The sequence below is a fragment of the Aeromonas sp. 75A genome, assembly GCF_051919425.1.
Classification (GTDB): Bacteria; Pseudomonadota; Gammaproteobacteria; order Enterobacterales; family Aeromonadaceae; genus Aeromonas; species Aeromonas veronii.
The window spans coordinates 575,570-633,240 of sequence record NZ_JBQBES010000002.1; the positions used below are offsets into that span (position 1 = coordinate 575,570).

Genomic DNA, 57,671 nt, shown 5'->3' on the forward strand with positions numbered 1-57,671 from the left:
CCGCCGACATGGTGATGACGTTCTCGACGCTGGAAGGGTTCTCCCAATCCTTCGACAGCGCGGCGGCAAACAACAGCTCGGCCATCGGCTCGCCCGGGGTGCGCATGGTGGCGGGCACTGGCATGGTCTCGCAGAGATCGGCCAGGCGGGCGCGGCCATCTGGCCAGGCATTCAAACGGGCATCGGGCGCCAGGCCACGGGCCCGAAATTCATTGAGGCTGGCGAATCCGGGTTCGCGAAAGACTGGCCAGAGATCGGGATTACGTGAGAAAAAATTGGCTTTAACGCTGGCAAACCGGTTGGCAAACAGGGGGGAGACGGCGTTGACACTTTGGTCTTGAAGATAAACTAAGTCACTCATTTTTATACCATTAGTACAGCAAATGTCCGGCCCTTATACTCTCGGGTCTGGCGCATCAACAGAGACAATAACTAATGGCCTGCCATACTTTTTGTTATGTTTTAGCCATGGCAAGGGGCAGAAAAAAGGCGCTTTTTATGCGCCTCTTTATATTTCGTGATCCCGATCACTTCAGCAGTTGTGCCTTCAGCGCAGCGCCGCCAGCAGCCAGTCGGCAAACTCGCTCAACGCCTCGCGACTGGCCGGGAACTCCCCCTGCCACCCTTGCAAACAGCTGGCGATCGCATCAGGGCGATAGGGACAACTCACCAGCAGTTGGGCCAGCCGATCGAAGGGGGCCGGATCCAGGGTGTCGCTGAAAATCTGCGCCCGCACTATGCTCCCCTTCTCCACATCAAAATGCAGCTCCACCCCGCCCCAGCCAAAGCGCTCTTCCAGCAGATGAGTGAAGGCGGGCGCGTGGCCAAAGTTCCACTCCCAGCTGCGCTGGCGAGCGAAGGTCTCGGCAAAACCGGGCAGATCGGGCATCAGCTCCGGGGAGATATGCTCGGGCTGCACCCGCTCGCCATAGTGTTCAAAAAAGGCGGCGGCCAGCGCATCGCTCACCTGATGGTGGTCAATCCCCGGCAGCAGTTCGCACAGATTGGCCACCCGACCGCGCACCGAGCTGATCCCCTTGGCCGCCAGCTTCTTGGGATCGGGGTTGAGGTAGTTGGCGAGCCGACCGAGATCGGCGTCCAGCAACAGGGTGCCGTGGTGAAACCCGCGATCCAGGGTCTCCCTGTAAGCCGACCCCGATACCTTGCGCTCCCCGTCCGGAGTCGCCACCAGCAGGTCGTTGCGACCGGAGGCAAAGGACTCAATCCCCAGTCGCTTGAGCCCGTCCAGCACGATGGCGGTGGAGACGCTCTTGTCATACTCCGGCTTGCCCGCCATGAAGGTGAAGCAGCTGTTGCCAAGGTCGTGAAACACGGCGCCACCACCGCTGCTGCGGCGCGCCAGCGTCACCCCGTCCTCTTCCATGCGGCGGGTGTTGCACTCCTTCCACGGGTTCTGGGCACGGCCAATCACCACGGTATTGGCATTGCGCCAGAGGAACAGCACCCGCTGGCCGGGGTCCATCTGGCGGAAGATGCACTCCTCGACGGCCAGATTGAACAGGGGATCGTGAGAGTCGGAGACAAGCAGACGCAAGCGGGACATAAAAAGACCTTATCCGGAACTGGGGGCAGCATGATAACACTGACGGGGTACCATCACTGAGCCATCGCACATTAACCGGTGCGCAGCAGCCGCGATACATTTGCGTCACACCTGACCGCCCCATAAAAGTATCTATTGATATAACGACACAGCTTGACGTGCAACCACGGAAAAAATGCAGTCAAGCCACAATGACAACGATAAAAACGGGAAAAAGTGGCTAGAATGCGACCACTTCGATAGGCCATATGACTCTCTTATTGGTCACATAACTTGCAAAAAAACGGCATGTATCCATCCCATGTGATGAACGACACAAAAATGACTTTCCAACCCCCCTATACCCTATTGCAAACGCCTTTTCTCCCCTTGCAGGTGACACAAAATTGCTTGAATCTAGCCTAGACACCGCTCCCGAGAGAAACGTTGTATGACGGAGAACGCAGCCCCCCGCCAGCGCCTCAGCTGGTTTATGCCAATGCTGGTCAGTATGGTCATCGCGACCCTGACCTCTCCCCCCGTGCGAGCCGGCGAGCAGGTCATCGTCCAGTTGCCGTGGCAACACCAGTTCCAGTTTGCCGGTTACTACGCGGCCATCGCCAAAGGGTTTTATCGGGAGGCCGGTCTGCATGTCACCCTGCGCGAAGCGGACTCCCGCACCGATGTGGTCAGCGAGGTGATCTCGGGAAAGGCCCAGTTTGGCATCAGCGGCAGTGATCTGCTGCTGGATCGGGCTGCCGGTCGTCCGGTGGTGGTGCTCGCCGCCCTGCTGCAGCACTCGCCGCTGGTTCTGCTCACGCTGGATCGGCCAGATATTCGCAACCCGGCCGATCTGGCCAACAAGCGACTGATGCTGGAGCCTGGCTCCAACGAGCTGCTGACCTACCTTTCCCACCATACCCGCAGCCGCGACTGGGTCACCCTTCCCTACAAACAGGGGATAGAGGCACTGCTGGCGGGCAAGGTGGATGCCATCAGCGCCTACAGCACTACCGAGCCCTTCTATCTGCAACAAAAAGGGATCCCCTATCGGGTCTTCAGTCCGCGCACCATCGACTTCGACTTCTACGGCGACAACCTGTTTACCTCCGAGCGGGAGCTGATCACCCGACAGGATCGGGTCTACGCCTTCCAGCAGGCCAGCCTCAAGGGGTGGCGCTATGCGATGGACCACCCCGAAGAGATGATCAACCTCATCATGGAGCAGTACCCGACCGGGGCTGGCCGTGAACAGCTGGAGTTCGAGGCTCGCGAAACCAGAGAGCTGATGCAGCCGGATTTGATTGAACCCGGCTACATGCAGCAGGAGCGCTGGCTGCAGATCGCCAAAACCTATCTGGAGGCGGGCATGCTCACGGTATTGCCCAACCTCGACCGCTTTATCTACGACCCGGCGCAGGAGCGGCTGCGCCAGCAACGGCAACTATTCGACAAGAGCGTGGCGGTGGCCATGCTCATCACCTTTACCCTGATGACCCTGCTCGGCATCTTCTTGCACCTCTATCTGCGCCTGCGCCAGGAGGCGCGAGATCGCCAGCGGCTGACCCGTGAACTGGCCCAGAGCGAGCAGCACTATCGCTTCGTAGCGGAGAACAGCGCCGATGTGATCTGGACCATGGATGCCGCCAGCTTGCGCTTTCGCTACGTCAGTCCGGCCATCACTCCTCTGAGCGGCTACGAGGCCCCAGAGCTGTTTGCCCTGCCCCTCAAACAGCTGCTGCCGGATGCCTCAAGGCAACTGCTGCGCGAGGAGATCTCTGCCACTCTGGAGGCCTGGCAGCGGGGAGAACATGACCAGACCCGCCGGGTCATTCGCACCCAGCTGCGCCACAAGGATGGCCATCTGGTGGCCACCGAAACCATCACCACCCTGCATGGCAACCACAATGCCCAGCCGGAGGCGATCCTCGGGGTCACCCGGGATATCACCGAGCGGGCAGCGCGGGAGGAGATGATGCGCCGCCTCGCCTTCTACGACCCCCTCACCGGGCTGCCCAATCGCCGTTTGCTGCAGCAACGGCTCAAGGAGCTGATGGAGCAGGAGGCGCCCCGTCCGCTGGCATTGATGTTTATCGATCTCGATCACTTCAAGCCGATCAACGACACCTTCGGCCATGAGACCGGGGATATTCTGCTCAATATGGTGGCCAAGCGGATGAGCCACTGCGTGCGCAAACAGGATCTGGTGGCACGGCTGGGGGGCGACGAGTTCGTTATCTTGCTGCCGGAGAGTGGCGACGAAGTGCTGGCGGTGGCCGACAAGCTGCACCAGCAGCTGCGCCATCCGTTCCAGCTGGAGGGGCAGGAGCTGCTCATCTCCAGCAGTATCGGGCTGGCGCTCTATCCCGAGCACGGGGAGGATGCCAAGACGCTGATGCACCACGCCGATCAGGCCATGTATCAGGCGAAGAATCGCGGCCGCGGCCGGGTCTGCCTCTATACCGAAGGCCTTGATCCCGAGCAGGGCGCCCTGCTGTGGCAACCCGGCCACGAGTGCGGTCACCCGCGTATCGATGCCGAGCATCGCCAGCTCTTCGTATTGACCAACCGGCTGCTGGAGCGGATGAAAGATCAGCACGAGGATCCGGCCCCGTTTCTGGAGAGTCTGGAGAGCCTGTTCGACATGGCTCGTCACCACTTCGCCTTTGAAGAGCAGATGCTGGCGGAGATCGACTATGAGGAACTCGTCAGCCACCGTCAGGATCACCAGCGCCTGCTAAACAAGGCGGGCCAGCTGCTGCACGCTGCCAAAGCGGGGACGCTGGGCAACGACGAGCTGCTCAACTTCATCATTCAGGAGCTGGTAGTCGGCCACATGAGTCAGGCGGATCGCCGCTACTTCCCTCTGTTCAGATCTGAGCGCAGCGTGTCGGTTGCGGAGGTGGTCACCTAGTCCCCCCTGTTCAGCCCCGAGCGTAATGCGCCTCTTGCGAAAGGGGCGACCTAATCACCGCGCAGGGCAACTACTGGGTCGAGACGCACCGCCCGCAGCGCAGGAGCGACCCCTGCTAGCAGGCCAACCAAAGCGCTGCAACCGAGCGCCAGCAGCAGATAGAGAGGATGGAGGGTGAGCGGCAACCCGGCCGCCAGCAGGGTGAGCAGCAGCTTGAGCCCGCCGAGCAGGGCCAGCCCCATGGCTCCGCCCAGCAGCGCCAGCACCACGGCTTCGAGCAGGAACAGCAATAGAATGCGCCGCCGTGGACAACCCAACGCCATCAGCAAGCCCACTTCGGGGATCCGCTCCTGCTGGGCGATGCTCATGATGCTGAAGATGCCGACCGCCCCGATCAGCAGCGAGATAATGCCGAGCCCGCCAACCGCCAGCTTGATGATGGAGAGTATCTTGTCGAGGCTGGTCAGCATGTCCTGCTGGGAGGTGAGGGTGAAGTCCTCGGCGCCGTGGCGTGCGATCAGCACCCGCCGGATCTGGGCGGTGATATCGGCCTCCGTCTGTCCGGCGCGATAGATGACATCGATCTCCTGCAGCCCCTCCTTGTTGAACAGCGCCTGGGCATGGGCGGCGGGCAGATAGATCATGTCGTCCAGATCAAAGCCGAGAAATTGCCCTTTGGGAGCCAGCACCCCGGCCACCCGAAAACGGCGATCACCGGCCCGCAGCAGACTGCCCGGCGCATCGCCGCCGGGAAACAACTCAGCCGCCACCTTGGCCCCCAGCACCGCATAGGCGCGGGGCATGGCACTGTCGTCCGCGGGCAGAAAACGCCCCTGCACCAGGGTGAGTCGCCAGCCGGAGAGCGCCGCCGGGCCGGTGCCCAGAATAGCGGTGCTGCGGGTCAGTCCGCGGCTGCGCACCTCCCCTTGCCCCTGCACCACAGGGAGCGCCGCCTCTATACCCGGCAATCTGGCCAAAGCATCAGCATCCTCCAGCAGCAGGGGACGACTGCTGGAGAGGATGCCAGGCGGGCCGCCAGCGGTTTCGGTCTTGCCCGGGGTGACGGCGATCAGCCGGGTGCCAAATTGGGAGAAACTGTCGAGCAGATAGAGCCTGAGCCCCTCGCCGATACCGGTGAGCAGGGTCACCGAGGCGATCCCGATGGCAATGCCCAGCGCCGACAGCAGGCTGCGACTGCGCCCTGCCAGCAAGGCGCGCCAGAGCCAGAACAGCAGATCGGCGGCGCGCATCAGCCACCGCTCCACTGCCCGCTGCGCAGGCTGCTGACCGGATCTTGCCGTGCCGCCCGGGAGGCGGGCAGCCAGCTAAAAAACAGCCCGGTCAGCAGGGCCGCCGGTATGGTGCAGAAAGTAGCGAGCAGAGGGACCGCCGCCGGAAATCCGGGCCAAATCACTGCGGCGAGGGCCACCAGGGCATAGCCCAACACAGTGCCAAACAGCGCGCCACTGCCGCTCAACAGCAGCGCCTCCCACAAAAACAGCTGGCGGATCTGGCGACTGTCGGCCCCCAGCGCCTTGAGCAAGCCGATCTCGCCGGTGCGCTGGCGGGTGCTGATCAGCGCCAGATTCATCATCATGATGCCGGAGACCAGCAGGCTGATGGCGCCGATGCCGGCAACTGCCAAGGTGAGGGTCGAGAGAATGGTGGAGAAGGTGGCCAACATGGCGTCACGGCGCACCACGGTCACATCGAGCACCCCGTGGCGCCCCTGCATCAGCTGCTCCAGTCGCTTGACCAGCGGCGGCACGGCTTGCCCCGCCAGCGGCTGGATCAGCAGCCGAAACAGCCCCTCGGTGTTGAACAGCCGCATGGCGCTACCCACCGGGATCAGCGCGGCCTCGGCCATATCCATCCCCAGATTGCTGCTCTGGCTGGTGAAGACCCCCACCACCCGAAAACGGCGATTGTCAAAACGCAGCCACTGACCGACCGGATCGGCCTGACCGAACAGCTCACGGGCCACCTTGGCCCCGAGCAGGACGGCCGGTCGATCCTCTGCGGCATCCCCCGGCAGCCAGCGGCCGGAAAGCAGCTCCAGCCCGTGGGTATCGCGCAGCCCGTTGCTGCTGCCAAGCAGCATGGTCTGGCGCAGCCGCGCCCCCTGTTTGGCCTCGGCAAAGCCCATCACCAGCGGCACCAGCCGCACGTTTGGCTGATGCTGGCCAAGGTAGTGCATATCATCGAGAGTGATCTGCCGCAGACTGTTGCCGGTGACCGGCGGCAGCCCGCCGGTGGTCTCCTTGCGGCCGGGGAACATCACCAGCAGATCCTTGCCAAGGGAGCTGAACTGGTCGGCCACATAGCGCCTCGCCCCCTCCCCCAGCGCGGTGAGCAGCAGCACCGAGGTGACGCTCAGACTCACCGCCAGGATCAAGACCAGCGCCCGTGAGCGCTGGCGCAGCAGGGCCACGGCGGCAAAGCGGATCACATCGGGGCGCCGCATTCAGCCACCGCCGCTATCAATGTTGATGCGGCCATCGTTCATCAGGATCCGCCTGCCCGCCCGATCACCGAGGCGCGGGTCGTGCGTCACCACCACCAGCGTGATCCCCTGCTCCCGGTTGAGCCCCTCCAGCAGGGTAATCACCTCCTTCCCGGAGCGGGAGTCGAGATTGCCGGTGGGCTCGTCGGCCAGGATCAGCCGCGGCGCCATTGCCATGGCCCGGGCGATGGCCACCCGCTGACGCTGACCACCGGAGAGCTCGGCAGGGCGGTGTCCGGCCCGGTTCTCCAGCCCCAGCTCCCCCAGCAACTGCTGACTGCGGCGATAGCGCTCGGCGGGGGCGATCCCGCACAGCATCAGCGGCAGCTCGACGTTTTCACGGGCGGTGAGGCGGGAGATAAGGTGAAACGACTGGAACACGAAACCGATGCGATGGCCGCGCAGCTGGGCCAGTGCCGGCTCTGACAGCGTGGCGGTATCCTCCCCTCCCAGCCAGTAACGCCCCTCATCGGGCCGATCCAGCAGCCCCAGCACATTGAGCAGGGTCGATTTGCCGGATCCCGAGGGGCCCATCACCGCCAGATACTCCCCCTCGGCAACCCGCAGAGAGACGCGATCGAGGGCAGCCACCTCGCTCCCCCCCAGAGTGAAACGACGGCTGACGGCATCAAGGCGAATGAGATCACTCATCCGTCTGCTCCGTGGCGGCGCTGAAAGGGCCCTCCCCGACAATCTGTCCGGGCTGGGCTGCCAGCCGATCACCGACGGCGAGCCCCTCGGCCACTTCAATCCAGTTCCAGTTCTCCACGCCCCAACGGGGCATCACCCGCACCAGCTTATCCCCTTCCAGCCGCAGCACGCTGCCATCGTCGGCACGGCTGCTGGCCGCTACCCGCAGCACATCGGTGGCGCGGGTCACCTCGACCTCAAGGTCGGCACTGTAGCCAATAAGCAGGGGGACATCGGTGGGCAGGGCAGTGAGCGCCGCCTCCACCTCCACGGTGCGGGCCTGCTTCTCCAGCTCCTTCACATAGGGGGCGATGCGGGTGACGGTGGCGGCAAAATCGCGCCCGGGCATGGCGTCGAGCAGTACCCGGGCAGACTGGCCCACCTTGAGGCGGGCAGCATCCACCTCATCGATGGGGGCTGAGACATACAGACAGCGATCGTCGATAAGATCGATCACCGGGGGCATGGCCACTCCGGGCGGTGAGGGGGTCATGTATTCGCCCAGCTTGCTGTTGACCTCTGCCACCACACCGGCAAACGGCGCCTGCAGGCGGCGCTCGCTCAAGCGAGCCTCCACCTGGGCGACCTGCGCCTCGTCAACCCGCTCCTGCTGACGGGATGCCTGACAGACATAGCGGCGGGTATCGGCCAGATTCTGGGCCTGCTCGGCGAGGGTGCGGGAGGTGAGGTTTTTGGCCAGCAAGGTGGCCAGCCGGTTAGCCTCCCGCTCGTAGTAGGCCGCCTCGCTGCAACGCTCCTCGCGCTGGGTCTTGCCAAGGGCCTGCTGGGCGCGGGCCCGGGCGAGATCAGCGCGGATATCGTCACTCCAGAGGGTCAGCAGCAGATCTCCCCGGGCAACCCGCTCCCCGGCCTTAACGGCGATCTGCTCCACCACGCCGCCACCGGGCAGACTGAGTCCGGCCCGCTGACACGACTTGATGGTGCCGGCCCGGGTGTTGACCACGGTGACCAGCACATCCCCCCGCCCGACCTCAGCCAGCCTGATCGGCGTCGGCTGCGGTCGCCACCACCATGCCACAGCAGCCACCGCTACCACGGCGCCACTTCCCCACCACAACCAACCTCTCTTCATCGCGCATCCTTTCGCTAGTGACTCCCGTCATGAGCGTCGGGAGAGCAGGGCATAATAGAGCAAGGGTATCACCACCAGGGTGAGCAAAGTGGAGACCAGGATCCCGAAAATCAGGCTGATGGCCAGTCCGTTGAAGATGGGATCATCGAGGATAAACAGGGCTCCGATCATCGCCGCCAACGCCGTCAGCATAATGGGTTTGGCCCGCACCTGCGCCGCTTCGATCACCGCCTGCTCGAACGCCACTCCGGCGCTGCGCTGCTGCTCGATAAAGTCCACCAGCAGGATGCTGTTGCGTACGATGATCCCGGCCAGGGCGATCATCCCGATCATCGAGGTGGCGGTAAACTGGGCCCCCAGCAGGGCGTGGCCCGGCATCACCCCTATGATGGTGAGCGGAATGGGAGCCATGATGATGAGCGGCACCAGATAGGAGCGGAACTGGGCCACCACCAGCAGATAGATGAGGATCATCCCAACTCCGTAGGCGATACCCATGTCGCGGAAGGTCTCGTAGGTGATCTTCCACTCACCGTCCCACAACAGCGCCACCTCCCCCAGCTTGTCGGGCTGCTGCACGTAATATTGGGGCAGGTCGATATCGGCACCGGCGGCAAACATGCCGTAGAGCGGGCTGTCGGTATTGCCACCCATGTCGGCCACCACCATCACCATGGGCTGCATGTTCTTGTGCATGATATAGGTGGGGGCCACCTCATCACGGCGACTCACCAGCTCGGAGACCCGCACCAGCTGGCCACTCTGGCTGCGCACCTTGAGGGCCAGCACGCCCGCCAGATCCCGTTTGTCACCGGGTGCCAGTTCGATGCGGATCGGCACCGGATACTTGGCACCATGCCCCTGCAGCCAGCTGGCATCCTGATAACCCACCCCGCCATTGAGGGTGTTCACCAGATCCCCGAGATCGACCCCGAGCAGGGCCGCCTTGCTGCGATCCACCACCAGCCGCCACTTGGGCTGCGGGTCGGTCAGATAGATATCCACATCCACCAGATCCGCCGTGGCCACAAAACGGGCCTGTACGGCGCGAGCGGCCGCTTCGCGGGCGGCCTGAGTCGGGCCATAGATCTCGGCAACGATGGGGGACCAGACCGGCGGGCCGGGGGGCACCTCTACCACCTTGAGGTTGCCCCCTGCCGCACTGGCGATAGCCTGCAGCGGCTCCCGAACCGACTGGGCAATCTGGTGACTGCTGCGATCCCGCTCATGCTTGTCCACCAGATTGACCTGAATATCCCCCACGTTGGCGCCGCTGCGGATAAAGTAGTGGCGCACCAGCCCGTTGAAATTGATGGGGGCGGCGGTGCCGGCGTAGATCTGGTAATCCTTCACCTCCTCCACCTTGGCAAGCTCCCGCCCGACCGCCAGCAGGGTGCGCTCGGTCTGCTCCAGGGTCGCCCCCTCCGGCATATCGAGCACCAGCTGAAATTCCGACTTGTTGTCAAAGGGGAGCATCTTGAGCACCACCCACTGCACCACCGGCATTGCGGTGGCGGCCCCGACCAGCAGCAACACCGCCAGCCAGAGCTTGCGTCTGGCGCGCTTGGCGCCATCACCGATCAGGAAAGGGGTCATCAGCCGGTGAAAAAGACCCGCCTTGGCCTCGCCGTGGGCACCGTGCACCGAATCCTTGAGCAAATGGCTCGCCAGCCAGGGGGAGAAGATAAAGGCCACCAGCAGGGAGATAAGCATCCCCATGCTGGCATTGATGGGGATGGGGCTCATGTAGGGGCCCATCAGGCCACTGACAAAGGCCATCGGCAGCAAGGCCGCGATGACGGTCAGGGTCGCCAGTATGGTCGGCCCCCCCACCTCATCCACCGCCCCCGGAATCAGATCCTTGAGCGCCCCCTTGCCCAAGCCGCGATGGCGGTGGATGTTCTCCACCACCACAATGGCGTCATCCACCAGAATGCCGATGGAGAAGATCAGCGCAAACAGCGACACCCGGTTGAGGGTAAAGCCCCAGGCCCAGCTGGCAAACAGGGTCAGCGCCAGGGTGATGACGATGGCAACGCCAACTACCAGCGCCTCGCGCCAACCCATGCTCACCAGCACCAGCACCACCACCGCCGTGGTGGCAAAAATCAGCTTGCCGATGAGGGTGTTGGATTTGGTCTCGGCGGTGACGCCGTAGTCACGGGTCACCGTCACCTCGACGCCAGCCGGGATGAGTCGATTCTTGAGGCTCTCGACCCGTTCTTCCACCCGCTTGGCCACCTCGACCGCGTTCTGGCCGGGCTGCTTGCCGATGGCCAGCGTCACCGCCGGATAACTGGCCTGTCCCATCCCCATCCAACTGCGTTTGGTCGGAGTCTCCTGACCCAGAGAGACCCTGGCCACCTCCCCCAGATAGACCGGCTTGCCGTCGTGCAGTCCCACCACCAGCTCTCTAGCCTCCTGCTCGCTTTGCAGGAACTGCCCCACCTGCACCTTGATCTCACTGTTGTTCTGCTCGATAGCCTGTGTGGTGCCTACCTGATTGGCGGCCGCCAGTCGCTGGCTCAGATCGCCCCAGCTGATGCCGTGGGCGCTGAGGGCCGCAGGATCCGGCATCACCCGCAGCACGGCGCTCTGGCTGCCCAGCGTGTAGATATCGCGGGTACCGGGAATGCGCTTGAGTTCGGTCTCCAGCTCATGGGCGACCCGGGTCAGCTCGGGGGCCCCAAGTTGCTTGCTCCCCTCTTTGCTCCAATCTTTGCTCCATAAGGTCAAACTGACGATGGGGACATCATCGATCCCCCGGGGTTTTACCAGCGGCTGACCAACTCCGATCCCCTGTGGCAACCAGTCGCGGTTGGAGTCGAGCTGGTTGTTGAGATCGACGATGGCCTGCTCGCGGCTTACCCCTACCTTGAACACCACCACCAGCAGGGCGCCATCGGGTTGGGAAAAAGAGTAGAGGGTATCAATGCCCTTTATCTGGGAGACCGCCTGCTCGGCTGGGGTGGTAACGAGAGAGGCCACTTCAGCCGGAGTGGCTCCCGGAAAGGGAATGTAGACATCGGCGAAGGTGACATCGATCTGCGGCTCCTCCTCCTTGGGGGTCACCAGCACTGCAAACAGACCGAGCAGCAACCCCACCAGCGCCAGCAGCGGGGTGATGGCCGAGCCTTGGAACAGCGCAGCCAGCCGACCGGCAGGCCCCAGCCTCTCCTTGTTGCCGTTCAGCTCGCTACTCATGGGCCACCTCCTGCTGCTGCGCCCAGGCATCGGGGGCCAACTTGTCACCGGCTTGCAGCCCGGCCAGGATCTCGCACTGTCCCTCGACACAATGGCCGACCCGCACCGGCGTCAGGGCCCAGCCAGCGGGCTGCTGCAGATAGACGCCATTGAACTCCCCTTGCCGCAGCAGGGCGCGATCCGGCACCTGCAACACCTGACGTTCACCCTGCTTGAGCTGCACCTTGAGCCACATGCCGGGCAATACCCCGGCGGTTTGCGGCGGCAAGTCGAGGCGCAACTTGAAGGCGTGGCTCTGGCTGTCGGCATAGTTGAAGCGGGTCAATTTGACCGGGGTAACAGACTTGCCATCCGGCAGCAGCACCTGCACATCCGCAGGCTCACGAGCCAGCGTCAGGGCGGATTGGGGCAACTCCACCTCCACCCGCAAGGTGTCGAGAGAGAAGCCGGAGAGCAGCGGGGTACCGGGGGCGACAGTCTCCCCCAACTCCACCAGCCGTTTGGTCACCACTCCGGCGTAAGGGGCCAGAATGCGGGTATAACCGTAGGCCTCACGGGCCTGAGTGAGGGCCGCATCGGCAGCGTTCACCTCGGCGCGGGCGGCGCGATCTGTCGCCTGGGCATTGTCGAGCTGGGCCCGGGTGATCACCCCCTTGGCAATCAGCGCCTGAAAGCGGGCGAGCTGGCGCTCGGCTTCCACTTGCTGGGCCTGTGCCCGCGCCAGCCGCGCCTCGGCACCGGAAACGGCGGCAAACTGCTCCTTGCCGCTGATCTCCAGCAGCGGCTGTCCCGCCTGCACCTGATCGTTCACATCCACCAGCATGCGGGAAACCCGGCCACTGGTCTGGGCAGCCACCGTCCCCTGATTGATGGCACTGACGGTGCCATCCAGCGTCAGCCAGTCGGTCACCGGCTGTGGCGTCACTGTCAACAGGGGCTCTGGCTCCCCTTCAGCGGCAAGGGCCCGGGGGGATGTCATGGCCTGCGATGTCATCACCAACAAGGTGATCCCCAGCAACCGGATCTTTTCCATCATTACTCTCCTTCCCTGGCGTAATCTGTCACTTCACGGGATCAGGCGGTATGGGACTGGCGCACCTTATCCACTCCCCGAACTGGCGCCTTGGTCAGCACCCTGGCCAGCCCTCTGTCAAACAGCAAGATCCCGGCCACCATGGCCGCTATAAACAACATTATCATGGGCTGCCCGCTGGAAATGAGACTCAGAGCAGGCCCAGGACAGATGCCCACCAATCCCCAGCCGATACCAAACAGCGCGGCCCCGCCGATCAGCCTGCGCTCCAGCCGAGGGGCCGGTACGGCGGCGATGGGCTCACCCAGCACACTCTGGCGACGGGGTTTCACCAGCAGAAAATAACCCGGCATAAAGACCAGCAGGGCGCCCCCCATCACGAAGGCGAGGCTGGGATCCCAGGCCCCGGCCAGATCGAGAAAACCGGTGACCCGGGCGGGATCCATCATGCCGGAGATGGCCATCCCCAGTCCGAACAACACACCCGCAAACAAACTTGTCAGCAACTTCATGGCGATCAGCCCCTTACAGCAGATGATGAGTAATGAAGACGGTGATAAAGCCTGCCGCCATAAAGGTGAGGGTGGCGACGATGGAGCGCAGGGAGAGCCGCCCCATGCCACAGATGCCGTGGCCGCTGGTGCAGCCATTGCCAAGACGGGTACCGATGCCGACCAACAGACCTGCCAGCAACACTACAGGCCAGCTGGGCAAGGTGGTGAATGCGGGCATACTGGCCCAGCCCAGGGTCAGCGCCAGCCAGGCGCCCGCCCCGAGCCCCAGCAGAAACAGCACCCGCCAGGGCGCACGGTGTTGCAGCGCACCGGCCAGAATGCCGCTGATGCCGGCCACCCGACCGTTGAACAACATCAGGGTCAGGGCCGACAGCCCCGCCAGCATGCCACCGCCCAAAGAGAGCAGCCATTGGCTTTCCATCATCAAGATTCCTTATTTTCCGAGTGACAAAAATGGGTTTGCAGCGCTCCCAGCACATCGGCGGCCGCCTCGCTCACCAGCGAGTAGTAGATCTGCTGGGAGACCTTGCGCGAACGGATCAGGCCGTAGCGCTTCAATACCGAAAGTTGCTGGGAGAAGGCTGACTGCCCGAGTTGGCTATGGGCCAGCAGCTCCCCGACCCCCTTCTCCCCCTCCACCAGCTGGCAGAGCACCATCAGGCGTTCGGGATGAGCCAACGCCTTGAGCAGGGAGGCGGCGGCTGTCGCATGTCTGTTCATCTCGTCGAATTGGCTCATAAGAGTAAATTAGCAATTGCTGATATTTGTTCTATTGTATAAAACAACACTAAATTAGCAATATCTAAAGTAGATAAGGAGAAAGACCATGACTGTAGATAACGGAGTCAGAATCGTCGCGGGTTGCATGTTGCTGCTCTCGCTTATCCTTACCACCTGGGTTCATCCGGGCTTTGTCTGGTTGAGTGCCTTTGTCGGGGTCAACCTGATCCAGAGCGCATTCACCGGTTTCTGCCCGGCAGCGATGATCCTCAAACGGATAGGATTTAAATAACAGGGTCGGATGACCTAGGCTCATACGAGCGTGTAATAAACGCAGGAGGCTGAACATGGCAACGGTAATCGTCATCGGCGCGGGTCTCGGGGGCATGTCTGCCGCCTACGAACTCAAGGCCGAACTGGGCAAGCAGCATGAGGTGATCCTCATCAATGACAAGCCGGACTTTGAATTCACCCCCTCCAACCCCTGGATTGCCGTCCAGTGGCGGGAGCGCAAGGAGACCTCGATCCCCATCGAACCCCATGTGAAGAAAAAGGGGATCCGCTTTATCCATGCCGCCCTGACCGAGCTGCAACCGGCAGCGCAGCAGCTCACCCTCTCCGATGGCCAGACCCTGCGTTACGACTTTCTGGCAATCTGCACCGGCCCGGCCCTCGCCTTTGACGAGGTGACGGGGGCTGGCCCCGAATCCGGTGGCACCACCAGCGTCTGTACCCTCTCCCACGCCGAAGAGTGCCGCCACAGTGTCAGTGCCCTGGTAGATGAGCCCGGCCCGGTGATTGTCGGCGCCATGCCGGGCGCCTCCTGCTTCGGCCCCGCCTACGAGTATGCGTTCATCCTCGATCGCCACCTGCGCGACAAGAAGGTGAGAAAAAATGTGCCCATGACCTTTGTCACCAGCGAGCCCTACATCGGCCATCTGGGTCTCAACGGCGTGGGCGACTCCAAGGGGATGCTGGAGAGCGAACTGCGAATGCGCGACGTGCAGTGGATCTGCAATGCCCGCACCGTGGCGGCGCAAGATGGCCAGATGACGGTGGAGGAGCTGGACGATGAGGGCAACATCAAGCGCACCCACACCCTGCCCTACAAACACGCCATGATGCTGCCCGCTTTTGTCGGCATTGCGCCGCTGCGAGGCATCGAGGGGCTGGTCAATCCCCGCGGCTTTGTCATCGTCGACGAACACCAGCGTAATCCCGCCTTCCCGCAGATTTACGCCGCCGGGGTCTGCATCGCCATTGCCCCGCCGCACAAGACGCCGGTACCAACCGGGGTGCCCAAGACCGGCTATATGATTGAGGCGATGGTGCGCACCCTGAGCCACAACATCAAGGCGGAGCTCAGCGGCCAGCCGCCGGTGACCAAGGCAGTGTGGAATGCCATCTGTCTGGCAGACATGGGGGACACCGGCGCCGCCTTCGTCGCCATGCCGCAGATCCCGCCGCGCAACGTCGCCTGGTTCAAGAAAGGAAAGTGGGTCCATCTGGCCAAGATCGCCTTCGAGAAGTACTTTCTGCACAAGATGCAGGTGGGGGATACCGAGCCCATCTACGAAAAACTGATGCTCAAATACCTCGGCATCGACAAGACCGAATGACCCCGCAGACCCGGCCCTCGCCGGGTCTGCTTTTGGCGGCCCTGCGCGGCAAAATGGGCTTTCGATTATGTTTCAAGATGTTGCTGCGGGCGGCGCGGGGTTTACCCTGCCTGCCGCCTCGGCTATCATTCGAGCCTCTTATCAATAGCGGAGACCATCAGTGGGCAACTCATCAAGTGACAGTTGTAGACCGACCCTCATCGTCGGTACCAAGGTCGCGAGCTAGCCGCAGGTCTTTCTCTGCCGCAACTCGCAACCCTGCGAGAAGCGGAAATCCACTCCCCTCTTCTCCCTTTTTACACTTGACGTCTGGTGACCTGTGGCCAACCGCCACGGTCGCCATGCCTGCATAGTTTCTGCTTCCCACAAGGAGGCTGCTATGCGTTTTATCTCAATCAAACCGGCTGCGGATCGCGCGGTCGCAACAGGTTCTGTTGCTACCCGGGCTCACCCCCTGTTGAGCAGGCTCGGCCGTGGCATGCTGCCACGCTGGCTGGGCGGCAAACAGCGTCAGCACCACTATAGGCTGCAGATCCGCTGTGAGGATCGCGCCGATATGGAGCTGGTGCTGGATATGGTGAACCACACGTTGCAACCGGCCGGGCTGCAACCGATGCAATCGATGAAGCCGGGTCGCGGCGGCGGGCGAGAGCTGGTGCTCAACCTGCAGTGCACCCCGCCCCAGCGACGCTATCTGGTGCAGTTCGTTCATCAGGTCGGAGTAGCACATCCGGTGCGCTGGCAACTGCGCCCACGCATCGACTGCGATCCCGATCTCAACTGACCGCACACCTGCGTTAACCACTGTGCAGGGGGCCAGCCACGCTGGCCCCCCCTTGTTGCGTCCTCTCCGAGCGTCAGGGCATCTGATGATGCCCGCGCCCCGGGACGCCGCGTTTTGTTTGTCTGCTGGCCATCCGCGCAATCATCCCCTGATCCATCCGCCTCCCGGCGTTTCATCGTGGATTGCACCAAGCCAGCACTTATCAGAAGGAGTACGCCATGAAGATGTGGCAACAAATTGACATGATCTCCCTGCTCGACACCCTGGCCAGCCTGCTGCTCGCCTTTGTGCTCGGCAGTCTGGTCGGGCTGGAGCGTCAGTACCGCCAACGTACCGCGGGCCTTCGCACCAACGTGCTGGTCGCCGTGGGGGCCGCCCTGTTCGTCAGTCTGGCCCAGCGTATCTATGACCTGCACGGCGGCAACTACAACGTGGTCCATGTTGTGGCCTATATCGTCTCCGGCATCGGCTTTCTCGGTGCCGGCGTCATCATGCGCGAATCGGGCAATATCCGCGGCATCAACACCGCCGCCACTCTCTGGGGTGTAGCTGCGGTCGGCGCCGCCTGTGGCGCAGGGCTGGCCATGGAGGCAATTCTGGGCGCCCTGTTCGTGCTCGCCGCCAACACCCTGCTGCGACCGCTGGTCAACCAGATCAACCGCCGTCCGGTGGACAATACCGACACCGAAGTGACCTACAAGGTGACAGCCCTGACCCAGCGCGAGCATCAAAAAGAGGTGCTGCACTGGCTCGAGGAGATGCTGGAGCAGGCCAACTACCCCCTGAGCGAGCTCGACATCGAGCCGTTTGGCGCGGGAGATCTGGAGATCTCGGCAGTGTTGCTGGCTACCTCCATCGATGGCGACGAGCTGGATGCCCTGATGGTGAAACTCGGCATCCACCCCCATATCAAGCAGGTGTTCTGGCGCACCAGTACCACCGACTGAGCCGTTGGTCAGAGGAACGAGCCATCCGCCCGCAGCAAAAAGCCCCGCCAGCCATGGCGGGGCTTTCTCATATGAGATGGGCGAAGAGTGGCTAGCGGCGACTGCGCCAGCGCACCCTGGGGGTGATCACCTGGGCGGTCTGCGCCGGGGGATTGCCCGCTATCAGTTGCTGCATCAGCTCGAAAGCGGCGTGGGCCAGCGCCGGACAATCCTGCGCCACCGAGTCGATGCGCATGGGAATGCAGTCGAGCAGGTCGTGATCATCGAAGGTGCACAGGCGCATGCCCGTCTCCATCAGCCCCGCCTCGTTAAGGTAGCGCAGTACCCCTTCCAGCAGGGTAAAGGAGGCGGTAAAGAGCCCCTTGGGGGGGGATCCCAGCTCGGCCACCAGCTCGGCCATCAGCTGATAACCGGAGCTCGGCTGGTAGTCGCGATGGCGCACCCGGGCGGCATCGGCTTCAAAACCGGCGCGATGAAGCCCCAGCTCATAGCCCGCCAGCCGGTGACGACTGGGGGAGAGATCCAGCAAACCGCCGAAGTAGTAGATCTCCTCGCCGCACTCGCTGGTCATGTCCCGCACCAGCTCGGCGGTGGCCTTGCAGGCATCGGAGATCACCATGGGCAGGCGCGACTCGCCGATATGGCGGTCGAGCTGCACCACCGGCAAGCGGTCGTGAATGCGGGCATAGATGTCATCGCTGTGGCCGCTGGAGGCGACAATCAGCCCATCCACCTGACGGCTGATGAGGTTGTCCACCACCCGCTGCTCGAGAGCGGGATCATCCTCGGAACAGGCGATCAGCAGCTGGATGCCCGCCTCCCGGCAGTGGGCCTCGAGGGCGCGGGCGATGCGGGCAAAACCAAAGTTGGTGAGATCGGGGATCACCAGCCCCCAGGTGTAGCTGCGGGTCTCGCGCAGGGAGCGGGCGTGAAAGCTCGGCAGGTAGTGACACTCCTCCGCCACCGCCTGAATGCGCTTGCGGGTATCGTCGGCAATCCGGTACTCCGCACTCTTCCCGTTGAGCACCAGACTGGCGGTCGCCTTGGACACCCCCGCCAGTTCGGCGATCTGGGCAATCGTGATCCGTTTCTTCTTCTCCACCTGGCCTCCCGGCTGACTAGAACCGGGCTATTGTACTAGGCACGCCGACAGCGGCCAGTGATTGAGGCAAATTTTGCAGCCATCATCGCCGTTACCTGATGAAAGTTGCGGCTTCTCCCCGGGGAAGTAGCGCGCCGACAGGCAGTGTCGCCCCTCATCGATGAAACACTCCAGACTGGAGCGATCGCACAGCACAGAGATCCGCCCGCCAGCCCATGGGCTGCTGCGGGTCTCCCACGCCCCGCTCTGCCAGTTCTGGCGCCGCAAGGTGATGCGCCCCGGCTGCCACACCAGCTCGGCCACGGCGCCGAACCAGAGACTCCCCTCACCGCAGAGATCCAGATCGAGCCAGGCCGAGTCGATGGCCAACCCCGGAAACTCGCCAAGCGTCCCCTCGAAGCGGGTCAGCTCTCCCTTCAATGCCGCCAGCTCCGCCACCGGCCGCTGGCAGAGCCACTCATCCTGCCAGAACAGCTCCCGCGGGCAGCTCATCTGGTGGATCCAGCCGTGAGCGACAGTGGGCTGGCTCATCTCGTTCTCCTCCGGCTGCCCCAGCCAGCCAAACAAGAGGCGGCGCCCCTGACTGTCTCGGGTGGTTTGCGGCGCATAGAACTCGAAGCCCCGGTCCAGCTCGTGGAAAGCCCCGTGCTCGAAGCGCTCGCCGTCGAAGTTGCCCACCAGCCAACCGCACTGGTAGAGGTTGCGATAATCCTCGCCTGCCGGGGCAATCCCCTGCGGGCAGCTGATCAGCACATGGCGCTCCCCCAGCGGGAAGAGATCCGGGCACTCCCACATATAGCCAAACTCACCCAGCCCCCCTCGCCCGCTACCGGCGATGGGGCCCACCCGCTGCCAGCTTTGCAGGGTGTCGCCGCGATAGAGCAGCACTTCCCCCTTGTCATCCAGAGTGCGAGCCCCCAGCACCATCAGCCACTGCTGGCCGTCGTGCCACACCTTGGGATCGCGCACATGGCCGCTGTAGCCTGCGGGCAGATCCAGCACAGGCCCCAGCTTGGCAAAACCGGCCTCACCGTCGGCGCGGGCCAGACACTGATAAGCGGTACGACTGCCATCCGGGTATTTGACATTGCCGGTGTAGATAAGAGTCAGGCGCCCCTGCTCGTCGCTCACCGCAGAGCCCGAATAGCAGCCGTGGCTCTCATAGGCTTCGGTGGGCAACAGCGCCATCGGCTCGTGGTGCCAATGCAACAGATCGGTGGAGGTGACATGGCCCCAGCCCTTGTTGCGGTGCTCGCAGCCAAGCGGATTCCACTGGTAGAAGAGGTGGTAGCGCCCGTCGTGCTCGATAAAGCCGTTGGGATCGTTAAGCAGCCCCACCGGGGCTGCCAGATGCCAGCGGGGCCGATGGGGATCGGCCGCCGCCTTGAGCTGTCCGGCCAGCAGCGACCGGACAATCTGGTTGAGAAGATCGCGTTCCTTCATCACTCCACCTTGTACTTGAGCAGGTAGGAAGCAGCGAAGGCGGTGCCAAAGGCGATCACCAGCCCGATGATGTAGTGAACAAGGCTCATGGGCTGGACGATGGCCATGCCGGGAATACCGGTCAGCCCCACAGCCGTCATCCCCACCTTGGCCGCCACCACGTAGGCGCCGCCGCAGGCCCCGCCAAACAGACCGGCGAGAAAGGGTTTGATGTAACGCAGGTTCACCCCGAAGATCGCCGCTTCCGTTATGCCCAGCAGGCAGGACATAGCCGCCGGCACGGTAATGGCCTTGATCTTCACGTCGCGAGTCTTGAAGTAGACCGCGAGGCAAGCCCCGCCCTGTGCCACGTTGGCCATGGCCCAGATGGGCAGCAGGAAGTTGACGCCAATTTGCGGATTGGCCAACAACCCCGCCTCGATGGCGTGGAAGCTGTGATGGATGCCGGTGATGACGATAAGCGAGTAAGTGCCACCAAATACCAGCCCCGCCAGCCAGCCTGCCTGCTCATAGAGGGCGCTCAGACCGAACGAGATGCCATCCCCCAGCACCCGACCCGCCGGGCCGATAAAGAGCAGCGCCACGAAACCGGTGATGATGACGGTGAGGAATGGCGTGAGGATCAGATCCAGCGCATCCGGAATGCGCTTGCGCAGCTGTTTCTCCAGATGGGACATAAACCAGACCGCCAGCAGCACCGGGAAGACGGTGCCCTGATAGCCGATCATGGCGACATCGAGCCCAAAGAAGTCCATGGTCTTGAAGCCACCGGCCACGCCCCAGGCGTTGGTCAGCACCGGGTGGGTGAGGATGCCGCCAAGGGTCGCCCCGAGGTACGGATTGCCGCCAAACTCCCGCGCCGCCGTAAAGCCGATGAGGATCGGCAGTATGATAAAGGCCGCCGAGCTGAACATGTCGAGCATCACAAACAGGGCGCTGTCGGCATTGACCCAACCGTAGGTGCGCACCATGCCGAGCAGCCCCATCAGCAAGCCCGAGGCGACGATGGCCGGAATGATCGGCACGAAGATGTTGGAGAGGGTTCGCGCCAACCGCTGGGCCACGTTGAGCTTGGCCGCCGCCATGTTAGTCAGTTCCGCCTTGCTGGCGGTGCCGGTACCGGTCAGCGCCACAAACTCCGCATAGACCTTATTGACCAGACCGGTGCCGAAGATCACCTGAATTTGGCCCGCGTTGCTAAAGCACCCCTTGACCCCCTCCAGCTTGTCGATGGCGGCCTTGTTTACCTTGCTGTCATCGGCCAGCACCAACCGCAGCCGGGTGGCGCAGTGGGCAGCGCTGACGATATTCTCCTTGCCCCCGAGCAGGGGCACCAGATCCTTGGCTATCGCACTGATATTCATATTCTTCCTCTTATGACCCGCCACGCTGGCGGGCCCTAGTCACATGAGAGTAGGGGCTGTCGAACCGGGCTTCTAGCCGCAGATCAACAGCCGCTTGCGCCTGATCGCAAAAAGGCATCCAGTTCGGAGCGGGTCGGCAGCGCCGTCATCGCCCCCTTGGCGGTGGTGGCGAGCGCCCCGCAGCCGTGGGCCTGAGCCAGGATGGCGGGTAGCTCGGCCATGGTTGGCAGCGAGGTCCGCCCGGCCAGCGCCGCCAGCAGACCGGCGACGAAGGCATCCCCCGCCCCCGTGGTGTCGATGGGCGTCACTTTCTGCCCCACCCACTCCAGCAACTCGCCATCAAGGCGAGCCACCACCCCGGCCGCCCCTCTGGTCACCAGCACCAGCGCCGGGCCAGAGAGGGTGGCAAGCCCAGCGACCAGATCGTCCTCGCCGCTCAGCAGTTGCAGCTCCTCAATGGAGAGCTTGACCACATCCGCCTGCGCAATAGCCTGACGCACCAGCGGCAGCATCTCGGCGGGGTTGCCCCACACCTCGGGGCGCAGGTTGGGGTCGAAGCAGACCCGCCCGCCTGCCGCCTTGATGTCCGCCATGGCCTGCAGGCAGCTGGTGCGTACCGGCTCGTTGGCGAGCGCGATGGAGCAGGTCAGCAACCACTGACCGGCATCTAAGTGGGGCAACTCATCCGGGGTGAGGAACTGGTCGGCACTGGGGCGCACCATAAAGGTGAAGCTGCGCTCCCCCTCGTCATCCAGTTCTACCAGCACGGTAGAGGTGCGATGGTCTGGATCGAGCCGCAGCGCACCGATATCCACCCCCTCCCCGCTCAGGGTGTCGGCCATAAAGCGGCCGAACGGGTCAGCACCAACCCGGCCGATAAAGGCCGCATCGCCACCCAGCCGTGCCACACCAACCGCCACATTGGCGGGCGCACCACCCGAACACTTGAGGTAGTGCAATGCCCCTTCCGGGATCAAGTCCACCACCGCATCCCCCATTACCCACACACGATTCGTCACCTTGCTACTCCACTGCTGCATCGGATCCACGGTCAAACCCGAACTCTGTTCTGTTGGCTGGCATTATCAGCTAAACCGTTTTAGCCAACCAACAGATCTCGGCACCGGCTGCCATTTTTGTGATCGGGATAACGAACTAGAACCAGGTTTCCATCTGCACGCCAAAGTTCCACTCGCCACCGGCGGTGAAGTTGCTCTGGCCCATGGCATCGTCGCTGGCGTAGTTGTCGAGCTCGGAGGACCAGTCCATCCAGCTGGCGAACACCCTAAGCTCAGGCCGCTCGAAGAAGCCGGCGGTCTGCGCCTTGAAGGTGGGGGCAAAGGTGAGCTTGGTGAAGTTGCCGTTCACCGCCTGGCGTCCCTTGTAACCCTTGGGGTCGAGATCCATGTACTGCCAGGCCGCCTCGTAGACCAGCTCGACGTTCTGGCTCAGCACCTGCGCCACCCGGGTATTGAAGATGAGCCAGCGGTACTCGTCCCCTTTCACGTAGCGATCCTGACTCTGCTCGGCCAGCAGGGCCGGGGCAAAACGCCAGCGCGAGTTGAGATCGGTGGCGCCAAACACGGCGACCCGCACCGCATCGGCGTCCGGCAGCAGCTCGCTGTCAGAGCCCAGCCCCTTGACCTCGGCCCCCAGCCCATGACCATACAACACCGCCGCCTTGGCAAACCCTGGGTTGATGCCAAAGAAGCTCTCGCCGTGGTAGGCAAACAGGGTGTGTGCCCCCTTGTCCGCCGCCGCGCTGCCCGTCCCCTTGTCATTGATGCGGGCGTCATTGTCCTTGGCCGAGAGGCCGTTCACCATCCACTGCCAGTTGCCGACGCGGTTGTTCATGGTGAGGATGTAGCTCTCGATATCGGAGAGACCGCTGGCGCTGATGTCACCGTAATCGCGGCCATAGAGAGAGAAGTTGGCCTTCCAGCTGTCGGCCAGTTGCACGTCGTAGACGCCGCCGCCGGTACCGGCCAGGAACACCACGTCGGAGTCGAGCCAGTGGATGTCAAAGTTGTCCCGATCAAAGCGCTTGCCCGCCCACAATACTGCATTCTTGAAGGGGCCGTTGAAGCTCGCCAGATTGCCGATCTCGGCAAACACCTGACGGGTATTGAGGCTCGAATCGCTGGCGGTCCAGTCGTTGCTGGTCTCAACCCCGTCTGCCAGCATCAGCTTGTAGCGGGCCCAGCTACCATCCTCGAAGGTCTGGGTTTTCAGCAGGTTGGCCTCCATGTAGGTGTCATCCTCGTTGCCAAGGCGACCGACGGCCCCGCCCACCGAACCGGCTGGCGTGATGTAGGGGCCGCCGCGCCCACCGTTGCCATTGCTGTTTACCAACAGGCCCGAGCGAGCGTAACCATGAAACTCGAAGCCCTGGGCGCCGGCGGTCTTCTCATCCACCTTCTGGCTGCGACTGTCGGCCACCTGCGCCTGCTCGCTCGCCGCGCTCGCCTTCACTTCCGCCTGACTGGCACGGCTCTCTGCCGCCTCGGCTCTCGCTTCAGCCGCCTGTACCCGCGCCTCCAGCGCCGCCAGACGGGCCTCGATACCGCCATCCGCCGCCCACAGCGGGCTGATCATCCCCAATCCCAGCGCTACCGCCAGCGCCAACTTGCTCTTGAACATCATCATCTTCCTCACCTGTCATCTGTGGCCCGAACGGGCGCTGTTGTTATCGACAGCCAGAGCATAGCTAAACCGCTTTAGCTAACTCAATACAGCAACTAAACCGTTTCAGCAACAGTGTGAGCGGGATAACATTTGTACAGCAGGAATTGGCGGGAGTTGTGAGGAGGATCCCTCATCAGGATCCACTCAATAGGGCGGATCCTGGCTAAACGGCGGGCAAAAAAAGAGCCGGCACAAGGCCGGCTCTGTTTATTCGGGTCGCTGAAATCAGCTGGTTAGATCGTCGAAGAAGCGTTTCACCCCTTCGAAGAAACCTTCCGATTTCGGCTTGTGGGTCTTGGCAGCGGCGCCACTGAAGGATTCGTCCAGCTGGCGCAGCAGCTCTTTCTGCTGCTCGGTGAGGTTGACCGGGGTCTCGATCACCACCTTGCACATCAGATCCCCTACCTGACCGGAGCGCACGGACTTCACGCCCTTGCCGCGCATGCGGAACATCTTGCCGGTCTGGGTCTCCGGAGTGACCTTGAGCTTGACGCGGCCATCCAGGGTCGGCACTTCAATCTCGCCACCGAGGGCGGCTGCGGTGAAGCTGATGGGCACTTCGCAGTAGAGGTTGTTGCCGTCACGCACGAAGATCTCGTGCTCTTTGACGTGCACCTGTACGTAGAGATCCCCTGCCGGAGCCCCTGCCTCACCCGCTTCCCCTTCGCCGGAGAGACGGATGCGATCGCCGGTATCGACACCCGCCGGAATTTTCACCGACAGGGTCTTGGTGCGCTGGTAGCGACCTTCACCGTGACACTTGCGGCATGGATCCTTGATGATCTTGCCGCGACCGTGACAGTGCGGACATGCCTGCTGCACCGCGAAGAAGCCCTGACGCATCTGCACCTGGCCGGAGCCGTGGCAGGTCGGGCAGGTCTGGGCACTGCTGCCGGTGTGGGCACCGGAGCCGTTACAGACTTCGCAGTGAACCAGAGTCGGCACCTTGATCTCCTTGGAGACCCCGCGCACCGCCTCTTCCAGCGTCAGCTCCATGGTGTAACGCAGGTCGGAGCCACGGGCCGGGCCACGACGGGCACCACCACGGCCACCGCCGAAGATGTCACCGAATACGTCACCAAACATGTCGGCGAAGTCGGCACCGCCGCCAAAGCCACCGTGGCCACCGCCACCCTGGCTCGGGTCGACACCGGCATGGCCGTACTGGTCGTAACGGGCACGCAGGTTGGCATCGGTCAGGACCTCGTAGGCTTCCTTGACCTCTTTGAACTTCTCTTCGGATGCGGCATCACCCTGATTACGATCCGGGTGATACTTCATGGCCAGGCGCTTGTACGCCTTCTTGATCTCGCGATCGTCGGCATCTTTCGCCACACCCAGTACTTCGTAGAAATCGCGCTTCGACATACTCATCCTGTGGTTACGCAGACGGGCGTTGGTTACCCAACGCCCGTGAATTCATTGACCAAGCCGATGGGCGAAGCGGACTCCGCCCATCTGGGTAGGGCTTACTTCTTGTCGTCTTTCACTTCTTCGAACTCGGCGTCGACTACGTCGTCGTCAGCCTTGGCAGAAGAGGAGGACTGACCGGCATCAGCACCGGCTGCACCCTGGGCCTGAGCCTGCTGCTGGGCAATTTCCATCAGCTTCTGGGACGCTTCCAGCAGAGCCTGCTGTTTGGCTTCGATAGCAGCCTTGTCGTCACCCTTGATGGCCGCTTCCAGCTCGCTCAGAGCAGCTTCGATCTTGGTCTTGTCGTCGGCAGGCAGGGCTTCACCGGCTTCGGTGATCTGCTTGCGTACGGAGTGGACCAGACCATCAGCCTGGTTGCGAGCCTGTACCAGCTCTTCAAACTTCTTGTCCTCGGCCGCGTTGGCTTCGGCTTCACGTACCATGCGCTCGATCTCGTCATCAGACAGACCAGAGGAGGCCTGGATGGTGATCTTCTGCTCTTTGTTGGTCTCTTTGTCTTTCGCAGAGACGTGCAGGATACCGTTGGCATCGATGTCGAAGGTCACTTCGATCTGCGGCAGACCGCGCGGTGCCGGACGGATGCCTTCCAGGTTGAACTGGCCCAGAGACTTGTTGTCGCTGGCGCGCTTGCGCTCACCTTGCAGCACGTGAATGGTCACGGCAGACTGGTTGTCTTCGGCAGTGGAGAACACCTGGGACTTCTTGGTCGGAATGGTGGTGTTCTTCTCGATCAGCGCAGTCATCACGCTGCCCATGGTTTCGATACCCAGGGAGAGCGGGGTAACGTCCAGCAGCAGTACGTCGGTCTTGTCACCGGACAGTACGGCGCCCTGGATGGCAGCACCCATGGCCACGGCTTCGTCCGGGTTGACGTCTTTACGCGGCTCTTTGCCAAAGAACTCGGCAACAGTCTTCTGAACCAGCGGCATACGGGTCTGACCACCAACCAGAATCACGTCGTCGATCTCGCCAACTGCCAGACCGGAGTCTTTCAGGGCGACACGAACCGGCTCCAGAGAGTCCTTCACCATGTCTTCTACCAAGGATTCCAGCTTGGCGCGGGTCACCTTGATGTTCATGTGCTTCGGACCGGTGGCATCTGCAGTGATGTACGGCAGGTTGACGTCGGTCTGCTGGGCAGAAGAGAGCTCGATCTTGGCTTTCTCGGCGGCATCTTTCAGACGCTGCAGAGCCAGCTGGTCGTTGCGCAGGTCGATGCCCTGCTCACGCTTGAACTCGTCTACCAGATAGTTGATGACGCGGTTGTCGAAGTCTTCACCACCCAGGTGGGTGTTACCGTTGGTCGCCAGTACTTCGAAGGTGGTTTCGCCTTCAACTTCGTCGATCTCGATGATGGAGATATCGAAAGTACCGCCACCCAGGTCATATACGGCAACCTTGCGCTCGCCCTTGACCTTGTTCACGCCGTAAGCGAATGCAGCAGCAGTCGGTTCGTTGATGATGCGTTTTACATCCAGACCGGCGATGCGACCGGCATCCTTGGTAGCCTGACGCTGGGCGTCGTTGAAGTAGGCCGGAACAGTGATAACGGCTTCGGTTACCGGCTCACCCAGATAGTCTTCGGCGGTCTTTTTCATCTTTTTCAGCACTTCGGCAGAGATCTGCGGCGGTGCCATTTTCTTGCCCTTCACTTCAACCCAGGCGTCGCCGTTGTCAGCTTTGGCGATGGCGTACGGCATGATTTTCAGGTCACGCTGCACTTCTTCATCTTCAAAACGACGACCGATCAGACGCTTGATGGCGAACAGGGTGTTTTTCGGGTTGGTGATGGCCTGACGCTTGGCCGGCTGACCAACCAGGATCTCGCCATCATCGGCATAGGCAATGATGGACGGAGTAGTACGATCGCCTTCTGCGTTCTCGATCACGCGAGCAGTGTCGCCATCCAGAATAGCGACGCAGGAGTTGGTAGTACCCAGGTCAATACCGATGATTTTACCCATTTGACGAATCTCCAAATACTTTGAATAAACTGGCGAGGAACTCGCCTTAATGCGTTAACGGCTAGGTGGGGGCTGCCAATCTGGCTTTCAAGCTCCCGGCATCAAATTTTTTGTGCCGCCGCGGCCTTGCTACCTAATATGGGGTCGCCAGACGCAGCTTCAAGCCCCAACCCTAAAAAACCACACCCTTTGTCATGGTTGCGCGGTCACGTTGAGCCGTAAAACCGGGCAAGATGAACAGGTGCTGCACTGCGAAACAAAAAGCCCGCCACGGGGCGGGCTCGGGCACCCACAGCCAATCAGTCGACCGCTTTGGCGATCATCACCATGGCCGGACGGATCACCCGACCGTTGAGGTCATAGCCCTTCTGCATCACTGCAATGACGGTGTTCGGGGCCACATCGGCACTCGGCACCATGCTCATCGCCTGATGGGCGTTGGGGTCAAACGGCTGGTTGATCGGGTCAAGCGCCACCAGACCAAACTTGGCCACGCCGCTCTGCATGGATTTCAGGGTCAGCTCGACACCTTCGATCATCGGCTTGAGGGCTTCGTTCTCCTTGTCGGCCAGTTCGATGGCACGCTCAAGGTTGTCCAGCACCGGCAGCAGTTCATTGGCGAACTTCTCCAGAGCGAATTTGTGCGCCTTCTCCACATCCAGCTCGGTACGACGGCGCAGGTTCTCCATCTCGGCGGCGGTACGCAGGGCGCGTTCACGCTCTTCCGCCGCTTTTTGGATGGCGGTTTCCAGCTGCGCTTCCAGTTCGGCAATGCGGGCCTGCTCGGCTGTCACTTCACTGTCTACATCGGTCGGCTCGACTGGCTGGGCTTCCACTTGCTCCATCGCTTCAACCTTTTGCTCTTCGTGGTTCATGACATCTCCAATTCCGGGGTTACTTATGAGGGCCCTGACGTCTGGTTGAGCGACCGGACGACAACAGACCGACTATGTTGGCGCTATTATGGGGATGCATCCCCGGCTTTCAAGGGGTAAAGGGCAATCTGGGTTGCTGAATAGCCGCAACCGTCGGTTTATCCGGGTTACCGCTCACCGTTTAACCATTAGCCTCAAGGGGATAGCCGGCCCCGTCACACGGGAGAGCGTCACAAGCGGAGCAAAGCACTGTATACTGGCCCGCAATACCCATCCCAGATCTGACTGACTATGGATTCTCCGTTCAAAACCATCGCCCTGATTGGCAAACCCCACCATGAGGGGGCCAACCAGACGCTGACCGGCCTGCATCAATACCTGACCGCCCGCGGCTTTCGGGTACTGGTGGAGAGCCGGGTCGCCCAGACCCTGAGCATCCTCGATGAAAACGTGATGGATCTGGTGCAACTGGGCCAGCAGGCCGATCTCGCCATCGTGGTCGGCGGTGACGGCAACATGCTGGGGGCGGCGCGAGTGCTGTCGCGCTTCGATGTGGCGGTGATCGGGGTGAACCGGGGCAACCTCGGCTTTCTGACCGACCTCTCGCCGCAGGATTACCTGCTTCCACTGGAGCAGGTGCTTTCCGGTCACTACAAGAGCGAACACCGCTTCCTGCTGGAGGCTTCGGTCTATCGCCACGGCGAGCGCAAGTCGAGCAATCTGGCGGTGAATGAAGCAGTGCTGCACCCGGGCAAGATCGCCCACATGATCGAGTTCGAGGTCTATATCGATGGCAGCTTTATGTATAGCCAGCGTTCGGACGGCATCATAGTGGCCACCCCGACCGGCTCGACCGCGTACTCCCTGTCGGCAGGTGGCGCCATCCTCACTCCCAAGCTCAACGCCATCACGCTGGTGCCCATGTTCCCGCATACCCTCAGCAGTCGCCCCATCGTACTCGATGCCGACAGCGAAGTACGGCTGCTGGTCTCGCCGGATAATCAGGACGATGCCATGCAGGTCAGCTGTGATGGCCAGGTGACACTGGCGGTCCACCCGGGGGACGAGATCCTGATCAAGAAGAGCCACCACCAGCTTCATCTGGTGCATCCCCTCGACTACAGCTACTTCCACGTGCTGCGCAACAAGCTCGGCTGGGGCAGCAAGCTGTTTTAATCGGCGCTGACCGACAACGGCATTGCCAGAGAGGGCGCCTGAATTGGCGCCTTTCTCATTTCTGTCGTGGCAACGTCCCCCGCACTCTCATATCAGTACCGCATTTTCATAGCCATACCGCACTGGCGCGGCTTTCCTTTGTTAAAAATGACGGTGCCCTCTTTACTGTATATAAGACCAGTATATACTGGATGCATACACAGTAATGTTGACCTATACAGGATGAGACCATGCTGACCCAGCTGACCGTCAACAACTTCGCTATCGTCAAGTTTCTCGAACTCGATCTGCAACCGGGCATGACCTGTATCACAGGTGAGACCGGTGCCGGTAAATCCATCGCCATCGATGCTCTCGGTCTCTGTCTCGGAGAGCGGGCCGAAGCCGGCATGGTGCGACCCGATAGCGACAAAAGCGAGGTCAGCGCCCGCTTCCTGCTCGACAACAACCCGGCCGCCCGCGCCTGGCTCGCCACCAACGAGCTGGAAAACGAAGGTGAGTGTATCGTCCGGCGAGTCATCTCCGCCGAGGGGCGCTCACGCAGCTATATCAACGGCGTGCCTGTCCCTCTTACCCAGCTCAAGAATCTGGGCCAACTGCTGGTCAACGTACACGGTCAGCATGCCCACCAAATGCTGCTCAAACCCGACTACCAGCTCACTCTGCTCGACGGTTATGCCGGTCACCATCTGCTGCTCGACGAGGTGCGCCAGCACTATCAGCAGTGGCGCCAACTGCAAAACGAGCTGAACCGGCTCAAGGCCGAGCAGCAGCAGCGGGAGGCCCGCCGCCAGCTTATCGAGTATCAGGTGCAGGAGCTTGACGAATTTGCCCTGCAGCCGGGGGAGTTCGAAGAGATAGAGGAGGAGCACCAGCGTCTGGCCAACGGCACAGAACTGATGCAAGAGTGCGGGGCTTGCCTCGATCTGCTCTATGACAACGAAGAGACCACTATCGCAGGGCTGCTGCAATCGGCCGTCGATCGGGCCGAGGGGCTGGTCAGCATGGACAGCCGCCTCACTCCGGTACTGGAGATGCTGAACGAAGCGCTGATCGGGGTGCAGGAGAGCCACAGCGAACTGCGCAGCTACCTCGATCGGCTGGAGCTGGATCCCGAGCGTTTTAACGAGCTGGAGGCCCGCCTCTCCAAGGCGATCAATCTGGCCCGCAAGCACCATGTCAAACCGGCCGATCTGGCTCAGTACCATCAGGAGCTGGCCTCTGATCTCGCTCGCCTCAACTCTGACGAAGAGCGGTTAGAGGGGATGGAAGATGAGCTGGCCGAGGCCCGTCAGGCGTTTGTGCAGTCCGCCGAGGCCCTGAGCCAGAGCCGTCAGCGTTACGCCCAGGAGCTGGGCGCTAAAGTGACCAGCAGCATGCACGAACTGGCGATGCCCGATGGTCGCTTTGCCATCGAAGTGCGCCCCGATGCCCAGAGCAGCCTCTCTCCGCTGGGTATAGATCGGGTGGAATTTATGGTCACCACCAACCCTGGCCAACCGATCCAGCCGCTTGGCAAGGTGGCCTCAGGCGGTGAACTGTCCCGTATCAGCCTCGCCATCGTGGTGATCAGCGCCCGCAAGGTCTCAACCCCGACCCTGATTTTCGACGAAGTGGATGTGGGGATCAGCGGCCCGACTGCCGCCGTGGTGGGTCGCCTGCTGCGCCAGCTCGGCGAGTCCACTCAGGTGATGGTGGTCACTCACTTGCCTCAGGTGGCAGGCAACGGCCACCAGCATATGGTGGTGAGCAAGCATACCGATGGCAAAACCACCGAAACCCGGATGGATGCACTCGACCAGAATGCCCGCCTCAATGAGCTGGCACGGCTGCTTGGTGGCGACCAGATCACCGACAACACCCTGGCCAACGCCCGCGAGCTGCTGCGTCGTTGAATCTGGCAATAAAGCCGATTTGCAGCGATAGCGTCTGATAGCGCTGACCAAATATGCTGACTGCGCTGGCACAGGCGGGCGCCATTGCCTGCGCAGTCCACAATAGCCAATAACCAATAGCCAATAGCCAATAGCCAATAGCCAATAGCCAATAGCCAACTGTGAGCACCGAACTCGCGTCAGGATTACCGACCCAGATCAATAAAATGGCGAGTTAGGCGAAGCTGGCAGCAACATGGGCGTGGATCCGGTTGCCTTCATGTGGCGGATTTCGCATAGTGTTGCCCCCCTTTATGGGTATCCAATTGTGAGGCTTTGTCTATGATCCACGTTTTTGGTCACAAGAATCCTGATAGCGACAGTATCTGCAGTGCGCTGGTTATCACCGACTGGCTCAATGGCCAGGGCCGTCAGGCCACCCCATGGCGTCTGGGTGACCTGCGCACCGAAACCCGTTTTATTCTGGAGCAGGCTGGCGTCAGCGAACCCGAGTTGCTGACCAAAGATCTGACCGGTGAAGATGTCTGGCTGGTGGATTTCAGTGATCTGGAACAGGGCCCTGCCACACTGGCACAAGCCAATGTATTGGGTCTGGTGGATCACCACCGTCTCGGCACTCTGGTCACCCAGTCTCCGCTGGATGCCTGGATCCGTGCCGTCGGCTGCACCTGCACCATCGCCTTCGATCTGCTGAGCCAGCAAGGCACTGTGACCCGCAGCCAGGCTCGCCTGATGCTGGGCGCCATCATGAGCGACACCCTCTGTCTCACCTCGCCGACCACCACCGAGCAGGACAAGATCGCTTGTGAGCGTCTGGCACCGCTGGCAGAAGTATCGCTGGCCGAATTCGGCCAACAGTTGCTGATGGCGAAAACCGACCTGAGCGGCCTGACTCCGGCTCAACTGCTGCAGCAGGATGAGAAAGCGTTCCAGGCGGAAGGTTGCAGCTTCATCATGAGCCAGATCGAAGTGGGCAGCGAACAGCAGCTGGCCGAGCACCTGCCAGCCCTGCAGCAGGAGATGGCCCAGCGCGTGGCGAGCGAAGGGCTCGACTTCTTCGTGTTGATGGTGACTGACCTGACGGCCGCAGCCAGCCGCATCTACTTTACCGAGCACGCCAAAGTACCGGCAGAGTCCAGCTACCACCCGGGCTTTGTCAGCCGCAAGAAGCAGGGTCTGCCCTGGGTGATGGATCTGCTGGCCAAGGCCTGATCCTCCCTCACCATCACCTATTCCAAAGCCCTGCCTCTGCGCAGGGCTTTTTCATTGCCACCGCCAGCGGCACTCCCTATCCTCTTGCTGACCATCTTGCTCACCACTGCGGTCTCTCGCTTACTCTTTTCACGGCTTATTGACAGTTAACGCCATAACTTTGCTTACATATTTGCGGCTGTTATTTATCAGGGCTTTGCTGCAGGATAATCGCCGCGCACAACCTTTTCCGTTTCCATTCAGGTGATCGATGAACATAACCCCCAAGCAGAGAACCCTGGCCATCACCATGCTGATCGCCGTGGTACTCCTCGGCTGGCTGCTCTGGCCCAGTCAACCACCCAAGGCGATGCTGACCGCTCAAGTGACCCGCGAGGATATTGCCCAAACTGTACTGGCCAGTGGTGTGCTGCAGGCCGTGGAGCAGGTGGATGTGGGGGCACAAGTCTCCGGTCAGGTTACCAAGCTGGCCGTCGAGGCAGGTGATCAGGTCAAGCAGGGAGACCTGCTGGCCGAGATCGATCCCCTGATTGCCCAGAACAACCTCAAGACGGCCGAGGCGGAACTTGCCAGCAACCGCGCCCAGCTCAAGATCAAGCAGGCACAACTCAAACAGAACGAGCTCGCCTGGCGGCGCCAGCAGCAGATGTTCAAGCAGGAGGCGAGTTCACGGGCCGATCTGGAGAGTGCCGAGGCACTGCTGGCGGTCACCCGCGCCGAACTGCAAAACAGCCAGGCCAATATCGACAATGCCCTGATCAAGGTTGATCGGGCCAAGACCGAGCTGGGCTACACCAAGATCCTGGCGCCGATGGATGGCACCGTTATCAGCATTGTGACCCGTCAGGGCCAGACCCTGGCTGCCAGCCAGACGGTGCCGACCGTGCTCAAGCTGGCCAACCTCGAGACCATGACGGTCAAGGCGCAGATCTCCGAAGCCGATGTCACCAAGGTCAAAGCCGGCATGCCGGTCTACTTCACCCTGATCGGCGATCCGGATACCCGCTATCAGGGTACCCTTCGCGCCGTGGAGTTAGCGCCTACCAACATCAACGATCAGGCCACCACAGGTACCACCACCAGCAATGCGGCTGTCTACTACTACGCCCTGTTCGATGTACCCAATCCCGACCATACCCTGCGGGTGGCAATGACCACCCAGGTGACCATTGTGCTCGGCGAGCGCAAGCAGGTGCTCACTGTGCCGCAAACCGCCCTCGGCAAGTCGTTGGGTGACAACGAGTATGAAGTCAGCGTGATCAAGGACGATGAGACAACCGAAACCCGCCATATCAAAACCGGTATGAAGGACGAGATCCGCATTGAAGTGATCAGCGGGCTGAGTGAGAAGGAGGAGGTGCAGCTCAATCACGGAGCCCCCGCCGACAATGATGAGATGGCGGTGATGCTATGAGTGAGCCCCTGAACCAGCTGCCGTTGATCCAGCTGAAAGGGGTCGAGCGACGCTACCAGAGCGGCGACAGCGAAGTCACCGTGCTCCACCCTCTTGACCTCACCATCACGGCAGGAGAGATGATCGCCATTGTCGGCGCGTCCGGCTCCGGCAAGTCGACCCTGATGAACCTGCTGGGTTGTCTCGATAGCCCGAGCAGCGGCCAGTATCTGTTTCGCGGTCAGGACACCGCCACCATGGATGGGTTGGCGCTGGCCCGGCTGCGCTGCCACCACTTCGGTTTTATCTTTCAGCGCTACCATCTGCTGCCCCATCTCGATGCCGCCGCCAACGTGGAGATCCCGGCCGTCTATGCCGGTACCAGTCGCCCGGATCGCCAGGCACGTGCGCGTCAGCTGCTGGGCAGACTAGGTCTGGCCGATCGCAGCCACCATACCCCGGGCCAACTCTCCGGCGGTCAGCAGCAGCGGGTCAGTATCGCCCGGGCGCTTGCCAATGGCGGCGAAGTGATCCTCGCCGATGAACCGACCGGCGCACTGGATAGCCAGAGCGGCAAGGAGGTGATGGCGATCCTCAAGGAGCTGCACGCTCAGGGCCACACCATCATTCTGGTCACCCACGATATGAACGTGGCCAGCCATGCCGACCGGATCATCACTCTCAAGGATGGTCGGATTGAACAAGATAGCGGCCCCTGCCAAACGGCCGTGTTGGCTCCAGCCACCGCTGTAGCCCCTCAAAAAATAGTGCCCACTAAAGGCGCCATGGGTCACGACTGGGATCGTTATCGGGAAGCGGGACGGATGGCGATCCATGCCATGCTCGCCCACCGGATGCGCACCTTCCTCACCATGCTCGGCATCATCATCGGCATCGCCGCCGTGGTGAGCGTGGTGGCGCTGGGGCAAGGGGCGCGCGCCAAGGTGATCGACCAGATCAATGCGATGGGCACCAACACCATCGAAATCTTCCCGGGCAAGGGATGGGGCGATGAGAAAATGGCCAGCATCCAGACCCTCAACAAGGGGGATCTCGATGCCCTGTTGGGGCAGCCCTATCTTGCGGGCGCCAGCCCCGAGATCGGCAGCTCCGGCCAGTTGCGCTATCGCAACAAGACCAACAGCGGCAATGTGACCGGTGTCGGTAACGACTATTTCAAGGTAAAGGGGATGACGCTGGTCAGTGGTCGCTTACTGGAGTGGCAAGATATCCAGCAGCGTGCTGCCGTTGCCGTGGTGGACAAGAAGAGCATCACCAGCCTGCTTGGCAAGGAGGACCCGGTCGGCAAGGTGGTACTGGTCGGCACCTTGCCGGTGCGGATTGTCGGTGTGGTTTCGCAGGAGACCGGCTTCGGCCCCACCAGCCAGTCGGTCAATATCTGGCTACCCTACAGTGCGGTGATGAGTCGCCTCATCTCGCAGCACCACTTCAGCCAGATCACTATACGAGTCAAGGACGGGGTACAACCGGCACTGGCCGAGCAGGCGGTGATCGAGCTGATCACCAAGCGCCACGGGGTGAAGGATTTCTTCACCTTCAGTAGCGACAGCATCATCAAATCGGTAGAGAAAACCACCGCCACCATGACCCTGATGGTCTCGGCCATCGCGGTGATCTCGCTGATCGTCGGCGGGGTGGGCGTGATGAACATCATGCTGGTGTCGGTGGTGGAGCGCACCCGCGAGATCGGCATTCGCATGGCAGTGGGCGCCCGCCAGTCGGATATTCTGCAGCAGTTCCTGATTGAAGCCGTGATGGTGAGCCTGCTGGGGGGGCTCTTCGGCGTCGGCCTCTCGCTCGGTATTGGCGCGCTCTTTTCACTGCTGGTGGACTCCATCAAGATGCAGTTCTCGCTCTTCTCCATCTTGATGGCCTTTGGCTGCTCGTCACTCATCGGGATCCTGTTTGGTTACCTGCCGGCACGCAATGCGGCGCGGCTCGACCCTGTTGTCGCACTGGCGAGGGAATAACAATGCACAAACTCTCCTGGCTGGCTCTCTCTATGGCTCTCAGCGGCTGCAGTCAGCACAGCACCTATCAAAGACCCGAACTGGCGATCGCCCCTGCATGGCAACAGGCAGAGGGCGCCCAACTGGCTGCGCAGGCAGGCCCATGGTGGCGGGAATTTCATGATCCCCAGCTCGACAAATTGGTCGAGGCGGTACTGGCCGCCAACCCGGACATGCATGTGGCGGCCCTCAAGCTCAAAAGCGCCAGACTGGGCGCCGAGCAGACCGATACCAACCTCACCCCCTCGGTCAATGGCACTATCGCAGCCAGTGGCAACAAGGATCTGAAAACCGGCAAAGGCACCAACAGTCTGGGCCCCTCGCTGAGCCTCAGTTACGAAGTGGATTTGTGGGGCAAGCTTGCCTCGGTGCGAGATCAGGCAAGCTGGGAGGCGGCGGCAAGCGAGCAGGATCTCGCCAGCACCCGACTCCTGCTGATCGGCAATACTCTGGAGCAATATTGGCAGCTCGGCTATCTCGGCTCTGCCATCGCACTCGGAGAACTGCAGCTGGCCAACCTGTCCCGAACCGAGCAGCTGACCCAGACCAAATACCAGGCTGGCGCCATCACCCGACTCGATCTGGCGCAGGCACGCCAACAGTTGGCCGGAAAACAGGCTGAGCTGGCCTCCCTCAAGGCGCAGCAGGAGCAAGCTCGCAATGCCCTGCGTCTGCTGCTGGGCCGTAGCAGCGGACCGCTGGAGTATGCACCCGCGTCCCTTGCAAAGCAGACCATTCCTGAACTTGCGGTGGGTATTCCGGCCGATGTGCTGGCACGCCGCCCTGACGTCAAAGCGGCCGAATTGCGGCTGCGCAAGACGCTGGCAAAAGGTGACGAGATCCGCACCAGCTTCTACCCCAGCCTGACCCTGACCGGCAGTGCCAGCACCGCATCCGATAGATTGGCGCAGGTGCTGCAAAATCCGGTTGGTACGCTAGGGGCCAGCCTCGCCCTCCCCTTCCTTGAATACAACCGCACCCAGCTCGCCATCGAAAGCTCAGAGCTGGATTACCAGATCGCCGAAACCGAGTTTCGCAAGCAGCTCTACACCGCACTGGTGGAGGTGGAAGACAATCTGGCCGCCCGCCACTATGGCCAGCAGCGACTCGATTATCTGCAGGAGCAGCTGAGTTATGCCCAGGAGGCCGAACGACTGGCCAAGGCTCGCTTCCAGGCGGGTGCAACCGGCGTGCAAGCCTGGCTTGATGAGCAGAACCGGCTGTGGGATGCCCAGCAGAGCCTGCTGGCCCAGCAAAAAGAGCAGCTCACCACCAGCGCCAAAATCTATCGCGCCCTGGGCGGAAGCGATAGCGTGACGCCCCGATAGCGCTTCACCCGGCTATTCCCCACTCTGCCGGCAGAGTGGGGAATGCCATCGCCATCGACCGCACCGAATTCCCTCGCCCACACGGCAGACGAACGCCATTGCCCATCATCAAGGGGCGGTTATGCAGCGCAGCCAATTACATGCATCGGCGACCCTGAATATCTCGGCGATATCTTGCGGCTATCTCTATCCCTCACGCTCCCTGACCAGAGATAACGGTTACCGGATATTCCATCAGCAGAGAGCTCGGCTCTTACCGAGCGGCGCCCCGTGAATCGTGAGAGACATATCCGAAGCGCATATCTGCACGATGCATACAAAAAGCGATATCACGCAGTTAATTCTGCACGACAAAATTAATCGCAAACAATGAGTGATATTGAGTAAAGTAACAGTGAAGTGAAACAACGGTAAAAAGGATACAAGCGAGGATGTAGATAACAATGGGGCGAAGGGGCAGATTGGATAACCACGAGTAAAACGGCAAAAATAATGCCGCTCAAAGGCGGCATTATTCAATCTCTGAACCTGACGAATTAGATCAGGAAATCGTTCAGGTCTTTACCCAGTGCTACTTGAGCAGCAATGGCTTTCGGCATACGGCCTTGACCGGTCCAGGTTTTTTCCTGGCCATCTTCTTCGTACTTGTATTTAGCCGGACGCGGAGCACGCTTGCTCTTGGCAGCGCCAGTCGCAGCAGCCGGAGCAGCGGCAGTCGCCAGCAGCTCGCGAGGATCAATACCAGCCTGCTGCAGCATTTCGGTGAATTCATTCAGCTTGCGCTGACGCTCTTCCTGTTCAGCACGCTCCTGTTCAACAGAATCGGCGCGCTCTTGGTAAACCAGGTCAAACTTCTCTTTAGCTTCCAGCAGTTGCTCAAACGGCAGCTCACGAATAGCCGCACGCAGACTGCGAATGTTCAGCAGAACTTTCAGAAACTCGTTCATTATTTCCTCACAAAAAAGTCGGTTACAGGGATACCGTTTCAGAATAGCATGGACAATTCGCGAGAACATACAGTTTTTCTATATTAACGTTCTTTTTTTCTTAAATTTCACCATCAAGATCGAATGCTTGCCACTATCAATAACAAACTGGCTGGAATGCAGATCTTCTGGGTAGAGAGGTGATTACCATCTTGTGTTCAAGAAACATCGGTATTTCAAGACTCATTAATTTCCAGTTCAGCATCCAACAAAACTAACTCGGTAACCTGCTTTATAAGCCTGAGCGAACATTTCTACCATACGTTCAACATCATGTGACAAGACTATGCCTATCTGTTTAGCAATGAACACGTCTAGAACCTGTCCCTTCACCCGATGATGAAGGGGATACTCCCAATTGACTATCAACCCCTTCAACGCCATCGACAAAATCACATATTAATCAACTGTTTGGAATCGCCACATGACATTTCAAATATGCCTTTCATAGCCCGTTTGACAGACGCATGCGTCCGAAAACAGACTGTTCAGATACTGGTTGTCCAGAAGGGAAAAAATAAAAAAGCCAGCCGTTTTTAAGGGCTGGCTTTCTATGTATCCAAATAGCACTATTTATTTTTGGTTATATTCTTGCCTGATTGGTCAACACCGGTAATCACTGCCTGTGAAGCAGACCCAGTTAAAAGGGGCTCGGTTGGATAGAGCTTAAGTGCTTCAGCTCGCATCACATTGGCTTCCTCTGTACGACCCAATGCATTAAGCGCGATCACCATATTGGCGTATATGTTGGCACGCGGTGTATGGCGTACGAATGCCTGCCCCCACTCCAGATAAGCTTCCAGTTCGGTCTTGTTATTTGTCTGCAAGCCCACCATCAGACGAACTGAGTTCACATCAAACTCGACTCGGGTCAACCAAGCCATGGGATTGACGATATCAAGTAGCAAGGTCGGCTCTTTATACCCACCCCGTTCATATTTGGTGACTACCCATGTGGTGTGAATTGCTGTGAGCATAAAGGGAACGACCAGCAGCGGGATAGCGATCGCCATAAATCGCAGTAACAGCCATGGGCGGCACTCCATATCCCACCATGATGAGAAACCCTGACTCGCCAGGTTGGTCTCCTCAATTTCGGTATCGATGATATAAATCAGCGTCAGCAACAGCAACCATAACACGATCGCATGGTAGAGCGGGTATTCCGTCTGGGTATGAAGCAATATTGGGGTAACCAAGGCAAGCAGCCCCATGGCATGTACCCAGCGCACACTCGCCAGACGCCATAATAATGCGCCCCCCATGATCACCATGCCGACCATGGGTGCAATACCGCCCTCAACAGCCCAATAGAGAAACTCGTTGTGGGGGTGGTCAAGATTGTACTCAATCTGCACCATGGACGGATTCAGTGCTTTATCAGCCATGTAGTGATGGAGAAAAACAGATTCAAAACTGCCGTATCCCCATCCACTCCAAGGAGCCTGTGCAATCAGTTTTACCGCATAAGGCCAGTAAATAGAGCGCATACCACCGGACTGATAGATCTCTAATCCTCGTTTTGCTCCAGCCAGCCAATATTGTGATAGCAGGCCAATCGCTACAGCCAAAATAACCAGACCCAATATCCGCCATAGCAGCCGCTGTCGATAAAGCTGAGGCATCAGTAAGAACAGGGCTAGCAGGCCGCCTAACTGCCCCACTCGGGATTGCAAAACAACGAGCAGCAGTGCCGCAGATAGAATGACGCCATAGCGCAACGCCATCAGCAATCGACCACCCTCTCGGCGTAATTCCAGCCAGATAGCAAGGGCAAGGCCAGTTGCCATAAACGTCGCCATCACGTTTGGCTGTTGAAAGATCCCGTAAGGGCGATTGGCTTTGGTGTCATAGCCAATCCAGTTACCTGGCGTTAACAGGTAGAACTGCACCAGACCCAGCACTACCTCCATCGCGATCGCAATCAGGATGAGATAGAGCAAGCGATCACGCTGCGCCTTATTAAAGCACCATTGATAGAGTCCAAACAAAAACAGCAGACCAGCAAAAAGACCAAGCAATCTGGGAATAGCATAATCCTTGAGTGCAAAACCAGGATAGAGCATCGGGAGCAGTAGCAAGAGAGCCCCTATCCATAAACCTGCTTGTAATGGAGAGAAGAGCAAGCGCTGACGTAACGTCACCTGCCACAATCCCAATCCAATAGCCAACGAGGCAAACACCCATCCCCATGCGTTAAAGGGCAGATACAGCCCTGCACCTCCAGGGTTATGCATAAAAAAATGCATGCCCAACAACCAATAAGCGATACAAAGTACGCCAAACAAAACACGTAAGTATTTAATCATCATGCATTCCTAGCATAATTCTGCAGATTGCCATATCTCTTGGGTAGGTAATAAAAGGGCGAGCAGTTTACAACTGCTCGCCCTGTTTGATGAAAAAAGATAGGCTCTATGCAACTTTTGATTACTATAGCTCTGTCAAGCCGTAAAGACCATTCTTGCGGCTCAACATCTGGCCTCCATCCCGTGTCAAAGGAACCCATCCAATGCTTCCTTTCGCGGTTGTTGGCTTGAGCAGCATCAAATCAAACGGTATCGTGACATAAATGCCTTTGGTAAAGCTACCTTCACCATACTCGTCTGCAGAAACATTGGTAAATGTTGCATACCCCCCCAAGACAACACCCGAATCAAACCGTTTGGAGAAGTCGAATGTAGCGCCTTTGTCACCAGCCAAATACTGACCTACGGAGACTTTAGCGGTGACATTACTCATGAATGGTAACTGCCAATACGCAGTAACATGTCCTGTCATTACATCGTAATCAGCCATTTTCAGGGTGTTGTGCCAGTCTCGTTGTTTTACCCAGTTGGCATCAACGCCAATGGCCCAAGTTTTGCCATATGGACGATAGAGTACCTCACTGCCAACACCGGCATACATCATCTCCAGATATCCCCCATAAGCTTGCCCGTACCAATCTTGAGCAAGTGGTTGCATATGGGTTAACTGCAAGTTGTTGAGTAATAAATTAGAAGAATCGACATACTCACGAATCCACGTCCGAACCCGTGGTAAGGCAGCGCCATCTGGAGGAGGAGCTTTATAATTGAACTCATCGTAGTTATTAATCAGATTAACAAACAGCGTACTTTGCAAACTGTTGTTTTCATTTATATGCCAATCAGCATTTGCATTAATGCCTAACTGATACATATAGAAAGACTCAGCACCACCAAATGATTGCGTTAAGTCTGGATCAAAAGAGTATGAAAATGACTTGCGCTCAGATGAGTAGATAGATTCTCCCTGAATTTTTCCTGCAGCCTGAACCATCGATTTTTCATGTTGTTCTTCTCCCAACACCTGTACCACATTGGCATGACGAACAGATGGGAGATCGATGCGGGTTTCTTGCAACTGGAAATTCGCCTTACGCTCAACAACATTCAGCTTATCGACCGTACCCGGCAAATAATTTGCGGCTAACAAAGAGGTTCTCTTCATCGCCTCATTCTGATCGCGATACTTGCTCTGCGTGCCGATGACAGTCACAGAATTGGTGGTTGTGTAAAATTCTGTATCCTGCCAACCAGCATTCTCTTTCAAATCGTCAGTTAGCGCCTTCCACTTCACATCAGTCATAGTGGCTGGAACTTGGTCAGGCTGATAAATGGGTCTCGGCTGATCAATATGAGCGGGTTTCATATCATTAAAGTTAGTCCGAAAAGTCACCCCCCACATCAAGGTGTTTCCTCTCTGCCAGCTTAGATGGCTATCCATATTCTCGAAAACTCGGTACACAGCCCCGACATTCCAAGGTGAATCTTGATAAATATGGCCAGCGAACTCCTTGCTATAATCATTGCCATCATATTCCAGCTTCAACCTGAGTGGCTGCCATGGTGTTTGATACTCAACACCGCCAAAGAGTGCTGCTGGCCCATGAAACAGGCTATCAAACTCAAACTTACCACCATTACCAGAGAAGCTATTATTTCTTTGACACCAGCTATCTTTATACTCACAAAATGGGTTTTTAACATTACCACTTTCGGCCATATTTCCCCAGCCGATACCGATAGTAAAATCAAATGGTCCATACCGCTTGCTGGCCGTCACAAATTCACTATCAAAGAGACCGGTCCCCATTAGATCTCTAAAGCCAACTGAAACCTGTGGCAGATAGTTAGATTCTTGCCAAAGACGAAACTTGAAATCCATCCCTTTGTCTTTGTAGGTTTGATCACCACTAAAATCTTCGTAGGGACTGTACTTTTTTGTTCTTACATCAGTATATCTCAGTGTTGCTTCAAACCAGTCGAATGGCTGCGCAGAGATAGACCATCGACGATATTGGTCATTATCAACATAGTTGGCACTGAACTCACCTGTTTTAGCCATTCGTGCGGTAGGCATTTGAAGCAGACCCACACCACCGAAATCACCTTGTGAAGGACCATAAGGATCAATAACAGACTCTGCAGCACAAACAGCTCCTGAAACAAAGATCGCAATATATTTCAATTTAGGCAGCATTATTCTGGTACTCGATTAGCAAGCAGACTGGCAATACGAATATTGATATCTTTATATTGCTCTGGAAGGATTTGGGGATCAAAACCGACAAAGAGCGTAGCACCCGCCATAGGTTCACGATGCAGTTTGTTCCAATTCGCAACAGGAACCTGGCTGATAGAACCGTCAGGCTGGATCAGAAATGCTTCATACTGCGCAGCGCCAGCCAACAAGCGGTAATCCTGCCAATAGCTTGCCAAACTGGCACCAGGCTGAAGTGGCTGTTTACTGCGACCGTTAATCAGTCCCACGAAGTAGATAAAATCGGGCCTTGAAGCAAGGAAAAGGGTGTACTGCCCTTTTAATAGTGGATTACCATGCGGGTCAATTCTGGACTTGGCAGGATCTAATGCGATTGACAAACGGCCACTGACAGGAACTTTGTCCAGCTCTTGTAGTAACTGTTGCGTTGACTGGATCAATGAACCTTTGTCACCTGCTCGCATCCAAAGTACTTGAAGTGCTTTAATATCCTTGAGCAATTGCTCTTTAGTCATCTGAAATTCCGCTATGGTCTTTTCATTCGCAATTTGTGCAGTACGCCAATAGATATCATCTGGTAATTGAACATTAAATAACAGGTCTGCAAGTCTGGCACCATCATGCAACTCAATCTTCGCTGTAGCATGACGCTCAAAAATCACGTTTACATCAGCTTGAGCCAAAGCAAAAAATGGTATGAGACCGATCGTCAGGTATCTTTTCATAATGCGTACGGCTTTAATATTGTCATTTCAATCACCGGTAATTCCGGCCCCAATTGCTGCTGGCTTTTTAATACTCTGCTCGTACTAGGCTCAAACCAATAGTAGTTATGCCAAGAGTTCTGGTCATGTCCGACACTGACCAACTCATCAATCAACATAACATCATGTGTTTTATCAAGGATTAACAACTTTTCTGGAACAGCAGATATAAACTTAGCCCGCATGTCATATCCACTCAGATAATCCTTTTCCCATTCGGCAGTATACTGCCAAGACATAGCATCCAGGTTCAAAGATATATCGGGTACATTTACCATTTTTTTCAATGGATCAGGCCAGGATGATGCCACTAAATAGAGATCATTTTCCAAACCCACCGTCTTGTGTAGCCGACCTGATTTGGTAACAAAAAGCTTATTATCAGAGCTCACCCAGCTCAATGAACCATCAGGATCTGCAAACGCAAGCACAACCAATGCCTGTGGATTATCACCTACTCGCAGATAGGCGCTCGCATAAGGTAATTCACGTATTTTTTCAGACGTAACCTCCACATCATCCATTCCCAAAAGGGCATAGCGGAGAGTTGCATAGGTATCTGAACTGGTGGCGGAACAGCCACTCAAGAGTAATAACCCCAAAGACATAAACAAACGAAGAGAAAACATAGATGGGTTACTCAGTGGAATGGGAAAATAATTGCAAAGCGACAAAAATAAGGCTGCCAATGTGGCAGCCTTATTACAATATCAAACAACTTATTTAGTAGCAGTTGTTGTGTTAGTGCTGGTACTGGTGGAGTCGTCATTGGCATTAGCAACAACAACAGCAGCCAGAGCCGCTGCACCAACGCCCACAGCAACCAGAGTGGTAGTACCTACAGCGGCAGTACCTGCTACGCCAGTGGAACCAGCCGCAGTACCTGCAACTTCTTCAGCTGCAAATGCATTTGAAGAGAGAACCAACATAGCAGCCAGAGTCAACGCTGATTTTTTCATTACAAATTTCCTTATTTAAACATGACTTAAAGTACTAACAGGATATCTTGAAACAGAGCAATTAGCCAGTGTGAGTCGCTCAGATGAGCCCTCTCATCAATGATGAGGTGAACGACCGATTCCATGGCGAACCAGTACAATCATAACGCCTAGCATTCCGCCAAGCAGCGCCCCCAATACTGCAATCAACGCACGTTTGGGTTTTGCCTTTTCCTCGGCAACCACGGCAGGATCAAGGGTTTTAAACACGTACTCTTGATTCACTTCAGTCAACATCAAGGTTTTGGTCTGATCCTCTATCAGTTGATAAAACACCTTCTGCATATCTGCGACCGGGGTTTTCTCAAGCTGTGCTTTGAGATAAGCAATGTTACGCGTCGCATCAACTTGCTCACGCAGCTTCATGGCCTCATTGAGGTCGGCCACCAACCAGTCAACCCATTGCTTCGCAGACTCGGGGGAGTAGTACTCCACCGCCACCGTCACCAACCCTGATTTGGCATCCTTATTAATACTGGCAAGTTCACGAAATGCCTTAACTAGCTCCCAATCTGTTGGTTCCACGGACTTGCCAAGAGGCATTTCACGCACCCACTTTTTGCCGGCGACATCGTAGACATCTTCATCAATCACCAATTCACCGGTCGCCTTGTCTGTTTTGGTAACAGCCATCAACGGCACTTCCAACTGATGTTGGCGGATAAAGTGACTTAAGAATTGACGGGATTTCCCAATTTCGACCGCAATAGCCGTCTTGTCCTGACCACCGCCACCACTGAGATTGACACCAGCCAAGCTAGCAAGACCGCCAAATTGGGCAGCCATAGCAGCAAGTCCACCTCCTTGCTGCTCCGTAGATGGGGCAAGCAAAGCCTCTGAACGATAAATATTTGGCAGTGAGAGTGCAAAAATGACAGCAATAACCGCACCAACCAAGGTACTGGCGACTACCCACCACTTACCACGCCAAAGCGCCGCGAATAATTCACGCAAATCGATTTCATCTTCCTTCCCTCCGTTTATTGCCAAGGTTAAAGGAGAATATTCTTTTACTTGTGCCATAACAAACCAGATCTCAGAAGAGTCAGGTGACCTTCACCACCTGACTGAATGGGTGACCAAATAAACGATGCAATTACTTGATTGCACTCCACGCGACACCCAGTTGATAGAGGACCTGTGTTGCAGAGGTCATGATACTCAGGTTATCCAGATAATCAGAATCAACTGGTACTACGATGGTATCCCCTGGCTCCAGGCCTTTGCGACTACCAAACCAGCTATCACCAGGCAGCATTACACTACCATTTGCTTTGATCACGTAGATACGGTCGGTATCAGCCTGTTTCTTGGTTCCCCCGGCACGGCTCAAGTAATCATTAACACTCAGGTTACCGTCGTAAACGTGCGAGGAGGGGAATTGCACCATCCCCTGAATAGAGACCACATTTTGTAACGCAGGCACATACAGCTTGTCGCCATCTTGCAGCATCACGTCAGCCTGCTTGTCTCCAGACAAAATCGCCGGCATATCGATGGTCATGCGACCGACAGCCTTGCTGTTTTCCAGTTGATTAACCACCGTCATCGCCTCTGCAGGCGAGCTGTTGTAGTTAGCGATACTGGATTGACGACGCAGTGTCATCGTCGCGATCTCTTGCTTTAGCTCATCACGCAGCAACGCGATTCGTTCTGCTTCCTGTTTACGCAGCGCTTCACGGGCAAAGACAGAACCATTCGGATTGGCATAGGGGGTAATACCACCAACACGCTGGATCAGATCATGCAAACTTTCTCCACGACGAACCGTATAAGTTCCCGGATACTTCACCTCGCCAAACACCTGTACAGTTGCTTCTTCACGCCACTGAGGATGAGGCAATACGTTCAAACTGTCTTTTGATTGCACCAATGGCGAACCGGTTACCCGATTTGCAGTTGCCAAATCCAGACGTTGATTTTCAATTGCAATATCATTCCCTCGCTCACTCACGCGAGATAACTCAATCACATTTGCCTGTTCGTTAAACCCGCCAGCAGCGATGATCAAATCATGGGTTCGACTATAAGGCGTTAAGGGATAAACCCCCGGATATTTAACCTCACCACGCACTTCAGCAATCTGTACCGGTTTACCTTGTGCTGCTTGAGCTTTCAAACGTTCAATAACCGGAGCGAGCAAAGCTTGACGAGAGGCACCAACTAACGCCCCAGTCTTGGTCGTATTAGACACACTAGCCAAAGTCATTTTATCTTCTTTAGCCAGCTGAGCACGACTAACATCGGCACCTGTACTGTCGTCTACAGCGTTGACTTGTTGCTCCATGCGTTGGTTAGCCTGATTGTCAATACTTGTCGACGAGCTCTGAGTGCTCGCCAGCTGCTTCAGTCGATCGGTTGCATGATTGCTGAAAATAAGCACCTGATCCCTCGGCTGCAAACGAATGTCGTCTTCCCCACCCGGCATTTGCAACACTCGGCCCAGATTGAATTGCAACACCTTGATATTACGTTGCGCATCCACCTCACGCACAACCAAGGCATAATTCAAGTCAGTGACCGATGTCAGATCGCGGTCGGCACTTTGCAACACACGACTGATCCGCATTCCCGGCTGAAAGCTGAAGACACCTTCACGAACTACGGCACCTTTTACCACAATCGCCTGGCTATATTCGGTGCTGCTCGGCTTGACCGTGACCTTGTCACCATCACGCACGACAAACTGACGATCATGCTGATTTGACAAGTTCAGGTTAAATACCCGCATCCCGGTTTCACCATAACGGGTCACCGCAACCTCTTTGAGTGCAGCGGCCTTCATGCCGCCCGCCAACCCAAGCACATTAACCAGGGCTGCAGGTCCACTCAATTCATAAATAGCGGGACGTTTAACCAAACCATCGATACTCACTTCGCTGCCTTTAGCAGGGATAAATACCGTATCACCGGAGCGCAGACGGATATCCTGGCTGGTATCGCCCCATACCAACATTTTGTAGAGGTCGACATCGATCACTTTCTGCCCTGCACGCTTGACCTGGATCTTGCGCAGCGACCCCACAGTATCGATACCGCCAGCGGCTTGCAAAGCCTGGGTCACAGTAGCCATACCATTGACGTTGTAAGCACCGGGGCGATAGGCATCACCCATCACAAAAACCTGCATAGTGCGCAGAGCGCCAAAACTGATAAACGCCTCTACACCAATTTTTTGCTCTTTGATCCGGTTTTCCAGTTCACTGCGCAGTTGCTGAAAAGTCTGACCACTGGCAGCAATAGGGCCAAGGGAAGGAAAATCGATAAATCCCTCACGGCCAATCGCCAGGGTATAACTCGCATTCTCCTTGCCATAGAGTTGAACCCGGATTTCGTCACCCGGCCCCATCACATAATCGTCTGCAACCGGCATATCCACCACGGGCGCATCTGTCAAAGGTTCCCCGGCAAAAACGCTATAACCAAAAGGCTGTAATACCCCCTCTTGCGCTACACCAGCGACCAAAGGCCGCTGAGACTCTTGGCTGTAATCTACTTCGCGTGGAGCAGCTACAGGAGCAGTTTTGACCGAAGTGACAATGCTTTGGCTGGTACTCCCTCCCAATTGGGACGAGTCGATACCATACTGAGCAGCCAGCGCCTGCTGCTGGGCAGGAGATAATTGTTTAAATTTTGCCATCATCTCAGGCGTGATTTGTGGTGCAGCCATAACTGGCAAGCCCATCAAAGCCAGTGAGAGAAGCAATCCCTTTTGTTTCATTTTAGTTATTCCACCCAATACCCATAAAAATAAACACCATGATAACCATGAGCAAAAACGTCGGCATGGTAGCATTAAGCACTAACGAAGTCATATCCAAGTGAATAGCATTCAAACTCTATGCTCAAACAAAAACATCATGCCCCTTCTGATCGATGAAAGGCATGCCGTACCAGCACAATCACAACACCCAGCATGCCCCCCAGCAGGGTTGCCAATACAATAATTAGTGGGCGCTTAGGCTTGTCACGAGTAAACGGTTCTTCCGGTGAGTCGATCATGTTAAACGACACAAACTCAACATTTTGAAGTTTCAATGCCTTTAAACTACTTAATTGCAGACGAATCTTTCCTAATTCAGGGTTAAGCAGTTCAGGGTCTTTAATCTCATTCAATATGCTCAACTTTTCAGCTAACCCTTTAGCACCTAGTTGAATATTGAAAATTTCATGGCTATCAATCCGTTCAAGAGGCTGATCTACACCAGCCGCCTTACTGATACGCAAACTATATCCAACCCGCTGAAGCTCTTCCTGCCTTTTCAGCAAAGTATCAGCTTTGGCACTGTCATATTGTGCAGTCAGCGCTTTTATTCTATTTTGCCATATGGATTGTAACTCTGCATTTTTGCTTTTGAGTTGCTGTTGCTGGACAAAGTCCATGTATTTTACCAATCGCTGCTGAGCAAGTTCAGGCGTTTCAGCAGAAAAACTCAACGTCATCTCTTGACTGGTTTTATCCTGAATCTTGGCTGATATAGACTCAGCTAACTTGCTCATTATCGCACGGCCGTCGCGCTTATCAGAGATATCAAATTTCTCTATTTCTGCTGCATAGACACCTTCTTGCGTCAAAAAAGCTCTCTTATTATTCATACTATTAAAAGCTGAGATAAAACTCTGGTAAATAGCGGGTCGCTCAAGTGAGGAAAATTCAGGAGTCGTCAAAGGCGAACCGGACATGATTGCTTGTAATTTATCAACAGCTAGCTGTAAGGCCGCCACTTGTGACACTGACGGTTCAGAAATAACAGCCTGACTGGTCCATACCTGACGCGCAGTCATGGCGTAAACAATACCCGCAACAGCAAACGCACCGGTTACCAACAATATTAATACTTTTTGACGCCACAGCACCAACAGCAGCTCTCGTAGGTCTATCTCATCTGATGCGCCTGCTTGGGCCCACTGGTTAGGAATAACTGGCGTTTTCTCACTCATTTTTTCTCTCTCGAATATCCATATTAAAATGGCTGACAACAGTAGATAGCACTAAGGCATATCGATGAAATCGGGGGCTTGACGATCTTTATCAGATAGCAGCAATGGAAATCGATCAGATAACGGCCATGTTATCGCTAGATGTGCGCTATCCCATCGAATAGTCGCTTCATCACCCGGCAGATAATAATCGGTGCATTTATAAAAAACATCTGCGCAGGTGCTGAGCACATAAAAACCGTGGGCGAACCCCGGAGGGATCCACATCAGCTGACCCGACTGCGCATCCAGAATGTGGCCCACCCAATGACCATAGGTTTGCGAGGTCGGGCGCACATCCACCGCCACATCAAAAATCCGGCCATTGATCACCTGTACCAACTTCCCTTGCGGATGTGAACGTTGGTAATGCAATCCTCGCAACGCCCCCCCAACGGAACGGCTCAGATTGTCCTGGACAAAAGAATAATGTCCACAATAATGCTCAAACTCTGCCTGGCGGAAAGACTCTCGAAAATAACCGCGCTGATCAAACCTAGTTTCTGGAGTCAATACCATCACCTCGGCCAGAGCAGTGGAACAAAATTTCATGGGCAGGCTCCTGTAATTGCAATTCTCCCAAGCTGGAATTATTGACATGCGTTATAGAAAAGCAAGGGTCAGCAAGTGCAGCAAATCTTGCCTATAATCACTTTTGCTAACATAAGCCCCTACCGTTTTTCCAGGATCTGCATAACTGCCTAGCCCCTTGTAAGCTATCCAGCGTGCCTGTATACAGCTACGCACAACCTCGGCCTAAAAAGGTCACTTGTAGTTACTCCTGCGCTAACGCTAAATAACCATGATTGATGTCGGTGATCTCCAGCTCGCCCCGGGACGAAGGGGTTCATTTTGACAAACTCGACAATATGCGTTCCAAATAAATAGAGGCCAGTAACCACATAATGGCTAGCAGCTGGGCAGGCTGCTTGGTGATTGTCAAAGCCTTACCCTGCACATCAAGCGTTAATACACTATAGAGGGCCAAATCATCAACCCGATACTAACCCCCTTATCATCTGTCATCGCCTGACGTAACTGCGTAAGCAATTCGGCACCATAAAACAGATTGTCACCCAAGATCAAACCGACCAACCGCTCCGTTAAAAAGAGCGAGGCATCAGAGAACATTAATCCCCATTGACTGCCATCCCCAAACAACTGGCAAAAGCAGCGGATATCGGTGGGCGTACTGATGCCAACATTAGCACCGACAAGGGATAATAGACCATTGGCTTGTAATAGACAGGCAACAACTACTCACTCACGGCCAGCATGGCGGGACAAAGTCGTGTCGCCGTTTCTCCCGCCCAAATAACCCCTTTACGAGATGCTCTGTTACACAAAAAGGCATCATCGCAGCTCTTCACATAATGCCTGCAACGTTGCATTAACTCCCACTCGCCAATCTGGCAAGTGCACGCTAAAACGCTGCGAAAACAGCTGCGTATCAAGCCGGGAATTAAGGGGGCGCTTGACCACACCACCATAATCCATACTGTTAATAGGCTTGAGGCGCGGTACCTTTTCTATCAGACCCAACTCATGCGCCTTGCTGAAAATGAAGCGGGCATAATCGAACCAACTGACGGCTCCGGAAGCCGCCACATGATAGAGGCCCATCAGTCCCGGCTCGGCCAAAACCCTGTCGATGGCCATCAGCGTAACCTCTGCCAACATCATCGCAGAGGTAGGGGCTCCAACTTGATCGCTCACCACCTGCAGCTCATCGCGATCGCTCGCGAGCTGCAACATGGTCTTGATGAAATTAGTGCGCCATGGGCTATGCAACCAGCTGGTGCGGATGATCAAATAACGGCAACCACTGGCGATGATCGCCTGCTCCCCCTTCCATTTACTCTTACCGTAGGCATTTAGAGGGGCCGGGGCATCACGTTCACGCCAGGGGCTATAGCCAGAGCCATCGAAGACATAGTCCGTCGAGAAATGCACCAGCAAGGCATCATGCTGCCTGGCCAATGCGGCCAGTCGTGCGACCCCATCCCCATTGACTCGCATCGCCTGCACAGGGGAAAACTCGGCCCCAGCCACATCCGTGTATGCGGCAGCGTTGAGAATGACGGCAGGGCAATAACGCAGCATTAATGCATGCATTAAAGCGTCATTGTCCACTGGGTAGCACTCTCTTGGTAGGGAAATAGCGGGTTGCGCCGCTAGGTGAGAGGTAGAAAGCAAAGCGCGGGCCAATTGGCCCGCACCTAACAAGAGTTGACTCATTAACGAGCACCAAACCCAGTTAAAATGGTCTTAATCGTTTTAAAGACGATAAGCACATCCAGCCAGAGGGAGAAATGCTTGATGTAGTAAAAATCATGTTCGATCTTGATACGGGTATCATCAGCATCAGCTGCATAACCGTGCACAACCTGTGCCCAACCACTTATACCAGGTCGTACAATGTGGCGATACATGTAGAAGGGTATTTCCCGTTCAAATTGATCCACGAAAGTACGCTGTTCCGGTCTCGGGCCTATCAGGCTCATGTCTCCCTTGAGCACGTTGAAGAACTGAGGCAGTTCATCAATACGCAACTTGCGGATCACCTTGCCAACCCGGGTGACACGCATATCTCCATCTTGTGCAAACTGTGCTCCAGCTTTTTCTGAATCTTTGCACATACTACGAAACTTATAGATACAGAAATCTTTATTTCCCTTGCCCACCCGATTTTGCAGAAACATAACAGGCCCTGGACTCTCCAGTTTGATCAAGAACGCTGTAACCAACATCAGCGGGAAAAAAAGTGGAATCGCAACCAAGGCAGCCAAAATGTCCAGAAGCCGTTTGAAAAAAGCGTAGACAGGAGATGGCAGCAGAGACCCCAGCTGATTTTCATGCAAGTGATCTATCTTCACCCTACCGGTCAGGGCCTCGCTAATCTGTTTTATATGATAAACAGGGATATGAGACAAGGCGCATCGTGCAATGAAACGTTCCCACTCACCTGCCAACTGTTCATCTCGCAGATCGGCAACAACAGCATCATATCGAACCTTACCAAGATCTGGTTTTTCTAATAACCGCCACTCTACACAATGATGCTCTGTCAAAGGCATATAAGCACCAAAGGGCAGCAAAGCATACTTTGGAGTTCGATAACGGCGGCCAATAAAATAGACCAACCAGCAGCATAATAGAGCAACCAGATAAGACTCAAAAACAACTTGTCTACTATATGGGAGGCGCAAGAAAAAGAGAACACCAACCAAAGCACCGTAGAGGGTCGTTACCGTGGGAATCATATAAGCCACAGGGCTAGCCCCGGGATAGCGTAAGAAACGGTGCAATACAATACCGGTCAGCAAAAAAGCACCGAATGCCCCCACCAAAGTATTGTACCTGACAGCATCGAGGTATAACCAAAATTCCCAACCCCAGCGCTCTATTGCTGGCAAACATACAGCAAGCCAAGCGCCAAAAATGAACAAAACCGGAGGGCTAAATAACACACGCTCATACCAGCGTGAGTGACGACGTTGATAACTCAAGGGGCCACCTTATTCTATTTACGTAAAAATGCTCTGTATATGAATTTTCGAAAAGCCCCTGGAACAATCCTAATAGGCGCTCGAGTTAATATATTTTTAACTAATAATGTTCGTGATAAAAAATCAATTTTATAAAATAAAACTTGAGCCTTAATCTCTGAAATAGCATATTTTACACCACCACGCCGAATCTCCATACCATTTCCCGTTCTTGCATACACAAGGATATCAGGTAGGTTTTTCATTAATACACCGGCCTGAATCATCCTAACCCAAAGAGCATAATCCTCATATAGATAATCATCTTGATAATTACCTGCCAATAAAACAAGGCTTTTTCTATACATAACAGTCATGTGATTAAAAGGATTTCTAGACTTTGCATACTTTACAATATCGGCATGATCAAGCGGAGGCTTTCTAAATGAATGGGGCTTTGTTGGATCTTCATCAAACTCTCCAATCCACGAGCCAACAACCCCTATATCCTTATTCTGCACCATGTATGAAAATTGCTTCTGAAAACGCGTGCGATCACAAATATCATCACTATCAAACCGAGCAATAATATCATGGCTACAATATAATAAACCTTCACGAAGAGCTAAGCCAAGACCAATGTTTTTTTCCAATCTAACAGTTTTTATTGACAAGGAATTACTATAAGACAATATAATATCTTCCTGCTCATTAGATATTGGACCATCACAAACAATACACACTTCATCAGGCAATAGAGATGATTCCAACACACTTTTTAGTGCTAAATTAAAATGCTCAACATTGTCATTTATATATACAGACATTAGCACTGTAAATGATTCTTTATTTTTTATCACCGAAGCCACCAAAATGAACACTCTGAAACTCTAATTAGCACTATAAAAAATATAGCTCTTGATATTTTTTAGACATAAGAGATGAGTTAAAATGCAGTGAAGCTATTTTGTTTGAATTTTCGGATAATACTGTATAATCCATATTTTTCAAAGCATTTACACCACGAACAAGTGACTCAACATCGTGTTCAAATAATACTCCAACATTATCAGAAGGCAATGTATATTCAAAAATCTCCTTATGGGGTTCAATGTTTGATAGTAGCACAGGTTTACCTATGGCCATAGCTTCTAAAACGGCAACAGGGAACCCCTCAGCATAGGAAGGAGCGACATAATAATCTGCACAGTTTAAATAATTAATTACGCCAGTTACCTGTCCTAAAAAATGAATATTTTCATTACATATAAATTTATCTCTAAGTGAATCAAAGAGCGGTCCATCACCTAACAGTATAAGATGATCTGTTTTGTCAAGTTTAATCCATGCATTTAATAACAAATCATGATTCTTCCTCGAAACAAAGCTAGCGGCATATACCCATATTTTCCCTCCATTTGGGATGTTAATTAAATGCCGAACATACCCCCTATCCTTGTCAGGATATTCTTTATCAACACCATTGTTTATTAAAATAATGTTATCTTTATTAATGCCACATCTATCCTGCAAATTTGAACGCACAGCATTAGACACTGAAACTAAGCAATCTAATTTTTTAAAAGCATAAATCTGTGCATTAGCCATCAACCATCCCTTAATAACTCCATACTGCATCATATAATCAGAGTGAGGATAGTTATGGACAGTTGCTACTTTTTTAGCATTTTTATATTTTATGTGTGCGTTTATAATATCCGCCCTTACACCATGTGAATGTATAATATCAGGACGAATATTTTTTATATATGTTAAAACTTGGCCATTCCCCTTAAAAAACCAATCAAACCTTGTCATATTAAAGCAATGAAAAGTAATGCCTAAACTAACAAAATCATCTAATCTAGAGTCAGGCACCTCTGGTGACAATGCCAATATATATATATCAAATAAATTAGTATCCATTCCCTTAACAACGTCTAATAATTGATTCGTAGGTCCACTACGAGACAACGAACTTACAATATAGACAATTTTTTTCCTGTTATTGGAAAAATAATTCATATGCATGACGACCATCTTTTAAATATATGTTCATATATAATGTTAAAAAACCATAGGTAGCAACTAAACATCCACCTAAGAATCGTTGCCTTAGAATAGTCAACATACAGACAACTACCAATGGTTCGCTCACAGTTAAAAATGTTGCAATTCGGCCTGCAAAAATCCCAAGATCAGAAAATGCTAACCTCCACATTGTCCCTAATAAAAAAAACAGAATCATAAATTTATATATAGGTTTTTTATTATTTAATCTGCGCCACAATAAAAGCAACAAAATGGATATAATAACATTCTTAATATTTGTCAAATCGAATAAACTCGTGGAGTTAATCTCATCTGAATTTGAATAATTTTGTATTTTATCCGCAACAAAACCCAAATCAGGGACAATACCTATTATTCTTTTTGATATCTCCATATATCCAGCAAAAAAAGATATCACAAGAAAAACAGCAAGAAAAAATCTATATTTCTCAGCTTTTACAATTATAACAAAAATCAATGGAATAATAATGATTAAAGCTGCGATATGAAACATTGCACTTAAAATTATAAGTAAGAAACATTTTACATAACGTTTTTCACATAAGAGTGGCATGCACCAAATAACAATAGCAGAAGCTATAGCTGAACGAATTTGGTTTATATCTTTATATAAAAATTGATGAGAAAAGAAAAGTAGTGCAGACAATAAGGGATTGGATGAATATCTATAGTAAAATACTAATGTAATACCTGTAGAGAGTAGTGCAACAACGAAAAACAAGAGTACATAATTATCACTAAGCTCTCTTACAAGAGAAGATACGATCGTATAACCAGGCTCCATCTGCGTTTCAGCATATGAATATATAAAATGTCCATATATCCACTCAGAAATCCTTGGTATATTTAAAAATCGCTCAACATATACGAAATCATCTGCGCCAACACCAACTTTCCTGAGAGCTGCCATTAAAAACAGCATCAAAGCAAATATAAAATAACTTAAGAATGTAATTTCCTTTCCGGTGAAATGTGTGATTATGAAAAAAAAAATCCTAATATATATATATATATGTATATATCCATATTCATCCTTACAAAACCAACGTAAACACTAATATAATATTTCACATCAAGTTTTATATATTTTCTTGCAAAGAGAAAATAATAAATCACCACAAGGCTGTTAATTTTCTACATACACTTTCAGGTCGATGAAAATCTCTTGCATAGCGCTGAGTTTTAACCTTTAAATAGTCCATATCTTGAGGTGATAACTCTAATAACTCCTGTATTTTTTTATATATAGCATCGACATCATTACTAATAGATACAACAGGACAACTATCAATATCAATATCAAAGGACTTGCAATGATGTTTGTCTGCAGGAGCCAATACAATATGTCCATGTAACATTGCATATATCGCATTCATGCCATAACTATGACACTTACATTGATCAATTGAAATATCAATATTTGAAAACAACTTCAAATATTCAGATTGACCAAGTCTTTCTGGAGTATACACAACAACATTGTTATAATTCTCTTCAATTTTCTTTAATGCCATTAAGATAACATCCGTTCCTTTTACATCCTTCCTATTAATACCATGCATTATCTTAATTGAATTAACATCTGTAGCTTTAATTGATGCGTCACTATTAACAGCGCAGGCTAATGGTACTACATCAGTGACTTTATTAGAAAAATAACTTGTTTTCCAAGGACGTTCATAATCATACATTGTTGGTATTATTTTTTTTGAGAACGTTGCACATAGATAATTAACAATTCGATCTTGTATTCTTTTAAAGTATTTACTGGATGGATAATTTACACCATGAAAAATATACTTTGAAATCCCCCCAGACTCTCCAGACCTTATATACTCGACATCGTCACCACAACAAAGTAGGTATATTTCTTTCCTATAAATTTTGAAAAGCATTAAAATAACAGGCCCTAATAGTTTAAAACTGAAAAAACTAGGGTTCATTATGTATATAATTTCATATTTCATGAAAGAAGGAATAAGCTTTACTAAATCAAACAGCTTCCCTATCTTTGTCTTAGAAGATAATTTTAACTCAGAATCTAAATTTTTCCACCCATCTCCACTTGGAGAAAAGACACAAGCCTCGTGCCCTAGCTGACGAAAGCCAACAGCAAGAGATTTTCCATAGCCACTAAACTCTCCATAAATCAAAATTCTCATTTTGATACCTTGTTAATATTTGTCTAAATTTTGGAATTCTAGCTTAGGAAAAACGTTTACAACCACATTAGCAGGCTCATCTTTAGTGATAATAGCACCAGCACTAATAAGAATGTTATGACCAATGTTCGCTGGCTTACAATGATAATTACTACTTGTTCGCCTATCAGGGTGTAGCGAATGAAAATTGTATCAAAACAGATAAAGTTAGGACCAATAATAGTGTC

At 55.7% G+C, this 57,671-nt stretch carries 46 protein-coding genes (1 of these 46 cut by a window edge); 11 read left to right on the forward strand and 35 right to left on the reverse strand.

Features of this window, described 5'->3' with window-relative positions:
* Nucleotides 1-361: the start of a pyridoxal phosphate-dependent decarboxylase family protein gene (locus ACTG2T_RS02535; RefSeq protein WP_330124970.1), read on the reverse strand. It extends 1,334 nt beyond the left edge of the window; 361 of the gene's 1,695 nt are visible here — the first part of the coding sequence; the start codon lies at nt 359-361; its stop codon lies off the left edge, out of view.
* A gap of 186 nt (nt 362-547) precedes the next feature.
* On the reverse strand, nt 548-1,564 hold the full coding sequence (locus ACTG2T_RS02540; protein ID WP_330124971.1) for a lipoate--protein ligase A: 1,017 nt from the start codon (nt 1,562-1,564) through the stop codon (nt 548-550).
* 430 nt (nt 1,565-1,994) lie between these two features.
* On the opposite strand from ACTG2T_RS02540, the gene ACTG2T_RS02545 reads away from it, so the two are divergent.
* Nucleotides 1,995-4,457, forward strand: coding sequence for a diguanylate cyclase domain-containing protein (locus ACTG2T_RS02545; RefSeq protein ID WP_330124972.1), 2,463 nt, complete (start codon nt 1,995-1,997; stop codon nt 4,455-4,457).
* A gap of 50 nt (nt 4,458-4,507) precedes the next feature.
* Here ACTG2T_RS02545 and ACTG2T_RS02550 read toward each other — a convergent pair whose 3' ends face one another.
* Genes ACTG2T_RS02550 through ACTG2T_RS02590 form a run of 9 tightly spaced genes read right to left on the reverse strand, consistent with a single transcriptional unit; the run spans nt 4,508 to nt 14,233 of the window.
* The gene (locus tag ACTG2T_RS02550) at nt 4,508-5,707 is read right to left on the reverse strand and encodes an ABC transporter permease (RefSeq protein ID WP_330124973.1); all 1,200 of its coding nucleotides are present in this window, start codon (nt 5,705-5,707) and stop codon (nt 4,508-4,510) included.
* On the reverse strand, nt 5,707-6,921 hold the full coding sequence (locus ACTG2T_RS02555) for an ABC transporter permease (protein WP_330124974.1): 1,215 nt from the start codon (nt 6,919-6,921) through the stop codon (nt 5,707-5,709). The genes ACTG2T_RS02550 and ACTG2T_RS02555 overlap by 1 nt, the downstream gene beginning before the upstream one ends.
* Entirely contained in the window at nt 6,922-7,611 is a 690-nt protein-coding gene (locus ACTG2T_RS02560; protein WP_330124975.1) for an ABC transporter ATP-binding protein, read from the reverse strand.
* Nucleotides 7,604-8,743, reverse strand: a complete 1,140-nt coding sequence (locus ACTG2T_RS02565; RefSeq protein WP_330124976.1) for an efflux RND transporter periplasmic adaptor subunit — start codon at nt 8,741-8,743, stop codon at nt 7,604-7,606. The genes ACTG2T_RS02560 and ACTG2T_RS02565 overlap by 8 nt, the downstream gene beginning before the upstream one ends.
* Nucleotides 8,744-8,770: 27 nt before the next feature.
* Entirely contained in the window at nt 8,771-11,947 is a 3,177-nt protein-coding gene (locus ACTG2T_RS02570; RefSeq protein WP_330124977.1) for an efflux RND transporter permease subunit, read from the reverse strand.
* Entirely contained in the window at nt 11,940-12,980 is a 1,041-nt protein-coding gene (locus ACTG2T_RS02575) for an efflux RND transporter periplasmic adaptor subunit (RefSeq protein WP_330125024.1), read from the reverse strand. The genes ACTG2T_RS02570 and ACTG2T_RS02575 overlap by 8 nt, the downstream gene beginning before the upstream one ends.
* Before the next feature lie 41 nt (nt 12,981-13,021).
* Nucleotides 13,022-13,492: a YeeE/YedE family protein gene (locus tag ACTG2T_RS02580; RefSeq protein ID WP_005338003.1), complete on the reverse strand. Its 471-nt coding sequence runs from the start codon at nt 13,490-13,492 to the stop codon at nt 13,022-13,024.
* A gap of 13 nt (nt 13,493-13,505) precedes the next feature.
* Complete coding sequence (locus ACTG2T_RS02585) at nt 13,506-13,919, reverse strand: YeeE/YedE family protein (RefSeq protein ID WP_191966381.1); 414 nt, start codon at nt 13,917-13,919, stop codon at nt 13,506-13,508.
* Complete coding sequence (locus ACTG2T_RS02590; protein ID WP_005338008.1) at nt 13,919-14,233, reverse strand: ArsR/SmtB family transcription factor; 315 nt, start codon at nt 14,231-14,233, stop codon at nt 13,919-13,921. The genes ACTG2T_RS02585 and ACTG2T_RS02590 overlap by 1 nt, the downstream gene beginning before the upstream one ends.
* A gap of 88 nt (nt 14,234-14,321) precedes the next feature.
* On the opposite strand from ACTG2T_RS02590, the gene ACTG2T_RS02595 reads away from it, so the two are divergent.
* From ACTG2T_RS02595 to ACTG2T_RS02610, 4 genes are all read left to right on the forward strand, one after another.
* A complete protein-coding gene (locus ACTG2T_RS02595; protein ID WP_005344304.1) occupies nt 14,322-14,507 on the forward strand; it encodes a YgaP family membrane protein in 186 nt (61 codons plus the stop codon).
* Nucleotides 14,508-14,562: 55 nt separating this feature from the next.
* On the forward strand, nt 14,563-15,834 hold the full coding sequence (locus ACTG2T_RS02600) for an NAD(P)/FAD-dependent oxidoreductase (protein ID WP_005338013.1): 1,272 nt from the start codon (nt 14,563-14,565) through the stop codon (nt 15,832-15,834).
* Between the two features lie 379 nt (nt 15,835-16,213).
* A complete protein-coding gene (locus tag ACTG2T_RS02605; RefSeq protein ID WP_330124978.1) occupies nt 16,214-16,618 on the forward strand; it encodes a hypothetical protein in 405 nt (134 codons plus the stop codon).
* A 218-nt stretch (nt 16,619-16,836) separates the two neighbouring features.
* Nucleotides 16,837-17,565, forward strand: a complete 729-nt coding sequence (locus tag ACTG2T_RS02610; RefSeq protein ID WP_123173429.1) for an MgtC/SapB family protein — start codon at nt 16,837-16,839, stop codon at nt 17,563-17,565.
* Between the two features lie 91 nt (nt 17,566-17,656).
* Here the strand turns inward: ACTG2T_RS02610 and ACTG2T_RS02615 are convergent, their stop codons facing one another.
* The 8 genes from ACTG2T_RS02615 to grpE form a co-directional block, all read right to left on the reverse strand.
* Nucleotides 17,657-18,667, reverse strand: coding sequence for a substrate-binding domain-containing protein (locus ACTG2T_RS02615; RefSeq protein ID WP_330124979.1), 1,011 nt, complete (start codon nt 18,665-18,667; stop codon nt 17,657-17,659).
* 27 nt (nt 18,668-18,694) lie between these two features.
* Nucleotides 18,695-20,110, reverse strand: coding sequence for a glycoside hydrolase family 32 protein (locus ACTG2T_RS02620; RefSeq protein WP_330124980.1), 1,416 nt, complete (start codon nt 20,108-20,110; stop codon nt 18,695-18,697).
* Nucleotides 20,110-21,474, reverse strand: coding sequence for a sucrose-specific PTS transporter subunit IIBC (locus tag ACTG2T_RS02625; RefSeq protein WP_330124981.1), 1,365 nt, complete (start codon nt 21,472-21,474; stop codon nt 20,110-20,112). Before ACTG2T_RS02625 ends, ACTG2T_RS02620 begins: the two co-directional genes overlap by 1 nt.
* Nucleotides 21,475-21,557: 83 nt before the next feature.
* On the reverse strand, nt 21,558-22,514 hold the full coding sequence (locus tag ACTG2T_RS02630) for an aminoimidazole riboside kinase (RefSeq protein ID WP_330124982.1): 957 nt from the start codon (nt 22,512-22,514) through the stop codon (nt 21,558-21,560).
* Between the two features lie 115 nt (nt 22,515-22,629).
* Entirely contained in the window at nt 22,630-24,120 is a 1,491-nt protein-coding gene (locus ACTG2T_RS02635) for a carbohydrate porin (protein WP_330124983.1), read from the reverse strand.
* 264 nt (nt 24,121-24,384) lie between these two features.
* On the reverse strand, nt 24,385-25,527 hold the full coding sequence (gene dnaJ, locus ACTG2T_RS02640) for a molecular chaperone DnaJ (protein ID WP_005338032.1): 1,143 nt from the start codon (nt 25,525-25,527) through the stop codon (nt 24,385-24,387).
* A 101-nt stretch (nt 25,528-25,628) separates the two neighbouring features.
* A complete protein-coding gene (gene dnaK / locus ACTG2T_RS02645) occupies nt 25,629-27,557 on the reverse strand; it encodes a molecular chaperone DnaK (RefSeq protein WP_005338034.1) in 1,929 nt (642 codons plus the stop codon).
* A 299-nt stretch (nt 27,558-27,856) separates the two neighbouring features.
* A complete protein-coding gene (gene grpE / locus ACTG2T_RS02650) occupies nt 27,857-28,432 on the reverse strand; it encodes a nucleotide exchange factor GrpE (protein WP_005338036.1) in 576 nt (191 codons plus the stop codon).
* Between the two features lie 291 nt (nt 28,433-28,723).
* On the opposite strand from grpE, the gene nadK reads away from it, so the two are divergent.
* The 6 genes from nadK to ACTG2T_RS02680 all read left to right on the forward strand — a co-directional run bounded on the left by nadK (nt 28,724) and on the right by ACTG2T_RS02680 (nt 37,466).
* Nucleotides 28,724-29,608: an NAD(+) kinase gene (nadK, locus tag ACTG2T_RS02655; protein ID WP_005338038.1), complete on the forward strand. Its 885-nt coding sequence runs from the start codon at nt 28,724-28,726 to the stop codon at nt 29,606-29,608.
* Nucleotides 29,609-29,838: 230 nt separating this feature from the next.
* Nucleotides 29,839-31,503, forward strand: a complete 1,665-nt coding sequence (gene recN, locus ACTG2T_RS02660) for a DNA repair protein RecN (protein ID WP_330124984.1) — start codon at nt 29,839-29,841, stop codon at nt 31,501-31,503.
* 321 nt (nt 31,504-31,824) lie between these two features.
* Nucleotides 31,825-32,715, forward strand: coding sequence for a manganese-dependent inorganic pyrophosphatase (locus ACTG2T_RS02665; RefSeq protein WP_042080331.1), 891 nt, complete (start codon nt 31,825-31,827; stop codon nt 32,713-32,715).
* 250 nt (nt 32,716-32,965) lie between these two features.
* Entirely contained in the window at nt 32,966-34,129 is a 1,164-nt protein-coding gene (gene macA / locus ACTG2T_RS02670; protein ID WP_193859800.1) for a macrolide transporter subunit MacA, read from the forward strand.
* Nucleotides 34,126-36,099 (forward strand): MacB family efflux pump subunit, encoded by a 1,974-nt coding sequence (locus ACTG2T_RS02675; RefSeq protein ID WP_151285895.1) that lies wholly within the window; start codon nt 34,126-34,128, stop codon nt 36,097-36,099. The genes macA and ACTG2T_RS02675 overlap by 4 nt, the downstream gene beginning before the upstream one ends.
* 2 nt (nt 36,100-36,101) lie before the next feature.
* Nucleotides 36,102-37,466 carry an efflux transporter outer membrane subunit gene (locus ACTG2T_RS02680; protein ID WP_330124985.1) on the forward strand — a complete coding sequence of 455 codons (1,365 nt, stop codon included), beginning with the start codon at nt 36,102-36,104 and terminating at the stop codon, nt 37,464-37,466.
* 536 nt (nt 37,467-38,002) lie between these two features.
* On the opposite strand, the gene ACTG2T_RS02685 is transcribed toward ACTG2T_RS02680, so the two are convergent.
* From ACTG2T_RS02685 to ACTG2T_RS02760, 16 genes are all read right to left on the reverse strand, one after another.
* Entirely contained in the window at nt 38,003-38,413 is a 411-nt protein-coding gene (locus tag ACTG2T_RS02685; RefSeq protein ID WP_005344269.1) for an H-NS family histone-like protein, read from the reverse strand.
* A gap of 608 nt (nt 38,414-39,021) precedes the next feature.
* Nucleotides 39,022-40,761: a PglL family O-oligosaccharyltransferase gene (locus ACTG2T_RS02690; RefSeq protein WP_330125025.1), complete on the reverse strand. Its 1,740-nt coding sequence runs from the start codon at nt 40,759-40,761 to the stop codon at nt 39,022-39,024.
* A 124-nt stretch (nt 40,762-40,885) separates the two neighbouring features.
* Nucleotides 40,886-42,958: a YjbH domain-containing protein gene (locus tag ACTG2T_RS02695; RefSeq protein ID WP_330124986.1), complete on the reverse strand. Its 2,073-nt coding sequence runs from the start codon at nt 42,956-42,958 to the stop codon at nt 40,886-40,888.
* Complete coding sequence (locus tag ACTG2T_RS02700; RefSeq protein WP_042657814.1) at nt 42,958-43,704, reverse strand: capsule biosynthesis GfcC family protein; 747 nt, start codon at nt 43,702-43,704, stop codon at nt 42,958-42,960. The genes ACTG2T_RS02695 and ACTG2T_RS02700 overlap by 1 nt, the downstream gene beginning before the upstream one ends.
* The gene (locus ACTG2T_RS02705; protein ID WP_108613094.1) at nt 43,701-44,372 is read right to left on the reverse strand and encodes a YjbF family lipoprotein; all 672 of its coding nucleotides are present in this window, start codon (nt 44,370-44,372) and stop codon (nt 43,701-43,703) included. The genes ACTG2T_RS02700 and ACTG2T_RS02705 overlap by 4 nt, the downstream gene beginning before the upstream one ends.
* Nucleotides 44,373-44,462: 90 nt before the next feature.
* Complete coding sequence (locus tag ACTG2T_RS02710) at nt 44,463-44,702, reverse strand: hypothetical protein (protein ID WP_108613095.1); 240 nt, start codon at nt 44,700-44,702, stop codon at nt 44,463-44,465.
* A gap of 96 nt (nt 44,703-44,798) precedes the next feature.
* On the reverse strand, nt 44,799-45,764 hold the full coding sequence (locus ACTG2T_RS02715; protein ID WP_330124987.1) for a Wzz/FepE/Etk N-terminal domain-containing protein: 966 nt from the start codon (nt 45,762-45,764) through the stop codon (nt 44,799-44,801).
* A 73-nt stretch (nt 45,765-45,837) separates the two neighbouring features.
* Nucleotides 45,838-48,462 (reverse strand): SLBB domain-containing protein, encoded by a 2,625-nt coding sequence (locus ACTG2T_RS02720; protein ID WP_330124988.1) that lies wholly within the window; start codon nt 48,460-48,462, stop codon nt 45,838-45,840.
* Nucleotides 48,463-48,599: 137 nt separating this feature from the next.
* Complete coding sequence (locus ACTG2T_RS02725) at nt 48,600-49,682, reverse strand: LPS O-antigen chain length determinant protein WzzB (protein ID WP_330124989.1); 1,083 nt, start codon at nt 49,680-49,682, stop codon at nt 48,600-48,602.
* Between the two features lie 51 nt (nt 49,683-49,733).
* Nucleotides 49,734-50,273, reverse strand: coding sequence for a dTDP-4-dehydrorhamnose 3,5-epimerase (gene rfbC, locus ACTG2T_RS02730; RefSeq protein ID WP_330124990.1), 540 nt, complete (start codon nt 50,271-50,273; stop codon nt 49,734-49,736).
* An 801-nt stretch (nt 50,274-51,074) separates the two neighbouring features.
* Nucleotides 51,075-51,959 carry a dTDP-4-dehydrorhamnose reductase gene (gene rfbD, locus ACTG2T_RS02735; RefSeq protein ID WP_330124991.1) on the reverse strand — a complete coding sequence of 295 codons (885 nt, stop codon included), beginning with the start codon at nt 51,957-51,959 and terminating at the stop codon, nt 51,075-51,077.
* A complete protein-coding gene (locus ACTG2T_RS02740; protein WP_330124992.1) occupies nt 51,959-53,230 on the reverse strand; it encodes a sugar transferase in 1,272 nt (423 codons plus the stop codon). Before ACTG2T_RS02740 ends, rfbD begins: the two co-directional genes overlap by 1 nt.
* Nucleotides 53,231-53,244: 14 nt before the next feature.
* Complete coding sequence (locus ACTG2T_RS02745) at nt 53,245-54,090, reverse strand: glycosyltransferase (protein ID WP_330124993.1); 846 nt, start codon at nt 54,088-54,090, stop codon at nt 53,245-53,247.
* A gap of 19 nt (nt 54,091-54,109) precedes the next feature.
* Complete coding sequence (locus ACTG2T_RS02750; RefSeq protein ID WP_330124994.1) at nt 54,110-55,240, reverse strand: glycosyltransferase; 1,131 nt, start codon at nt 55,238-55,240, stop codon at nt 54,110-54,112.
* The gene (locus tag ACTG2T_RS02755) at nt 55,215-56,300 is read right to left on the reverse strand and encodes an EpsG family protein (RefSeq protein WP_330125026.1); all 1,086 of its coding nucleotides are present in this window, start codon (nt 56,298-56,300) and stop codon (nt 55,215-55,217) included. Before ACTG2T_RS02755 ends, ACTG2T_RS02750 begins: the two co-directional genes overlap by 26 nt.
* Before the next feature lie 94 nt (nt 56,301-56,394).
* The gene (locus tag ACTG2T_RS02760) at nt 56,395-57,444 is read right to left on the reverse strand and encodes a hypothetical protein (RefSeq protein WP_330124995.1); all 1,050 of its coding nucleotides are present in this window, start codon (nt 57,442-57,444) and stop codon (nt 56,395-56,397) included.
* Between the last annotated feature and the right edge of the window lie 227 nt (nt 57,445-57,671).

What these genes read in the sequence shown, in the direction of transcription:
- dnaJ (WP_005338032.1), bottom strand. Translation starts at nt 25,527, where the DNA reads ATGTCGAAGCGCGATTTCTACGAAGTACTGGGTGTGGCGAAAGATGCC.
- ACTG2T_RS02680 (WP_330124985.1), top strand. Translation starts at nt 36,102, where the DNA reads ATGCACAAACTCTCCTGGCTGGCTCTCTCTATGGCTCTCAGCGGCTGC.
- ACTG2T_RS02690 (WP_330125025.1), bottom strand. Translation starts at nt 40,761, where the DNA reads ATGATTAAATACTTACGTGTTTTGTTTGGCGTACTTTGTATCGCTTAT.
- ACTG2T_RS02550 (WP_330124973.1), bottom strand. Translation starts at nt 5,707, where the DNA reads ATGCGCGCCGCCGATCTGCTGTTCTGGCTCTGGCGCGCCTTGCTGGCA.
- ACTG2T_RS02665 (WP_042080331.1), top strand. Translation starts at nt 31,825, where the DNA reads ATGATCCACGTTTTTGGTCACAAGAATCCTGATAGCGACAGTATCTGC.
- ACTG2T_RS02600 (WP_005338013.1), top strand. Translation starts at nt 14,563, where the DNA reads ATGGCAACGGTAATCGTCATCGGCGCGGGTCTCGGGGGCATGTCTGCC.
- ACTG2T_RS02720 (WP_330124988.1), bottom strand. Translation starts at nt 48,462, where the DNA reads ATGAAACAAAAGGGATTGCTTCTCTCACTGGCTTTGATGGGCTTGCCA.
- ACTG2T_RS02565 (WP_330124976.1), bottom strand. Translation starts at nt 8,743, where the DNA reads ATGAAGAGAGGTTGGTTGTGGTGGGGAAGTGGCGCCGTGGTAGCGGTG.
- rfbC (WP_330124990.1), bottom strand. Translation starts at nt 50,273, where the DNA reads ATGAAATTTTGTTCCACTGCTCTGGCCGAGGTGATGGTATTGACTCCA.
- ACTG2T_RS02540 (WP_330124971.1), bottom strand. Translation starts at nt 1,564, where the DNA reads ATGTCCCGCTTGCGTCTGCTTGTCTCCGACTCTCACGATCCCCTGTTC.
- ACTG2T_RS02580 (WP_005338003.1), bottom strand. Translation starts at nt 13,492, where the DNA reads ATGAAGTTGCTGACAAGTTTGTTTGCGGGTGTGTTGTTCGGACTGGGG.
- ACTG2T_RS02760 (WP_330124995.1), bottom strand. Translation starts at nt 57,444, where the DNA reads ATGAGAATTTTGATTTATGGAGAGTTTAGTGGCTATGGAAAATCTCTT.
- ACTG2T_RS02635 (WP_330124983.1), bottom strand. Translation starts at nt 24,120, where the DNA reads ATGATGATGTTCAAGAGCAAGTTGGCGCTGGCGGTAGCGCTGGGATTG.
- grpE (WP_005338036.1), bottom strand. Translation starts at nt 28,432, where the DNA reads ATGAACCACGAAGAGCAAAAGGTTGAAGCGATGGAGCAAGTGGAAGCC.
- ACTG2T_RS02630 (WP_330124982.1), bottom strand. Translation starts at nt 22,514, where the DNA reads ATGCAGCAGTGGAGTAGCAAGGTGACGAATCGTGTGTGGGTAATGGGG.
- ACTG2T_RS02725 (WP_330124989.1), bottom strand. Translation starts at nt 49,682, where the DNA reads ATGAGTGAGAAAACGCCAGTTATTCCTAACCAGTGGGCCCAAGCAGGC.
- ACTG2T_RS02710 (WP_108613095.1), bottom strand. Translation starts at nt 44,702, where the DNA reads ATGAAAAAATCAGCGTTGACTCTGGCTGCTATGTTGGTTCTCTCTTCA.
- ACTG2T_RS02685 (WP_005344269.1), bottom strand. Translation starts at nt 38,413, where the DNA reads ATGAACGAGTTTCTGAAAGTTCTGCTGAACATTCGCAGTCTGCGTGCG.
- ACTG2T_RS02590 (WP_005338008.1), bottom strand. Translation starts at nt 14,233, where the DNA reads ATGAGCCAATTCGACGAGATGAACAGACATGCGACAGCCGCCGCCTCC.
- ACTG2T_RS02610 (WP_123173429.1), top strand. Translation starts at nt 16,837, where the DNA reads ATGAAGATGTGGCAACAAATTGACATGATCTCCCTGCTCGACACCCTG.
- ACTG2T_RS02620 (WP_330124980.1), bottom strand. Translation starts at nt 20,110, where the DNA reads ATGAAGGAACGCGATCTTCTCAACCAGATTGTCCGGTCGCTGCTGGCC.
- ACTG2T_RS02555 (WP_330124974.1), bottom strand. Translation starts at nt 6,921, where the DNA reads ATGCGGCGCCCCGATGTGATCCGCTTTGCCGCCGTGGCCCTGCTGCGC.
- ACTG2T_RS02560 (WP_330124975.1), bottom strand. Translation starts at nt 7,611, where the DNA reads ATGAGTGATCTCATTCGCCTTGATGCCGTCAGCCGTCGTTTCACTCTG.
- ACTG2T_RS02705 (WP_108613094.1), bottom strand. Translation starts at nt 44,372, where the DNA reads ATGTTTTCTCTTCGTTTGTTTATGTCTTTGGGGTTATTACTCTTGAGT.
- ACTG2T_RS02575 (WP_330125024.1), bottom strand. Translation starts at nt 12,980, where the DNA reads ATGGAAAAGATCCGGTTGCTGGGGATCACCTTGTTGGTGATGACATCG.
- ACTG2T_RS02545 (WP_330124972.1), top strand. Translation starts at nt 1,995, where the DNA reads ATGACGGAGAACGCAGCCCCCCGCCAGCGCCTCAGCTGGTTTATGCCA.
- ACTG2T_RS02625 (WP_330124981.1), bottom strand. Translation starts at nt 21,474, where the DNA reads ATGAATATCAGTGCGATAGCCAAGGATCTGGTGCCCCTGCTCGGGGGC.
- ACTG2T_RS02595 (WP_005344304.1), top strand. Translation starts at nt 14,322, where the DNA reads ATGACTGTAGATAACGGAGTCAGAATCGTCGCGGGTTGCATGTTGCTG.
- rfbD (WP_330124991.1), bottom strand. Translation starts at nt 51,959, where the DNA reads ATGAGTCAACTCTTGTTAGGTGCGGGCCAATTGGCCCGCGCTTTGCTT.
- ACTG2T_RS02695 (WP_330124986.1), bottom strand. Translation starts at nt 42,958, where the DNA reads ATGCTGCCTAAATTGAAATATATTGCGATCTTTGTTTCAGGAGCTGTT.
- ACTG2T_RS02570 (WP_330124977.1), bottom strand. Translation starts at nt 11,947, where the DNA reads ATGAGTAGCGAGCTGAACGGCAACAAGGAGAGGCTGGGGCCTGCCGGT.
- recN (WP_330124984.1), top strand. Translation starts at nt 29,839, where the DNA reads ATGCTGACCCAGCTGACCGTCAACAACTTCGCTATCGTCAAGTTTCTC.
- ACTG2T_RS02750 (WP_330124994.1), bottom strand. Translation starts at nt 55,240, where the DNA reads ATGCATATGAATTATTTTTCCAATAACAGGAAAAAAATTGTCTATATT.
- ACTG2T_RS02700 (WP_042657814.1), bottom strand. Translation starts at nt 43,704, where the DNA reads ATGAAAAGATACCTGACGATCGGTCTCATACCATTTTTTGCTTTGGCT.
- dnaK (WP_005338034.1), bottom strand. Translation starts at nt 27,557, where the DNA reads ATGGGTAAAATCATCGGTATTGACCTGGGTACTACCAACTCCTGCGTC.
- nadK (WP_005338038.1), top strand. Translation starts at nt 28,724, where the DNA reads ATGGATTCTCCGTTCAAAACCATCGCCCTGATTGGCAAACCCCACCAT.
- ACTG2T_RS02675 (WP_151285895.1), top strand. Translation starts at nt 34,126, where the DNA reads ATGAGTGAGCCCCTGAACCAGCTGCCGTTGATCCAGCTGAAAGGGGTC.
- ACTG2T_RS02715 (WP_330124987.1), bottom strand. Translation starts at nt 45,764, where the DNA reads ATGGCACAAGTAAAAGAATATTCTCCTTTAACCTTGGCAATAAACGGA.
- macA (WP_193859800.1), top strand. Translation starts at nt 32,966, where the DNA reads ATGAACATAACCCCCAAGCAGAGAACCCTGGCCATCACCATGCTGATC.
- ACTG2T_RS02605 (WP_330124978.1), top strand. Translation starts at nt 16,214, where the DNA reads ATGCGTTTTATCTCAATCAAACCGGCTGCGGATCGCGCGGTCGCAACA.
- ACTG2T_RS02585 (WP_191966381.1), bottom strand. Translation starts at nt 13,919, where the DNA reads ATGATGGAAAGCCAATGGCTGCTCTCTTTGGGCGGTGGCATGCTGGCG.